General features: G+C 35.3%; 47 protein-coding genes and 1 tRNA gene (1 of these 48 running past the window's edge). 30 read left to right on the top strand and 18 right to left on the bottom strand.

Annotated features, from left to right (window positions below):
* Positions 1-3,935: the 5' portion of a glutamate synthase large subunit gene (gltB, locus tag AC000W_RS13505; RefSeq protein WP_474749035.1), read on the bottom strand. The gene continues 571 nt to the left of window position 1, outside the view; only the first 3,935 of its 4,506 coding nucleotides appear in the window; it begins with the start codon at positions 3,933-3,935; its stop codon lies beyond the left edge, outside the window.
* A gap of 308 nt (positions 3,936-4,243) precedes the next feature.
* Positions 4,244-5,386 carry an acyl-CoA dehydrogenase family protein gene (locus tag AC000W_RS13500; protein WP_474749034.1) on the bottom strand — a complete coding sequence of 381 codons (1,143 nt, stop codon included), beginning with the start codon at positions 5,384-5,386 and terminating at the stop codon, positions 4,244-4,246.
* 217 nt (positions 5,387-5,603) lie between these two features.
* On the opposite strand from AC000W_RS13500, the gene nhaD reads away from it, so the two are divergent.
* The 19 genes from nhaD to AC000W_RS13405 all read left to right on the top strand — a co-directional run bounded on the left by nhaD (position 5,604) and on the right by AC000W_RS13405 (position 19,871).
* Positions 5,604-6,944, top strand: a complete 1,341-nt coding sequence (gene nhaD / locus AC000W_RS13495) for a sodium:proton antiporter NhaD (protein ID WP_474749033.1) — start codon at positions 5,604-5,606, stop codon at positions 6,942-6,944.
* Positions 6,945-6,993: 49 nt separating this feature from the next.
* Positions 6,994-7,686 carry a MotA/TolQ/ExbB proton channel family protein gene (locus AC000W_RS13490; RefSeq protein WP_474749031.1) on the top strand — a complete coding sequence of 231 codons (693 nt, stop codon included), beginning with the start codon at positions 6,994-6,996 and terminating at the stop codon, positions 7,684-7,686.
* A 9-nt stretch (positions 7,687-7,695) separates the two neighbouring features.
* On the top strand, positions 7,696-8,082 hold the full coding sequence (locus AC000W_RS13485; protein ID WP_167966348.1) for an ExbD/TolR family protein: 387 nt from the start codon (positions 7,696-7,698) through the stop codon (positions 8,080-8,082).
* Complete coding sequence (locus tag AC000W_RS13480; RefSeq protein ID WP_474749030.1) at positions 8,083-8,982, top strand: energy transducer TonB; 900 nt, start codon at positions 8,083-8,085, stop codon at positions 8,980-8,982. It abuts the gene before it with no gap.
* Positions 8,983-8,984: 2 nt separating this feature from the next.
* The gene (locus AC000W_RS13475) at positions 8,985-10,196 is read left to right on the top strand and encodes a bifunctional folylpolyglutamate synthase/dihydrofolate synthase (RefSeq protein WP_474749028.1); all 1,212 of its coding nucleotides are present in this window, start codon (positions 8,985-8,987) and stop codon (positions 10,194-10,196) included.
* A 76-nt stretch (positions 10,197-10,272) separates the two neighbouring features.
* Positions 10,273-10,347: transfer RNA gene (locus tag AC000W_RS13470), tRNA-Val, on the top strand.
* A 123-nt stretch (positions 10,348-10,470) separates the two neighbouring features.
* Complete coding sequence (locus tag AC000W_RS13465; RefSeq protein WP_474749027.1) at positions 10,471-11,031, top strand: TetR/AcrR family transcriptional regulator; 561 nt, start codon at positions 10,471-10,473, stop codon at positions 11,029-11,031.
* Positions 11,032-11,148: 117 nt separating this feature from the next.
* The gene (locus AC000W_RS13460; RefSeq protein WP_474749026.1) at positions 11,149-11,556 is read left to right on the top strand and encodes a nuclear transport factor 2 family protein; all 408 of its coding nucleotides are present in this window, start codon (positions 11,149-11,151) and stop codon (positions 11,554-11,556) included.
* Positions 11,557-11,585: 29 nt separating this feature from the next.
* Positions 11,586-12,140, top strand: coding sequence for a carboxymuconolactone decarboxylase family protein (locus AC000W_RS13455; protein WP_474749024.1), 555 nt, complete (start codon positions 11,586-11,588; stop codon positions 12,138-12,140).
* 27 nt (positions 12,141-12,167) lie between these two features.
* A complete protein-coding gene (locus tag AC000W_RS13450) occupies positions 12,168-13,136 on the top strand; it encodes an alpha/beta fold hydrolase (protein ID WP_474749023.1) in 969 nt (322 codons plus the stop codon).
* A gap of 314 nt (positions 13,137-13,450) precedes the next feature.
* Positions 13,451-13,873 carry a hypothetical protein gene (locus AC000W_RS13445; protein ID WP_474749022.1) on the top strand — a complete coding sequence of 141 codons (423 nt, stop codon included), beginning with the start codon at positions 13,451-13,453 and terminating at the stop codon, positions 13,871-13,873.
* Positions 13,874-13,942: 69 nt separating this feature from the next.
* Entirely contained in the window at positions 13,943-14,566 is a 624-nt protein-coding gene (locus tag AC000W_RS13440; protein WP_474749020.1) for a pyridoxamine 5'-phosphate oxidase family protein, read from the top strand.
* 25 nt (positions 14,567-14,591) lie between these two features.
* The gene (locus tag AC000W_RS13435; RefSeq protein ID WP_474749019.1) at positions 14,592-15,692 is read left to right on the top strand and encodes a serine hydrolase domain-containing protein; all 1,101 of its coding nucleotides are present in this window, start codon (positions 14,592-14,594) and stop codon (positions 15,690-15,692) included.
* 70 nt (positions 15,693-15,762) lie between these two features.
* Positions 15,763-16,617, top strand: coding sequence for a helix-turn-helix transcriptional regulator (locus AC000W_RS13430; RefSeq protein WP_474749018.1), 855 nt, complete (start codon positions 15,763-15,765; stop codon positions 16,615-16,617).
* Between the two features lie 92 nt (positions 16,618-16,709).
* Complete coding sequence (locus tag AC000W_RS13425; RefSeq protein WP_474749016.1) at positions 16,710-17,111, top strand: DUF5367 family protein; 402 nt, start codon at positions 16,710-16,712, stop codon at positions 17,109-17,111.
* Between the two features lie 4 nt (positions 17,112-17,115).
* Positions 17,116-17,622, top strand: coding sequence for an anthrone oxygenase family protein (locus AC000W_RS13420; RefSeq protein ID WP_474749015.1), 507 nt, complete (start codon positions 17,116-17,118; stop codon positions 17,620-17,622).
* A gap of 49 nt (positions 17,623-17,671) precedes the next feature.
* Positions 17,672-18,520, top strand: a complete 849-nt coding sequence (locus tag AC000W_RS13415) for an NmrA family NAD(P)-binding protein (protein WP_474749013.1) — start codon at positions 17,672-17,674, stop codon at positions 18,518-18,520.
* Positions 18,521-18,648: 128 nt separating this feature from the next.
* Positions 18,649-19,047, top strand: coding sequence for a hypothetical protein (locus AC000W_RS13410; RefSeq protein ID WP_474749012.1), 399 nt, complete (start codon positions 18,649-18,651; stop codon positions 19,045-19,047).
* Positions 19,048-19,127: 80 nt separating this feature from the next.
* Complete coding sequence (locus AC000W_RS13405; RefSeq protein ID WP_474749010.1) at positions 19,128-19,871, top strand: DUF2268 domain-containing putative Zn-dependent protease; 744 nt, start codon at positions 19,128-19,130, stop codon at positions 19,869-19,871.
* Positions 19,872-19,907: 36 nt separating this feature from the next.
* On the opposite strand, the gene AC000W_RS13400 is transcribed toward AC000W_RS13405, so the two are convergent.
* The 11 genes from AC000W_RS13400 to AC000W_RS13350 all read right to left on the bottom strand — a co-directional run bounded on the left by AC000W_RS13400 (position 19,908) and on the right by AC000W_RS13350 (position 34,409).
* Positions 19,908-21,350: a rubredoxin gene (locus AC000W_RS13400; protein WP_474749009.1), complete on the bottom strand. Its 1,443-nt coding sequence runs from the start codon at positions 21,348-21,350 to the stop codon at positions 19,908-19,910.
* Positions 21,351-21,361: 11 nt separating this feature from the next.
* On the bottom strand, positions 21,362-24,895 hold the full coding sequence (locus AC000W_RS13395) for a molybdopterin-dependent oxidoreductase (RefSeq protein ID WP_474749008.1): 3,534 nt from the start codon (positions 24,893-24,895) through the stop codon (positions 21,362-21,364).
* Positions 24,896-25,056: 161 nt separating this feature from the next.
* Positions 25,057-25,725: a response regulator transcription factor gene (locus AC000W_RS13390; RefSeq protein ID WP_474749006.1), complete on the bottom strand. Its 669-nt coding sequence runs from the start codon at positions 25,723-25,725 to the stop codon at positions 25,057-25,059.
* A 106-nt stretch (positions 25,726-25,831) separates the two neighbouring features.
* A complete protein-coding gene (locus AC000W_RS13385; RefSeq protein ID WP_474749005.1) occupies positions 25,832-27,121 on the bottom strand; it encodes an alginate export family protein in 1,290 nt (429 codons plus the stop codon).
* A 37-nt stretch (positions 27,122-27,158) separates the two neighbouring features.
* On the bottom strand, positions 27,159-27,950 hold the full coding sequence (locus AC000W_RS13380) for an ABC transporter ATP-binding protein (protein WP_474749038.1): 792 nt from the start codon (positions 27,948-27,950) through the stop codon (positions 27,159-27,161).
* A gap of 58 nt (positions 27,951-28,008) precedes the next feature.
* On the bottom strand, positions 28,009-28,848 hold the full coding sequence (locus AC000W_RS13375) for an ABC transporter ATP-binding protein (RefSeq protein WP_474749004.1): 840 nt from the start codon (positions 28,846-28,848) through the stop codon (positions 28,009-28,011).
* Positions 28,849-28,867: 19 nt separating this feature from the next.
* Positions 28,868-29,974, bottom strand: coding sequence for an ABC transporter permease (locus tag AC000W_RS13370; protein ID WP_474749002.1), 1,107 nt, complete (start codon positions 29,972-29,974; stop codon positions 28,868-28,870).
* A gap of 24 nt (positions 29,975-29,998) precedes the next feature.
* The gene (locus AC000W_RS13365) at positions 29,999-31,372 is read right to left on the bottom strand and encodes a CmpA/NrtA family ABC transporter substrate-binding protein (RefSeq protein WP_474749001.1); all 1,374 of its coding nucleotides are present in this window, start codon (positions 31,370-31,372) and stop codon (positions 29,999-30,001) included.
* A gap of 246 nt (positions 31,373-31,618) precedes the next feature.
* Positions 31,619-32,380, bottom strand: a complete 762-nt coding sequence (locus AC000W_RS13360) for a Crp/Fnr family transcriptional regulator (protein WP_474749000.1) — start codon at positions 32,378-32,380, stop codon at positions 31,619-31,621.
* A 15-nt stretch (positions 32,381-32,395) separates the two neighbouring features.
* Entirely contained in the window at positions 32,396-33,811 is a 1,416-nt protein-coding gene (locus AC000W_RS13355; RefSeq protein ID WP_474748998.1) for an MFS transporter, read from the bottom strand.
* A 229-nt stretch (positions 33,812-34,040) separates the two neighbouring features.
* Positions 34,041-34,409, bottom strand: a complete 369-nt coding sequence (locus tag AC000W_RS13350; RefSeq protein ID WP_474748997.1) for a group I truncated hemoglobin — start codon at positions 34,407-34,409, stop codon at positions 34,041-34,043.
* A gap of 495 nt (positions 34,410-34,904) precedes the next feature.
* Between AC000W_RS13350 and nirB the strand changes: the two genes are divergently transcribed.
* The 7 genes from nirB (at position 34,905) to moaC (ending at position 41,661) form a co-directional block, all read left to right on the top strand.
* A complete protein-coding gene (nirB, locus tag AC000W_RS13345) occupies positions 34,905-37,421 on the top strand; it encodes a nitrite reductase large subunit NirB (protein ID WP_474748996.1) in 2,517 nt (838 codons plus the stop codon).
* A gap of 13 nt (positions 37,422-37,434) precedes the next feature.
* Complete coding sequence (gene nirD, locus AC000W_RS13340; RefSeq protein WP_474748994.1) at positions 37,435-37,812, top strand: nitrite reductase small subunit NirD; 378 nt, start codon at positions 37,435-37,437, stop codon at positions 37,810-37,812.
* 21 nt (positions 37,813-37,833) lie between these two features.
* Positions 37,834-38,424: a DUF4202 domain-containing protein gene (locus tag AC000W_RS13335; protein WP_474748993.1), complete on the top strand. Its 591-nt coding sequence runs from the start codon at positions 37,834-37,836 to the stop codon at positions 38,422-38,424.
* A gap of 81 nt (positions 38,425-38,505) precedes the next feature.
* The gene (locus AC000W_RS13330) at positions 38,506-40,290 is read left to right on the top strand and encodes a sensor histidine kinase (RefSeq protein ID WP_474748991.1); all 1,785 of its coding nucleotides are present in this window, start codon (positions 38,506-38,508) and stop codon (positions 40,288-40,290) included.
* Entirely contained in the window at positions 40,277-40,861 is a 585-nt protein-coding gene (locus AC000W_RS13325) for a precorrin-2 dehydrogenase/sirohydrochlorin ferrochelatase family protein (RefSeq protein WP_474748990.1), read from the top strand. The genes AC000W_RS13330 and AC000W_RS13325 overlap by 14 nt, the downstream gene beginning before the upstream one ends.
* A 1-nt stretch (position 40,862) precedes the next feature.
* The gene (locus AC000W_RS13320) at positions 40,863-41,231 is read left to right on the top strand and encodes a DUF7009 family protein (protein ID WP_474748989.1); all 369 of its coding nucleotides are present in this window, start codon (positions 40,863-40,865) and stop codon (positions 41,229-41,231) included.
* Positions 41,232-41,235: 4 nt separating this feature from the next.
* Positions 41,236-41,661: a cyclic pyranopterin monophosphate synthase MoaC gene (gene moaC, locus AC000W_RS13315; RefSeq protein ID WP_474748987.1), complete on the top strand. Its 426-nt coding sequence runs from the start codon at positions 41,236-41,238 to the stop codon at positions 41,659-41,661.
* A 51-nt stretch (positions 41,662-41,712) separates the two neighbouring features.
* Here the strand turns inward: moaC and AC000W_RS13310 are convergent, their stop codons facing one another.
* Genes AC000W_RS13310 through AC000W_RS13290 form a run of 5 tightly spaced genes read right to left on the bottom strand, consistent with a single transcriptional unit; the run spans position 41,713 to position 48,647 of the window.
* A complete protein-coding gene (locus AC000W_RS13310; protein ID WP_474748986.1) occupies positions 41,713-43,281 on the bottom strand; it encodes a glycosyl hydrolase in 1,569 nt (522 codons plus the stop codon).
* A gap of 1 nt (position 43,282) precedes the next feature.
* On the bottom strand, positions 43,283-44,467 hold the full coding sequence (locus AC000W_RS13305) for an AGE family epimerase/isomerase (RefSeq protein WP_474748985.1): 1,185 nt from the start codon (positions 44,465-44,467) through the stop codon (positions 43,283-43,285).
* Entirely contained in the window at positions 44,467-45,666 is a 1,200-nt protein-coding gene (locus AC000W_RS13300; protein ID WP_474748983.1) for a glycoside hydrolase family 130 protein, read from the bottom strand. Before AC000W_RS13300 ends, AC000W_RS13305 begins: the two co-directional genes overlap by 1 nt.
* Positions 45,657-47,489 (bottom strand): sodium:solute symporter family protein, encoded by a 1,833-nt coding sequence (locus AC000W_RS13295; protein ID WP_474748982.1) that lies wholly within the window; start codon positions 47,487-47,489, stop codon positions 45,657-45,659. The genes AC000W_RS13300 and AC000W_RS13295 overlap by 10 nt, the downstream gene beginning before the upstream one ends.
* A 6-nt stretch (positions 47,490-47,495) precedes the next feature.
* Complete coding sequence (locus tag AC000W_RS13290) at positions 47,496-48,647, bottom strand: glycoside hydrolase family 26 protein (protein WP_474748980.1); 1,152 nt, start codon at positions 48,645-48,647, stop codon at positions 47,496-47,498.
* 505 nt (positions 48,648-49,152) lie between these two features.
* Here AC000W_RS13290 and AC000W_RS13285 point away from each other — a divergent pair.
* Genes AC000W_RS13285 through AC000W_RS13270 form a run of 4 tightly spaced genes read left to right on the top strand, consistent with a single transcriptional unit; the run spans position 49,153 to position 57,485 of the window.
* Complete coding sequence (locus tag AC000W_RS13285; protein WP_474748979.1) at positions 49,153-52,248, top strand: SusC/RagA family TonB-linked outer membrane protein; 3,096 nt, start codon at positions 49,153-49,155, stop codon at positions 52,246-52,248.
* 12 nt (positions 52,249-52,260) lie between these two features.
* On the top strand, positions 52,261-53,826 hold the full coding sequence (locus AC000W_RS13280; protein ID WP_474748977.1) for a RagB/SusD family nutrient uptake outer membrane protein: 1,566 nt from the start codon (positions 52,261-52,263) through the stop codon (positions 53,824-53,826).
* A gap of 18 nt (positions 53,827-53,844) precedes the next feature.
* Entirely contained in the window at positions 53,845-54,933 is a 1,089-nt protein-coding gene (locus tag AC000W_RS13275; protein ID WP_474748975.1) for a hypothetical protein, read from the top strand.
* Positions 54,934-54,983: 50 nt separating this feature from the next.
* On the top strand, positions 54,984-57,485 hold the full coding sequence (locus AC000W_RS13270; RefSeq protein ID WP_474748974.1) for a glycan-binding surface protein: 2,502 nt from the start codon (positions 54,984-54,986) through the stop codon (positions 57,483-57,485).
* Positions 57,486-57,671 lie beyond the last annotated feature (186 nt).

Genomic DNA, 57,671 nt, shown 5'->3' with positions numbered 1-57,671 from the left:
ACTATCATAGTTAAACCTTTTGTAGCAAAAGCCCCAAAACTTTGTCCTGCCGAGCCTGTAAAGTTTAATTTCAAGGTATTTTCTGGTAACCCTTCGGCACCATAAATTTTTGAAATTTCATTACTAATGATAGCGCCAACTGCTCTGTCTGTATTTACAATTGGATAGTCTAGAGTTGTTTTTTCTTTTCTAAATAAGGCAAGGTGTGCTTTATCTATAATATCAAACTCAATTGAGTTGACAATATCATGTTTCTGTTTTTGTGTATTATACATTTTGGTTCCCGCAGGCACATCAATTTGATATAAAATAGGGGATAAATCAATCCCAGCTGCTTTATAGTGTTCTAATGCTTTTTTACGGTCCAATTTCTGCACTTGCCCAACCATTTCTGTTACAGTTCTAAAACCTAATTGAGCCATGATTTCCCGAAGTTCTTGGGCGACAAAATACATGTAATTGACCACATGCTCTGGCTTTCCTTTAAACTTCTTTCTTAGTTCTGGGTTCTGCGTTGCAATACCTACTGGGCATGTATTTAAATGGCAAACACGCATCATAATACAACCAGAGGCTACTAACGGTGCTGTTGCAAAACCAAACTCTTCTGCCCCCAATAAACAGGCAATGGCAACATCCCTTCCCGTTTTTAACTGTCCATCACATTCCAGAACCACTCTGTTTCTAAGGTCATTTAACACCAGAGTTTGTTGCGCTTCTGCAATTCCTAATTCCCAAGGTAAACCAGCATGTTTTAAAGATGTTAACGGAGATGCTCCAGTACCACCATCATATCCAGATATTAAAATCACATCAGCTTTTGCTTTGGCAACACCTGCTGCTACCGTACCAACACCAACTTCTGACACTAATTTAACATTGATTCTAGCTTTTCTATTGGCTGATTTCAAATCGAAAATCAATTGAGAAAGATCTTCAATGGAATAAATGTCATGATGTGGAGGGGGAGAAATTAAACCTACATATGGGGTTGAATTTCTTGTTTTTGCAATATTTGGATTTACTTTAGGCCCAGGCAATTGCCCGCCTTCCCCTGGTTTGGCTCCTTGAGCCATTTTAATCTGTATTTCTTGGGCATTTGTTAGATAATTAGAAGTTACACCAAATCTACCCGAAGCCACTTGCTTGATGGCGCTGTTTTTCCAATCACCAGTTTGGTTTTTATAAAACCTTTCTGCGTCCTCACCACCTTCTCCAGAATTACTTTTTCCACCAATACGGTTCATGGCAATTGCTAAATTCTCATGAGCTTCTTTACTAATTGACCCATAAGACATGGCACCAGTTTTAAACCTTTTTACAATTTCTGTCCATGGCTCTACTTCATCAATTGGAATGGGATCGTAGTTGGAAAATTCAAACAACCCTCTGATGGTCATTAGATTTTTGGACTGCTCATTCACCATTTCTGCGTACTCTTTAAAGGTTTCAGGCTCATTACTACGAACCGCCTTTTGAAGTTTCGCTATAGTCAATGGATTGAACAAGTGTTTTTCACCATCTCTTCGCCATCTATATGCACCACCAATTTCCAAGTCTAAATTGGCTGCAACTTCCTGCTCTTGAAATGCTTTTCTATGACGCTTTGCTATTTCTTTTTCAATTTCATACAATCCAATACCCTGGATTCTAGTTGGTGTGTTCGGGAAATATTTATCTACTGTCTTGGTGTTAATACCAATACATTCGAATAATTGAGACCCTCGATAAGAATTTAATGTGGAGATACCAATTTTGTTCATCACCTTTAAAATGCCCTTACCTATTGCTTTATTGTAATTGTATATAGCTTCATCAAAAGTTACATCAGTAATATCATGTTCCTTTATTTGTTCGCCAATAATTTCATTAACCATATATGGGTTAATAGCACTTGCGCCAAAACCGAACAATAAGGCAAAATGATGAACTTCCCTTGGTTCTGCAGATTCTATAATGATACTTAGTTTAGAGCGTTTGCCCAAAATTTGTAATCCACTATTTACATAAGCACATGCCAACAAGGCAGGAATTGGTGCTTTGTCTTTACTTATAGATCTATCTGATAATATAATAATATTGGCGTCTTCATCAATTGCGTTTGATGCTTGATTTAGCACATGGTCTAATGCTTCTTCCAGACCATTATGCCCTTTGTCTATATCATATAAAATGGGTATTGAAACTACTTTGTAATCCGGACTTGCATCATAGTTTTTTATTTTATCCAAATCCTCTTTTGAGATTACTGGGTTTTGAATTTTTAACTTCCTACAATGTTGTTCCGTAATATTGAAAATATTTCGGTCTGTACCTAAAGTAAGACTAATGTCAGTAATTAATTCTTCTCTAATACCATCCAATGGCGGGTTGGTTACCTGAGCGAACAATTGTTTAAAATAATTATAAATCAATTGAGGACGTTCAGATAATACAGCTATTGGAGTATCGGACCCCATAGAGCCGATAGGTTCTTTGGCACTTTTTGCCATGGGAAGAATAATGGTATTGATATCTTCCAAGGTGTAACCAAAAACGGATTTTCTTTTTTCTACGGACTCCTCTCCTAAGAAAAGTGGGCAATCATTGTATGGAATATCACGCAAATGAACAAGATTGTTGTCCAACCATTTTTTGTAAGGATGGCGCTGTGCTATTTCCTCTTTTATTTCTCCATCATTAATAATGCGCCCTTCTTCCATGTTCACTAAGAACATTTTGCCAGGCTCTAATCTTCCATGAAATTCTATATTTTCTGGTTCTAAATCTACAACACCAGTTTCAGAAGACATAATTACATAACCATCTTTTGTAACTGAATACCTTGATGGGCGAAGACCATTTCTATCCAAAACGGCACCAATATAATTACCATCTGTGAAAGGAATAGAAGCTGGACCGTCCCATGGCTCCATTAAGCAAGAATTGTATTCGTAGAATGCTTTTTTTGCTTCGGACATCTCTGTATTCTTTTCCCATGCCTCTGGCACCAACATCATCATGACTTCTGGTAAAGAACGACCAGTCATTAACAATAATTCCACCACCATGTCCATAGAGGCAGAATCGGATTTTCCAGGTAGTACAACTGGAAGTATATTTTTTATCTCATCACCAAACCAATCGCTAGCCAAAAGGCCTTCTCTTGATCGCATTCTAGATACATTGCCTCTCAACGTATTAATTTCACCATTGTGGCACATATATCTAAACGGCTGTGCCAAATCCCAAGTTGGAAAAGTATTTGTTGAAAAACGCTGGTGTACAAGGGCCAATCTGGTTACAACCCTTGAATCCATTAAATCTTTGTAGTATAATTTAATATCCAAAGGCATTAAGAGGCCTTTGAAGATGATAATTTTTGTAGATAAACTTGGAAGATAAAAGAATTTGCTTTCTGATAATTTTGAAGCATTTATGGCATGTTCTGTGACCTTACGCGCCACAAAAAGTTTTCTATTAAAATCAAAAGAATCAGTTTTTTCCTCAGTAGTAATAAAAACCTGTTTAACATATGGTTCTGTTTCTGCTGCAATTCTTCCTGGAACAGATTTATTTACGGGAACATTTCTCCATCCCAATAATTTAAGCCCCTGGGTTTTTATATTCTCTTCAAAAATAGAAATACAATAATCTCTTTGGTTTTGCTTTTGCGGGAGAAAAACATTGGCAACGGCATAGGAACCTGATTTTGGCAAATCAAAACTACATTCTTCCTTAAAGAAATCATGAGGGATATCTATAAGAATACCTGCACCATCTCCAGTTTTCCCATCCGAACTTACCGCTCCTCTATGCTCTAATTTTTCCAATATTTCTAGAGCCTTGTGGATGATGTCATTAGACTTCTCCCCTTTGAGGCTACAAATGAATCCTGCACCACAGTTATCATGCTCAAATTCTGGCAAATACAACCCTTGTTTTATCAACTTCATATATTATGGTATTTCTTCAAAAATATCATTTTCCGTGAATTATTTATGCTCTATTAATTAGAATGTAACAAAAAAAGAAGCGTTTGGAATAAATCATTAAAAAATATTCATTTTCACTTTTTTAGTAATGTTAAATTAAGATTATGGTAAAATGAAGGTTATCTAAAGTATATGCCCAACAAAATATAGGGTTTAAACGCTTTTTTTGGAGTTTTTTAAACAACAATCATCTATTTTCTTAGGGAGTAACTAATTAATTAAATGTAACTAAATGTATATACCCCATATTTTTTATGGGGGTGTATAATTTATGTTTTAGTAATGCTTCTGGAAATTACTATTTTTTGTATTTCAGAAGTACCTTCATAAATCTGGGTAATTTTAGCATCTCGCATTAATCGCTCTACATGATAGTCTTTTACAAAGCCATTACCGCCATGAATTTGAACAGCTTCAACGGTAGTATCCATGGCAACTTGTGATGCGTAAAGTTTTGCCATGGCACTGGAAAGGTCATAATTATTTTTTTGGTCTTTATCCCAGGCCGCCTTGTAGACCAGATATCTTGCAGCCTCTATTTGTGTATGCATATCGGCCAATTTAAAAGCAATTGCTTGGTGGTTATATATTTCTTTGCCAAAAGTTTTTCTTTCTTTTGAATATTTCAAGGCCAATTCATAGGCACCAGCTGCAATTCCCAATGCTTGTGCTGCAATTCCAATACGACCACCAGCTAATGTTTTCATAGCGAATTTAAAACCAAAACCATCATCACCAATTCTATTTTCTTTGGGAATTTTTACATCATTAAAAATTAATGAGTGTGTATCACTTCCTCTTATGCCTAGCTTGTTCTCTTTTGGTCCAACTACGAAACCATGCATGCCTTTTTCCACAATTAGTGCATTTATGCCCCTGTGCCCTTTCTCAATATCAGTTTGTGCAATAACTAAATAAACTGATGCAGAGTTTCCATTGGTTATCCAGTTTTTTGTGCCGTTTAATATATAATGGTCACCTTTATCAATAGCGGTGGTTTTTTGCGAAGTGGCATCACTGCCAGCTTCTGGCTCAGATAAACAAAAAGCACCAATTATTTCACCTGTTGATAATTTGGTCAAATACTTTTCTTTTTGCTCCTCGGACCCAAAAGCCTCTAAACCCCAGCATACCAATGAGTTGTTCACAGATACCACAACAGAAGCTGAAGCATCTATCTTAGAAAGCTCCTCCATTACAATGGCATAAGAGATTGTATCCAATCCACTTCCTCCATATTTTGGGTCGACCATCATGCCAAGAAATCCCAATTCCCCCATTTTCTTTACCTGCTCGGAGGGAAATTTTTGAGCGTCATCGCGTTCAATTACACCTGGCAGCAATTCATTTTGGGCAAAATCCCTAGCAGCTTGCTGAATCATTAATTGCTCTTCCGAAAGTGTAAAATCCATAATTTATCAAATAAATTTTGAACACAAATATAAGTCTATAATATGTAATTGTCTTGCAGACAGAGGCGTGCATAAAGCATTTTTACTCAAAAATTGATAAGAATTAAATATCTAATGATTTTTTAATAGTTAGATTGTATTTGGAAAGGCAATTTTAATATCTTAGCTAAATTCATTATTCTTTTGATATTGAACTTAATTTAACCAACAAGGACACATGGAGGAGACCATAATTATCATCGTATTTCTGGTAGGGTATTTAGCAATCACCTTAGAGCACAACTTAAAAATTGACAAATTAATTCCTGCGTTGGCAATGATGGCCATTTTATGGGCAATAATTGCCCTTACTCATATGGATGTTTTTGAGGTGAATGCAGAGTTGAGGGAGTTGGAACCTACTCATTTGGAAGAAATATTGTTGCATCATTTGGGGAAGACCGCGGAAATACTCTTCTTTTTATTGGGAGCCATGACCATTGTGGAAATCATAGATTATTTTGATGGATTTGCTACTATAAAGAGTTTTATTAAAACAAAGAGCAAAAGAAAGTTGTTATGGTTATTTTCTATTTTGGCTTTTATCCTATCTGCAATTATAGACAATTTAACTGCAACAATTGTTCTTATAACCATTTTGCAAAAGGTAATTAAGGAAAGAGAAACAAGGTTGTGGTTTGCTGGGATGATTATCATTGCGGCCAATGCTGGTGGTGCTTGGTCTCCTATTGGTGATGTTACAACTACCATGTTATGGATTGCGAATAAAGTTTCGGCGATGCAGCTTATACAACATGTTCTTGTGCCATCTATAATTTGTATGGTAGTACCTGTTCTTATTGCTGTTAATTTTAAGGCCTTTAAAGGCAATATTGAAAGTGAATTGACTGATGATGAAGCACCAAAATCAAAATTTGGGGCAACTATGCTATATTTAGGACTTTCAGCAATTGTTTTTGTCCCTATATTTAAAACCCTTACCCATTTACCTCCATATGTGGGTATGATGTTGTCTTTGGCAATAGTGGCCACTTTTGCAGAATTATATAGTAATAGAAAATTTAGCATAACTAGTGCAACTGGTGAAGGGAATGATGCCGTTGGTCATCACAGTCCCGTACACCACTCTCTTTCTAAAATAGAGTTACCAAGTATCCTTTTCTTTTTAGGAATATTGTTAGCAGTAGCAGCATTGGAGTCCTTGGGAATGTTGTTCCATTATGCTGAAAGCTTAAATGCCGCCATTCCAAACACTGATATTGTTGTAATGCTGTTTGGTGTTGGGTCAGCTGTTATAGACAATGTGCCTTTGGTCGCTGCAAGTATGGGAATGTTCTCCGAGGGTATGGACAATCCATTGTGGCATTTTATTGCTTACTCAGCTGGTACAGGAGGAAGTATGTTAATTATAGGGTCCGCTGCAGGAGTTGTTGCCATGGGAATGGAAAAAATAGATTTTTTCTGGTACCTTAAGAAAATTGCATGGTTGGCAATGGCGGGATTCTTAGCTGGGGCCATATGTTTTATATTAATTAGGGATTTTATTTTACACGCATAATTTTATCGGTAAAATACCGTTATTAAGGCAACTTTAATAAGATAAATTTATGTTGTTGTTTCAAGACCTTGCAGATGGGGCTCAAGTAGAGGATGCGCTTTCTGAAGAAAAAACCTTATCCGTAGTAGATTTAATAGTAAATGGTGGGGCTGGAAGTATTATAATTATTTCCATACTGTTTGTATTACTGTTTGTTGCACTTTACATTTATTTTGAGCGAATCTTTGCTATAAAAGCGGCATCAAAAATCGATAAAAATTTCATGAACCAGATTAGGGATCATGTAATGAACGGAAAGTTGGACGCAGCAAAATTGTTATGTGCTCAAACTGATTCACCAGTAGCAAGATTAACTGAGAAAGGTGTTTCCAGAATAGGAAAACCATTGGATGACATAAATACAGCTATAGAAAATGCTGGTACTTTAGAAGTATATAAGCTTGAGAAAAATGTAAGCATTTTGGCTACAGTAGCCGGGGCAGCACCTATGATTGGTTTCTTGGGAACGGTGATTGGTATGATTTTGGCATTCCATGAAATGGCAAGTAGTGGCGGACAAGCGGAAATGGGTTCATTGGCATCTGGTATTTATACAGCTATGACCACAACTGTGGCAGGTTTGGTTGTTGGAATTATTGCATATATAGGATATAATCACCTAGTGAATAGAACAGATAAAGTAGTGCACAAAATGGAAGCCAATGCGGTTGATTTCTTGGATTTATTGAACGAACCTATTTAATTCTGAACTATGAAATTAAAAGGCAGAAATAAAGTTAGTCCAGATTTTAGCATGTCTTCTATGACAGACATTGTGTTTCTATTGTTGGTTTTCTTTATGTTGACCTCCAATGCACCAAATGCGTTGGATTTATTATTGCCGAAGGCAAAAGGAAAATCTACGAATACTCAAAACGTATCGGTAAGTATCAATAAGAATTTGGAGTATTTTGTAAATAATGAAAAGATTAACGGAGAATATATTGAAATTGAATTAAAAAAAGCACTGGAAGGTCAAGAGAAGCCTACCATTATTCTTAGGGCAGAAGAAAGCGTGGCCATTAAAGAGGCTGTTAACGTTATGGATATTGCCAACAGAAACAATTACAAGGTTATTTTGGCGGTGCGACCCCAATAAATGTCATTTTTAAATACGAGACACGAAAAAAAATCCTTTACGCTCACAACAATTTTGTTGAGCATGCTACTGCTTTTACTTTTTTATATTGGGCTTACTTATATGGATCCTCCAATTGAAAATGGAATTTCCGTGAACTTTGGCATAACAGATTTTGGTAGTGGTAGAGTGCAGCCAAAAGAAAGAATACAATCCCAGCCTACTAATACGCCTCCTATTGAACCTACTGTACAAGAAGAAAAAGTAGAGGAAGTACAAGAAGATATGCCTGAAGAAGTGGTTGAAAAGGAGCAACCCACCGAAAAAGTGTTGACACAAGAAAGTGAGGAATCCATTAAAATAAAACAACAGCAAGAAGCAAAACGAAAAGCTGAAGCAGCTGCTGATAAGGCCAAGGCTGAAGCAGAAAGAAAAGCTAAGGAAAAGCGTGATGCTGAAGAAAAACTTAGACAAGAGCAAGAAGCTAAAAAGAATAAATTAGATGCCCTAATGGGTGGCTTAAACAAATCTGATGGTACTGCTTCTGGTAGTGAGGGTGATGACAATAAAGCTGGAGATAAAGGTCAACCAGATGGAGACCCGTATGCAACAAGTTATTATGGAAGCCCAGGTTCAGGAAGTGGAACAGGAGGCTATGGCTTAAATGGAAGGTCATTGGTCAGCAAAGGAAAGGTTCAACAAGAATGTAATGAGGAGGGGAGAGTTGTTGTAAAAATAGTTGTGGATAAGAATGGGAAAGTGGTAAGTGCCACTCCTGGAGTTCGTGGAACAACCAATAATAGTGCTTGCTTGTTGGAACCTGCAAGAAAGACAGCTTTTCTTCATAAATGGAACTTAGATTCCAATGCTCCCAATCAACAAGTAGGTTTTGTTGTTGTCAATTTTAAATTGGGCGAGTAATAATGACCTATAAAGAAACATTGGATTGGATGTTTGCCCAACTTCCGATGTACCAAAAAAAAGGTAGCTCTGCCTTTACTGGTAAGTTAGATAATATAAAGGCTTTTACATCACACCTTAAAAACCCTGAAAGTAAATTTAAGAGCATTCATGTAGCTGGCACCAATGGAAAGGGTTCTAGTAGCCATATGTTGGCATCAATACTACAGGAAGCTGGTTACAAGGTTGGTTTGTATACTTCACCTCATTTAAAGGATTATAGAGAACGTATAAAGATTGATGGGAAACCCATCAGTAAAAAGTATGTTTCTGGTTTTATAACTAGAAACAAACCTTTTTTTGACGAATATAAGTTGTCCTTTTTTGAAATGTCAGTTGGTTTGGCCTTCGATTTTTTTGCAAAAAAGAAAGTAGATATTGCAATTGTTGAAGTTGGTTTGGGGGGACGATTGGATTCAACAAATATTATTGTCCCAGAAGTGTCTTTGATTACCAATATTGGTTTAGACCATATGGATATGTTGGGTGATACCATAGAAAAAATAACGCAGGAAAAAGCAGGGATTATTAAAGATAGCGTTCCCGTGATTATTAGCGAGTTTCAAAAAGAAAACGCAGCAGTTTTTAGGACCATCGCCAATGAAAGGAATTCAAAAATTCTGTTTGCTGAAGAAGAAATCCAAACGGAATATAAAACATCACTTTTAGGAAGCTATCAATCTAAAAATGTAAAAGGGGTTATTGCTACTTTAAAGGAATTAAAAAACTTTAAAATAACAGAGGGCCAAATAAAAAAGGGTCTAAAAAATATAGTAGCCAATACTGGCCTAATGGGAAGATGGCAGATACTTAATATAAAACCTTTGGTTGTTTGCGATACTGCCCATAATAAGGAAGGTTTATCCATTGTCATAGAACAAGTACTAAAGCAAGAATTTAATACCCTGCATGTTGTTTTGGGTTTTGTAAAGGACAAAAACCTAGAATCTGTTTTACCTCTATTCCCAAAAGACGCCAAGTATTATTTTTGTAAACCCAATATACCTAGAGGGTTAAATGTTGAAGAATTACATAAGAGTGCAATGGAATACAATTTGAAAGGAGAGAAGTTTGGGTCGGTTCAAGATGCGTATAGCACTGCCTTGGACTGTGCTTCTGATACTGATTTTGTGTATGTTGGCGGCAGTACCTTTGTAGTCGCTGAAGTAGTGTGAATTTTTCTCTTTTTTCTTTTGGAGATGTAAAAACTATCCTATATTTGCACTCGCTAATTTAAACAGCTATAAAGTAGGGCGCTTAGCTCAGCTGGTTCAGAGCACCTCGTTTACACCGAGGGGGTCGGGGGTTCGAACCCCTCAGCGCCCACTTCATTAAGGGCTTCCAAATTTTTGGAAGCCCTTTTTTATAGTCCAATATTATATTGTTAAATAAATGTTAAAAAAGAACAGACCTGTCTGTTTAAATCATTTTAACCTGTATATTTGACCAATGAAAAAACTAGGGGTACAAGAAAGGATTATTGAAACTGCATCTAGATTATTCTATTTTAATGGTTATAACCAAACAGGGATAAACCAAATTATAGAAGAGGCTGGTGTAGCAAAAGCTAGTTTATATCAGCATTTTAGGTCAAAAGAAGATATAGCTGTTGCGTATTTGATAGGACGGCATACGATGTGGATGGGTAAATTAAATGAATGTGTAAATAGGAAAAATCATAAAGGCGGTAAAATTGTTGGTTGTTTTGATTATTTAGAAGAATGGTTGTCAGAAGTTGATTATAGAGGTTGTGGATGGCAAAATATTATTACAGATTTGCCCGAAAATCATAGCAAAATTAGAGATCAAGCAGTTTTACATAAAAGTGAATTTAGGGATTGGATTCATACAGTGCTTAAAGAAGAGAAGAAGTACTCTAAAGCTGATGCAGAAAATCTTGGAGATGAAATATTAATTCTAATTGAAGGTGCAATTATATTGTCACAAATACAAAAAGACAAATGGCCTATTAAAATAGCAAGGCGTGCATGTATAAGGTTATTGAATTAGGTTATATTTTTTTGCATCGGTAAAACAGACTTGTCTGTACAAATATAAAATATCACCCAAAGATGTATATAATAATACATAAAAAATAAACAGACTTGTCTGTATTAAATTAATGAAATGATAAAAATAGTACCTCCTTTTAATAAGGAAACAGCAAAAGCAAAAGTACAGGCAGCAGAGAATGCTTGGAATAGCAAAAACCCTGAAAGAGTATCATTGGCTTATACCATTGATTCAGAATGGAGAAACAGAGATAATTTCTTTAAAGGAAGAGAAGCAATAATTGAGTTCTTAACCTACAAATGGAATAATGAATTGCATTATAAGTTGAAAAAGGATTTATGGTCATTTACAGATAATAAAATTTCTGTGCGGTTTGAGTATGAATGGCAAGACGCAAATACCAATCAATGGCATAGAACCCATGGTAACGAGCATTGGGAATTTGATGTTGAGGGACTAATGCAAAAAAGAGATATGAGTGCCAATGACATTAAAATAGAAGAATCAGAAAGAAAATTATAAACAATTATTAATATTTAAATACACAAATTATGCAAATTTTAAAACCGTTGAGCTTAGAAGAAGCAAACACAAATTCACAGGTAATTTTCAATAACGTTAAAAGTAAAATTGGAATGCTACCAAACCTGTATGCAACTATGGGAGTGTCAGATAAACTATTAGGGGGTTTTCTAACTTTTACAGAAACACTAAAAAGTGGTGAATTCACTAAAAAAGAATACGAGGCAATTGCCTTGGCAACATCACAAGCTAATGGTTGTGCCTATTGTATATCTGCCCATACTGCTTTGGGAAAAATGAACGGATTTACTGAAGAAGAAACATTGGAATTAAGAAATAATTCTAGTACTGATTTAAAGTTGAATGCATTAGTAACTCTAGCAAATGAGTTTGTAGTACTAAAAGGTCACCCAACGAATGAAGTAGTGGATAATTTCTTTGAAGTAGGTTATAACAAAACTGCTTTTGCAGAGTTAATCGCGATAGTGGCATTAACCACAATTACCAATACGGTGTACCATAATGGAGGTTTTGAAATAGATTTTCCAAAAGCACAGAGCATCAATAAACTACAAGAGGCATAAAATTTAAACAATAAAACTATAGAAATTATGATAACAATAACAAAATCGCTAATAGCAGTATTATTATTTACAGTAATCTCATTTGGGATGGAATCAAAAAGTAGTTCACTAGATAATGTGGAAATAAAACATTACCCAACGCTACACAAAACTATCGAAGTAGATGGTGTAAGTATATTTTATAGAGAAGCTGGCGACATAAGTAAGCCAACTATTTTATTATTGCATGGATACCCAACATCCTCACATATGTTTCGAAATTTAATAACAGACTTGTCTGTTCATTATCATGTATTGGCACCAGATTATCCTGGTTTTGGTAGAAGTGAGCAACCTTTGATGAAGGATTTTGAATACACTTTTGATAATATGGCAGCAATAGTCGAGGCTTTTTTAAAGAAAAAGAACGTTAAGAAGTACAGCATCTATTTAATGGATTATGGAGCACCCATTGGGTTTAGAATTGCTTCAAAATATCCAGAGAGAATAGAGTCCCTAATTATCCAAAATGGAAACGCCTATAAAGAAGGATTGCGTGATTTTTGGATTCCAATTAAAAAATATTGGAACGACTACACTGTAGAAAACGGTAAACCTTTAGAAGGATTTCATTCTCCAGACGGATTGAAATGGCAATACACACACGGAGTGCAAGATTCATTAACAGTAAGCCCAGATAACTGGAATATTGATTTGCAGCACTTGACCCGTGAAGAGAATAATGAAATTCAATTGGCCATGTTTTATGATTATAGAACTAATGTTCCTTTATATCCAGAATGGCAGCAATATTTTAGGGAGTATCAACCTCCTACACTTCTTGTATGGGGAAAGAACGATTATATTTTCCCCGCAGAAGGTGCACATCCATATAAGAGAGATTTGAAAAATTTTGAAGCTCATTTACTTGATACAGGACATTTTGCCCTAGAAGAAAAGGGCGATGAAATAGCAAACTATATTCTGAAATTCTTGAAGAAAAATAACATTAAATAGAATAGTTGAGTGTTGATTTTTAGATGGGTAAATGGGGAGGCAAAAGTTTCCCGATGCCCATCTTAAAATCCAAAAGGAACAGGTAAAAACATTGTCATAAGACAACTTTTAAATGTTCAATGAATCTCAACTTTGTATTATAATATTAAACAAATTTAACAACTAAAGAAAAGTAAAATGACAACAACAGTAATTAATGACAATAACATATTTAGAGAAAGACAACTTGTAATTGCAAATGCAAGCAAAAGAGTTAGGTGGAACATAAAGAGACGTTACACATAGTTAACAAATAATTTTTAAAACATAAAATAATGAAAACAATAAATTGGAAAAAAGCAGTCATAGCAGGAATAATAGGAACATTATTATTTGACATAGTAGGATTTATAATAACCGGTATTTGGTGGGATATTCCCTCTGTATTAGGTGAGAAAACGAGGTTAGGTTTTGCCTATGGTATTGGAGGGCATTATGGTAATGGTGTTCTTTTAGCAATACTTTATGCAGGAATAGCGCCATCACTTTGGGGTCCGAAATGGTTAAGACCACTGATATTTATTACAGCTCAAATGGTCGCATTAGTTTGGTTATTTATGCTACCACTCATAGGGGCTGGTGTAGCAGGTTTAGATGCATCACCAATGATGCCAATAATCACTTTTTTACGTCACATAGCCTATGCGGTTCCATTGATATTTTTAATTGATTATGATATAAAAAAGACACATGCTTAATTAAATTTTTAGTCAGTCGGAGAGAGGATTATTTCTTTTTGACTGATTTATTTAAAAAAACTAATAACCATGGCTAAAAATTTTGCAGAAATAGCATTTACAGATGCTGTTAAAAAATTACAAGAAGAACATGGGAGTCGAATTGGTTATGAACGAATGGAAAAGCTCAATGTAATTGATGGATTGACAGCTAATGAATCTTTATTTATTAAAAATAGCAATAGCTTTTATTTAGCTACCATTGGCGTTAAAGAGTTTCCTTATATACAGCACCGAGGAGGTCCAAAAGGGTTTTTAAAAGTGCTGGATTCAAAACGACTGGGTTTTATAGATTTTGCGGGGAACAAGCAATACGTTTCTGTGGGTAATATGACAACAAATAACAATGTTTCAATTATCATGGTTGATTATCCTTCAAGAACTAGGCTTAAAATTTTTGCTAAAGCTAAGATCATTGAACTCAAAGATAATCCCGAACTGCATAGTGTAATTGATTTAAAAGATTACAAATTTAAATCAGAACGCATGATAATCTTTAACATTGAAGCATACGATTGGAATTGTCCACAACATATTACTCCAAGATATACTGTTGAAGAAATACAAGATGCTTTTTTACCTCAACATAGATATATTGAATCTTTAGAAAAAGAAATTAAGGAATTAAAAAAGAAAATATATAAGTCCAAATAACATTGGAATAAAATAAATCAACAAGATGAAGAAAAAAAACGTTTACATTATTAACCTAGTGGTGCTTTTTACTTTTCACCAACTGGTTGTCAATGGACAAATTTCTAAGTGCATGGATAGTATAGCCTCCGAATATGCTACCAAAGGATTTAACGGGAATATTCTATACTCAAGAAATGATTCAATTGTATATACTGGTAACTTTGGTTATGCCAAATATGAAAATAGGGTAAAGCTTAATAATTCTACAGTATTTGAATTGGCATCATGTTCAAAGCAATTTACAGCCTTGGCCATAGTCCAATTGATTGAGAGAAATCATTTTAGTTATAACACCTTTGTTAAAGAAATTATAGTAGATTTTGTATATGAAAATATTACAGTAGAACACCTACTAAGACATCAATCTGGACTTCCAGATTATCAAAAGATACTATATGAAAAGAATAATTGGAGGAATAGAAAAAAAATGGCAACAAATCAAGATTTAATAAAATTATTAGGCAAACTTAAGCCAGCTTTGGAATTTGAACCAGGAACTAAATATCAGTATAGCAATACTGGATATGCAATTTTAGCTTTAATAATTGAGAAAGTTAGTGGTCAATTGTATAAAAACTATATTGCAGAGAATATTTTTGTCCCTGCAGGAATGACAATGTCAAAAGTATATAGTACTCAAGAATCTTCTGAAATTTTTCATAATGTTGCCCTAGGTTATACTTTTAATACCCGAAAAGATAAATATCAAAGGGCAGAAGATGATAAAAATCATAAACATGTACTTTGGATGAATGGTATTGTTGGGGATAGAGGGGTTTATGCTTCAATTTTAGATCTTGAAAAATGGAAGCAGGCATTAAGATATAATATTTTAATAACTAAAGAGAGCATGGAAAAAATGACATCTGTAGATAAGGTTTCACAAAAATATGGATATGGTCTTGCCATATACAATACTAGCAGTAAAGGAAAATGGGTCTATCATAATGGAAGTTGGTCTGGTTATAAAGCTTCTGCTATTTACTTGCCGGATAGTAATGAATATTTAGTGATTTTAAGTAATAATCGATTTGAAGAAACTTATAAGAAATTTGAAGAAGATTTATATAAATTAATAGAATAACAATCATTAAAATAGTAGAGATGAAAAATTACAACTTTTCTAAGAATTTTAGTAATTTACTTTCTAATTTATGACAAGGGATATCATAGACATAAACGATTTTATAATTCTGGTGGAAGAAGCCAAAGTAAACGAGCCAACAATTGATTCTTGTTTTTTTGATGAACCTTTGATTGCTGTTGCTTTTTATGGTTCTGGCAATGTGGATTTATCAGTAAAATATGGTGAAAAGCAAAAAGAGTTCAACCACACAAAGGGATTGGCTCTCTCATTTTATGCAAATGAAAAGGTAGAATTTGTACATACTGTATCTGCTTCAAAACCTTTGGAATGTTTGGTTATTGCAACAACTGCAAATACCATTGATAAACTTCCAAATCATGAAGGCGAGTTATTTGGTGAAATGCTTAACGAATTGGTTAACCCCTCGGATTACTATGTTGAGGGACCAAGTTTTATTATGACCCCAGAAATGCAATCCGTAGTGGACTCTTTGTTTAATATTCAGTACGAGGGTAAAACCAAAATGATGTTCTTTCGCAGTCAAATAACAGCATTACTTTCACACTTTTTTGGTCAGTTAGCCAATTTAAAAACTGAAAAAATAAAAATACCAGAGCGTGAAAAGCTGAACCAAGTAAAAGATATTCTACTAAATAACATGGATAGTCCACCTTCGTTAAATGAAATCTCCAAACAAATAGGACTTAATACTTTTAAATTAAAGAAAGAGTTTAAAGCGTTTTTTGGTGTACCAGTTTTTAAATATCTACAAAATGAGCGTCTTACCTTGGCTCATAAAATGATTCGTGGTAAAGAAGCTACAGTGCAAGAAGCCGCATGGCATGTAGGCTATGACAGTCTTAGTTCCTTCTCAAATGCTTTTGAGAAAAAGTTTGGTTACAGACCAAGCCAAATTAAGTAAGCTCCTTTTCGAACAAATCTTTATTCTTTTAAAACAAACTAGTCCATTGTCTGCACAATAGTTTTGCCATGTAACATAAAATATATAAAGTCATGGATATTAAGCGTGCAATTTTACTAGGCATAGCCATTTGGGTCATAGCCGTACTCTTTTACTCACTTTCTTATTATGTTCCCTTTATAGAAGATGCAGATATACAAGCAAACGTTGTATTGTTTATTGTAGTTATGCCATTAGTTTGGTTTGCAAGTAATAACTATTATAAAAAGGGTAGTACAACCCATGGATACTTAGTGGGGCAAACCATGTTGTTAACTGGTGTTGCATTAGATGCACTTATTACGGTTCCGTTATTTGTAATTCCAAATGGAGGAAGTCATTATAGCTTTTTCACCTCTTTAGGCTTCTGGATTATAGTCTTTGAGTTTTTATCTGTAGCTGTATTGTACTGGTATGCTCGGGTATACCCTAACAACATTATATCAAAACAATAAGATTATGCATTTTACTTTTGAAAACGTAGCAATTATCTTACTAGTATTACTAACGGGACTTTCGGCAGGATTGTGTTTTACATGGTCTAATGCAGTAACAACAGGAATAGGACGCCTAGATACCCTGGGTTACTTAAGTGCATTTCAGCAGATGAACAGGGTTATATTAAATCCAATATTCTTTATTGTTTTTTTTGGCCCATTCTTCTTAAGTGTAATCAATTTATATGTTTTTAGGAATGCGTCCAGTTCAACAGTCTGGTTATTAATTGCGGCGGGGACAATTTACTTTATTGGGGTTGTATTGGTAACTATTTTTGGGAATGTACCCCTCAATGAAATATTAGATAAAACTGATATGGCTTCCGCTCGTTTAGAGGATTTAAAAACTCTAAGGGAGACCTTTGAAGTTAAGTGGAATCAATTCCATTTCATTAGGACTATAACTTCTATAATATCATTTCTGTTATTGCTGATTTGCCTTAGTCAAATCTCAAAAACCAATATTTAAATTATAAACATATCATCAATCAAAAATAGAACATAAACATAAAATAAAAATGGAAAACAAAAGCAACATTTTAGTAATTGGCGGAACTGGAAAAACAGGACGCAAAGTAGCAAGTAAATTAATTTCCTTGGGCCATCATGTAAGAATTGGCTCTAGGTCTGCATCTCTTTCCTTTGATTGGAACGATTCTGAAACCTGGTCTAACGCTATGCAAGGTATGGACAAAGTCTATATTACCTATCAGCCAGATTTGGCTGTTCCCGGAGCTTTGGACGCAATTGAAGAATTAACAAAAAAAGCCAAACAATGCAATGTTAAAAAACTGGTTTTATTATCAGGAAAAGGAGAAAGAGAAGCTGAATTGTGTGAACAGGTGGTTATGCATTCTGGGATAGATCATACCATTGTAAGAGCTAGCTGGTTTAATCAGAATTTTAGCGAGAGTTTCTTTTTAGAACCTATTCTTGAAGGTTTTGTAGCCTTACCGCAAGCTGATGTAAAGGTGCCTTATGTTGATACTGATGATATTGCTGATGTTGTGGTTGAAACCTTACTAGATAATAAGCATAATGGAAACATATATCAGCTTACTGGTCCTAGAAGTTTAACATTTAGTGAAGTTATTCAAGAGATAGCAGAGATAACAGGAAGGGATATTGCGTTTACACGCATAGCTTTACCAGCATATACAAAAGTGATGGAACAACAAGGTGTGCCAGCTGATGTTGTTTGGCTGATTGAGTACTTATTCTCCGAAGTTTTAGGTAACCCTAACAATTCTGAGATTACAAATGATATTGAAAACGTATTGGGGAGAAAACCAAAGGACTTTTTAGACTATGTTAAGGAAACAGCTGTTACAGGTATTTGGAACCCAGAGGTTCCAACTGCTAAATAAATATCCATAAGTCATGTATACGATTATAAAAATAATTCTTATTATGGTATTATTTGCCATTCAATCAATAATGAGTTAGAATTTTGGGAGTAATAATCAAAACTGAGATATCACAAAAAAATTAGTACATGAAAAAAGCCATTATTACATTCAGCATTATTCTTTATGCCTTAGCAGTACCTTTTTTGGAAATTAACAACACCCATGTTTTCAATCCAGATTGGACACCTCATGTTAGAATTCATGAGGTATGGCAATTAATTACAAATTCTAGTGTTGGCATATTTTGTCTTTGGCTTGTTTGGAAAAAAAATGAAATGAAAATAAGCGCAATTTTAAGTTTGCTCATTACTGGAGGATTTTTAGTCGCCTTTGTTTTAAAAGATTCTTACGGCGGTTCCATGAAATATCTGGATGGCAGTGAAAAGACACTTTTGGGTTTCAATATTGGTGTTTTGGGGTTTGGTATTGCTTTTTCATTGTTATCATTGACCCTGTTGTTGAGAAAATCAGAGTCAAATTATTAAAAATAAATTATTGTTTTTTTTATTCATTCAGAAACATAAAAGCTATTCATTCGTCCATATATTTCAACTAAAAGTATAAAATGAGTTTACTAAAAAGTTTATTGATAATTGTTTCTATCTTGTTAACTAGTTCATTTAGTTCTAAAACAAGCAAGGTTACAATATCAAAACTGGATATTGTCTTTGTAGAAAGTACAAACAAATTCACTCAACCGCAGAAACAGCTTATTCGTAGTGAGATAATCATGGCGGATAAGCAGATAAGAAACTTACTGCCTAATTTACCCAGTAGTATAAAAGTTATAGTTGAAATAGTAGATTGGGATTTGGATATTGTAGGTGGAGTTACCGGGAGGACAGAAACTAACTCTCCTCCTTTTGTTGCGATTCAGATATCAAACAAATTTCCTGAAGGAATAGTTGCTGCTGCTAATGCAGGTTTGCAAACTACTATTTTTCACGAATTTCATCACTTGTCTAGAGGGTGGGCAATTAAGGATAATAAATTTGAGCCAGGAATATCAATAGCTATGGTAAATGAAGGATTGGCTGAGGTTTTTTCCGAAGAATACACTGGTGTGGTTTTTAAGGAGAATCATGTGCCAAAAGGAGCTGATGCAGATGCGTGGGTTAAAGAAATATTAGTATTACCCAAGAACGCCAATTATCAAAAATGGATGTTTGAACATCCTGATGGAAGAACCTCAATTGGATATAGAGCAGGAAATTTTTTGGTTAAAAAAGCAATAAGCAACTCCGGAAAGTCTATTTTGGAGCTTAGTAATCTTACTCCAAGCAAAATAATAAAACTAGCAGGGTACTGATATTGTTAATGTAGAAAGAATGAAATTCTGATTAAGTTATTGTGATATTGTCAATGAAGTTTTTTCATAATAAGATTTTGGACCATCACAAACAGGACAGGTATAATCCGTTGGTAATTTCGAAAAAGGAGTCCCTATGTCAATATTGTTCTTTAAATCACCATATGCTATATCGTAAACAGTGAAGCAAGATTTACATTGATGGACTTCTTTGGAAGTTTCTTCAATTTCCGATTTTAGTTCTTTTTGAGTAGAATTATCTTGTTGCCCCATTTCATTAAAGTACTTCTTGCTCAATTCCATTAGAAGGCCAGGAAGTTCAATTTTATCTACATCTCTGGCATACGCTTTGTAAACTTGTGAATTGGGATCAAACTTTTCAAAATGAAGGACATTGTATGTAGGGCGTACTTCAAAATCCTTGACTAAGGAAGGAGGTGTGTTTTTTTCAATAATTACTGATGAAAAGTGGGAGCGTTTTCCAGGATCATTGCTTATGCCAAAGGTTAGCCCATAAGTGCTAATATCATTTTGGTCAAAACTACGGACCAAGAATTTCTTTAGTTCCAATGCCTCATTGTCATCTACGGGTAAGTGCCAGTTCATTTCCAATTGAGAATGTCTAATGTTGATTCCTTTTTGACCCAAAAAACGTTCTAAATCTGGCCTAGATTTACTTTTAATATTTTTCACTATAAAAGATTTCCATGGAGTGATACATATTTTCCCAATGCTATTTGCCAAGCAGAAACCACAAAATTCCTTTAAAAAGGCCAAATTATATTTATTGTTTCTCCAATAAAGACCTAACCAGTATTCGTCCAACCCCATTCTGTTCATACCTTCGTAATATGGAAAGGTGAGAAAGGGAATCTCTAATGGCTTTTCTACTGTTTTATTGTTAGTATTTAGATTTTTGTTCAGGATAAAAAATAGTTCTTCTACGTCAGATACATCATCATGAATGTCTTCTATGGCCTTTGAAATTGTTGTAATATCCCAACTATAAATTAATACCGGATAATATGCAGAATCTTGCCAGTGTGGCAGTTTTATATTTAAATACCAGTAATCTTCATTTTTGGAAGCAATAAAGTTTAAATCGCCACTAAAATTGGGAACCAATCGCTGTTTTGGGTCTGTTATATTAATTTTTAGTTTAGGTAAATAATCAAACCCTTCTAATATGTACAAGTAGGTAGATCCTTTTAACCAATGCGTCATGCCAAAAACGTCAGCAGAGACATAGGAACTCACAATGTTTTGATAGCTTCTATCTGGAATAATATCTGTATTATATTTGGAAATGTTTTCTAGTTGTTTTTCATCTGCGCTCAGTAAAGGAAAAAGTAAATCTTGCCTAGATCCAAAGTAAATTTCTTTAAGTCCAACGGTTTCTAATATGGTGATAACATCTTTTAATTCTCCTGGTGATGTTACACCACCTTTAAGTAAAATACGATGTAGATTATCATTCATAACATATTTTTTTAGGTAAGTACCGCTTGTAATTGTTTATCTAGTATTTGTTTCACCTCTGGTTTACAGCTTCCACATCCCAAGCCGGCTCCAGTTTCCGAACAAAGATTTGCAAAATTTGAACATCCATTATTTATAGAATCAATTAGATTTCCTTCTCCAATCTGGGCGCAAGAGCATACCAGTTTTCCTTTCATAGGAATAGAATTTCCACCACCCCTTAATAGCTCATTTCTTTTTTCTGAAAGTTCTATTTCTTCTTCTATAAGTCTTTTGAATTCTGCGAATTCGTTTTTATCACCCATCAAAATAGTACCTACAAGGGTATCATCTTTTACAATACACTTTTTATAGTACTTTTTACTTATATCCATTAAGATGATTTCATCATATGAAGTGTCTCCACGCGGTGCGTTTACCATGCCAATACTACAAAGGTCCAAATCTTCAAACTTTAAGATATTCATTAGCACAGAGCCTTTGTAAATACTACTAAAGTCTCCTAAAATATATTTTGCTGCAATATCTGCCTGTTGTTCTGCGGCAGAGGTAATACCAAAAAGAGAATTGTTGAACTCTGCTATTTCACCCAAAGCAAAAATGGATGGATCACTGGTCTGCATGTAAGCATTGACTATCACCCCACGTCTGGTTTCTATGTTTATTTGCTTGGCAAGTTCAATGTTGGGTCTTGTGCCAATTGCATATACGATGGCATTGCACTTAATAGTACGACCCGTTTTTAAATTGACGGATAGGGAGAATTTATTTTTCTTTTCCTCAAAAACAGTGCTTACTTCATTGTCAAAATAAAGACCAATTCCTCTTTCAGCAACATCTTCCGCTAATAATTTACTTGCCACGTTGTCTAACTGGCGCTCCATTAATCTTGGTGCTCTTTGTACAATACTTATATTGACATTTCTTTTTTTTAGAGCAGCTGCTAGTTCTAGTCCCAATAGACCACCGCCAACAATGATCACATGTTGTTCATGTGGAGGTAGGCCAGTATCCAATAAGTATTTCTTTAATTCATCCGCATCAGTCCGTTCTCGCATTGTGAACCTTCCAGGTAAATTTATTTGAACATCACTGGGAACAAAAGCTCTACTCCCTGTGGCCATAATTAGAATGTCATATGTATGCTTCACATTATTGGAATCTATAACACATTTTAGTTCTCTATCTATATTGATGATGCCAACCTTGGAATGCAATTGAAGCCTTAGCTTCTTCACCTCACCCTTTTTTAGCTTTTCAAGGGATTCCCATGAAAGTTCTTCGCTAACATATTCTGGTAGCAAGACCCTATTGTAAAAAGCATTTTTTTCTCTTGAAAAAACATGAAGCTCATCTGTTTCATTCTTTTCTCTATATGTTTGTACAAATCTATAAGCTGCAGCACCGGCTCCAATGACAATTATTTTTTGCTTTGGCTTTACATATTTTTTTACTTCAACAGCGCAATACTTAAAATCAGGCTCTTTGGAAATAGGATCTACTAGATTGTTTGTTAAGTTATTTGCCCTACCAAAGTCCTTTCCAAGAATTTTACCCCAATGCATAGGCATAAAGACAACACCTTCTCTTATATCAAAATTTATTTTGACTTTTACTTGAACACTTCCTCTAACGCTTTTAATTACAGCAATATCCCCTTCATTTAATTGCCGCAAATAAGCATCAACCTTGTTTATTTCTAAGTAGGGCTCGGGAATGTGGGTCAATAAACGTTGTACTTTGCCTGTTTTTGTACGTGTATGCCATTGATCCCTTACTCTACCAGTATTTAGAATCAAAGGAAATTCTGAAGATGTTTTTTCGGATTGATTTTCAATTTTTTGAGGCGCATTAAAATGTGCTTTTAAGTCATTTGTATAAAATTGTTTATCAACAAAGAGTCTTGGGGTTCCTTTGTGGGTTGAATGAGGAACAGGCCACTGAAAACTACCTTCATTTTTTAGACGGTCATAGGATAGGCCAGAGATATCAATATTTGTCCCTTTGGTTAATAGACAATGTTCATCATATACCTCACTTGTATTGTTGTAATTGAAGCCTTTAAAATTCATTCTTTTTGCAAACTTCCATAGGATTTCAGCATCTGGTAAAGCTTCACCAGGAGGGTCCATTACTTTGGGCAAATAACTAATTCGTCTTTCCGAATTGGTCATAGTTCCCTCTTTTTCTAACCATCCAGCGGCTGGTAATAATAAATCTGCATATTTTGTTGTTTCAGAATCATGAGATATATCTTGTACCACAACAAAACTTGCATTTTTAAGAGCTTTTTCTACTTTTTTAGCATTGGGTAGACTAACCACAGGATTGGTGCAAATAATCCAAACTGCTTTTAATTTCCCTTCTTCCAAGGCATCAAACATTTCTGTTGCGGTATAACCCGGTTTTGGATTAATTTCTTTACCTCCCCAAAAATCTGATACCTCTTTACGATGACTGGGATTACCTAAATCTTTATGGGCAGCAAGTAAATTAGCCATACCGCCTACTTCTCTTCCTCCCATAGCGTTGGGTTGTCCTGTTAGAGAAAAAGGACCAGAACCAGGCTTCCCTATTTGCCCAGTAAGAAGAGATAAATTGAGTAGTGCCGTATTTTTTGAAACACCTATTACACTTTGGTTTAGCCCCATGGTCCACATACTAATGAACCCTTTTGCGTTGCCAATATATTGGGCTGCTTTTTTAATATCCTCTATTGTTATACCACAGAGTTTTGCGGCTTCTCGCACAGAATATTGAAAAGCAGTTTCCCTACAGGCTTCAAAATTTACTGTATGTTTTTTTATGAAGTCCCTGTCTATTTTTTTCTTTTCAATAAGAATTCTTGCAATGGCGTTAAAAAGAATCACATCTGTTCCTGGTATAATTTGAAGATGTAAATCTGCTGATGCACAAGTTTGCGTTTTTCTGGGGTCTACTACAATTATTTTAACGTTTGGATTTTCTTCTTTATGCTTTTCCAATCGTCTAAAAAGAATGGGGTGGCACCAAGCGGGATTGGCTCCGGCAATAAAAAAACAATCGGCCAATTCTATATCTGCATAGGAAATGGGGACAGAATCTTCTCCCAAGGTCTTTTTGTATCCCACTACTGCGGAACTCATACATAATCTGGAGTTGGTATCTACATTATTTGTGCCTATAAACCCTTTGGTCAATTTATTTACCAAATAATATTCTTCTGTAAGACATTGGCCAGAGACATAAAAGCCAACACTATCTGGGCCATATTTGTTTATGATGCTCTTGAAAACCCCAGCAGCCCTATTAAATGCAGTATCCCAAGATACTCTTTGCATGGGGTGGTCTCTGCTCCATCGCATTTCTGGATACAGAATTCTGTCACTGGTGTCTTGGGCCACATAGTTAAGAGTTTTGCCCTTTGTGCATAACATACCCATGTTTACGGGATAATCTTTATCACCTTCTACAGAGAGATTTCCTTTGGCATCCTTTTCAACCAATATGCCACAGCCTACTCCGCAGTACGAGCAAATGGTTTTATGCACATTATTTTTTTTCATAAATTTTACGTTCAGAGAAAAGAATCCAAGATGAAGTAAAATTATAAAAATACGTATAAATACGTAGTGTTTATTTGATAATATTTAGGCTTATAATTATAGTTTTCTTACTAGAACTAAGCTAAAAATATATTTTAGGGAACAATTATGTTCAATGGTGTCTATACTAGATTAAATTTTTGAGCTTTCTTGGAAAGGTCAATTAAATTTTTAACATCCATTTTACGCATTAAGTTAAAGCGGTGCGTTTCAACCGTACGCTTGCTTTTTTGTAGTTTTTCCGAAATTTCTTTATTGGTAAGACCTGTTAAGACAAGTTCTAATATCTCTAGCTCTTTACTTGTTAAATCAAAAGGGTTATCTCCACTTATTGAAGTTTCAATGGCACTTAAGGGTTTTGAGGAAGAATTTAAAAGATTGTTAACCAGTACGTTGGATATGTCTCCACTAAAATACTTGCCACCTTGCTCAACTGTATGAATAGCTTTAAGAAATTCTACCTTGCCGGTATCCTTTAATAAATAACCACTGGCGCCAGCTCTAACGGATTTTAAAATATATTCTTCCGAATCATGCATAGAAAGAATAATACACTTAACATCATCACCTTGCTTTTTTAATTCTTCCACCGCTTCAATGCCTGTCATTTCAGGCATTCTAATGTCAATTATCAGAAGGTCTGGGTCCGTATTTTTAACCATTTCAATGGCTTCCTTTCCATTAGAGGCTTCACCAATTACAATAAGATTTTCTTCTTCTTCTAAAAGGGCTCTAATACCATCGCGTACTAAAAAATGGTCATCGGCCAATACAATACTTGTTTTGTTCAAAATGATATTATTACGTATAAATTCTTAGAAAGGTAAAAATAATAAAATTAAAAAGCCACCGCAACCATAAATATGGTCACAGTGGCTTTAACGAAGCAAAGTTATTTTACTCTTTTGTTGTGTTCAGGAATTTTGGTTTAATGGTCAACATAGCCCATGCCCAGTTTTGACCCCCTGCAGCAGCATCTTCTGTAATGCCTTTAAGTTCGTACATGCCATCACTTGCAAACATTTGTGAATACCCAAGTGTTAAGGAATAGCCTTTAAAGCCTTGAGAAAATACTAAATCTAATTCTGTTCCTAATGATTTTTCGCCACTAGGCAATTCTTGCTCTCCACTAAAGTTGAGTACTTTTACTAAAAGGCTAGATTTTTCTCCTGTTTTAAATTTTGCACTTGCATGGATATCAAACAAACCAACTGAGTTGGCATGATTTCCGACATAGAAATAGTCCATGAATCCATTAAACTTATGGTTGGTTCCATACAAAGGGAAGAAAGCTTCAGTTTTATCTGTTGTACCTGTGTCATTTCCACTAATGATTTCAATCCCAGCCCCAAGTCCAACACCAGGAGATGCTTTATAACTAAAATCTAAACCAAGTAAATATGCTCCACCAACGTCTACACTACCTTGTCTCTCGCCCATTTGTAAATAGGCATTCGCATCAAACCCAAAACTTCCCTTTTTGTAGCCTAAATGCGTGCCGATTGTCTGTAAACTGCTAAGACCATCGGGCATGGTTGTATCGGTTGCATCAAAGTTTTGAAAGCCATTGTTTAAAAACAATAAACTCCCTGAGAAGTTAGACCAAGCCTGCTTTAAGTATAAATACTGCATTGTTTTATAGGAGAAGAATCCAGTAGTGTTATATGCGGTTCCTACGGACTTGAACCCAGATGGGTTATCAAAATCTTGATTGAATGCCAGTCCAAAATCTAGTTTAAATTTGTCTTTAGCATACTTAAGTACGGCAGCGTCATGGTTACGTGCTTGTTGTGCCCAACCTACAGAACCTAAAATGCGTTGGTCATCATACACCAAAGTTTGCCTACCTAATTTTGTAGAAAAACCTTCGCCAAGTTTAATGCTAGCCCATGCTTCAAAAAGGGCAAAAGAATCGTTTGCGTCATCAGGCAATAACTGTCTGTTTTCACCCCAGACCATAACATCTTGTAAGCTTACGTAGAACTTGTATGTATCTGAAGTATATCCTGCGTTTAATCTTACTCTTGTAGATGTTGCAAAACCTGCATCTGCATCTTCTGCAATTAGGTTTCCAAATCCGTTTCTATATTCCGTGCGTGGACGAAATTCTCCATCCAATGTAAATTGAGCAAATGACAAATGAATAAAAAATAATGCCATACCAAATAATAAATACTGCTTTTTCATAATTGTAATTGTTTAAGTAATAACTGGTTTTGAGTTGTTAGTGTTCTAAAAAATCTATTAAGTGTTTTCTGTATTTGTAATAATCTGGGTGTTCTAAAACTGTTTTTCTACTTCGAGGACGCTCAAAATCTATTGATAAAGTATCCCCAATTTTTGCCCTTGGTCCACTAGTCATCATCACCACACGATCTGCCAAGAAAATGGCTTCATCCACATCATGGGTAATCATAACGGCAGTAATCTTTTCCTTGTTCCAAATTTCAATTAGGGTATCCTGAAGTTCTCCTCGAGTCAGTGAATCCAACATGCCAAAAGGTTCATCCAATAAAAGCACCTGTGGTTTAATGGCAAATGCCCTAGCAATACCTACACGTTGTTGCATTCCTTGGGAAAGCTCCGTTGCCTTTTTGTTAAAAGCTCCTTCCAAACCTACTTTTTGAAGGTAGTATTTGGCTATATCCTTACGTTGTGATTTTGTGGCATGTGGAAATACTTGGTTTACTCCGAGCATTACATTTTGTAAGGCTGTCATCCATGGCATTAAACTAGGAGATTGAAAAATAACTCCTCTATCTGGCCCTGGACCTTTTACAGGATTGCCTAAAACAGCTATATTGCCACCGGAAATAGGGTTTAAACCTGCAATCATGGAAAGCATGGTTGTTTTTCCACAACCAGAATGTCCAATGATGGTAACAAACTCTTCTTTCATTATTTGAAGATTCAGGTGCTCCAATACAACGTAATCTCCTTTTGGTGTGGGATACACTTTTTTTAAATCGTGCAAATCCAACATTACCTTTGAAGGATAAAGAATACCATTTTCCATATATTCTGATGTTGCTTGCGGTGCTATGGTTTGTTTGCTCATATCTTTCAGTTTAAGGTTAAGCTACAAAGCTTTTAGGGCTTAGGTTTGGTAAAATATATTCTGTTTGTGAAACTGACTTTCGTTCATTGCCAATATCCATTAGGTATTCAATAATGGCATTTCTTGTCTTTTTATAACTTGGGTTGTCATTTAAAGCCGTTTTATCCCTTGGGCGGTCAATTTCAATTTTAAATTCGGGTCCAAGTGTTGCATTTGGTCCAGGTCTCAAGGGAATGATTCTATCTGCCATATAAATACCTTCGTCCACATCATTTGTAATAAGAAGTGCAGTTCTTTTATCAACACTCCAAATCTTTAATATTTCATCCTGTAAATTGCCCCGTGTCAATGCATCTAAAGCACCCAATGGTTCATCCATGATAATCATCTCTGGTTTCATGGCTAATGCCCGGGCAACTGCTACCCGTTGACGCATTCCTCCTGAAAGTTCTTTGGGTCTTTTGTTAATAGCGGGTGTAAGACCAACCATTTCTACATAATCGTTTACCCTTTTATTAATTTCACCTTTTTTTTCTTTTGGAAAAGCTTCTCTCACAGCCATTTGTACATTTTGACCAACCGTTAGCCATGGTAAAAGCGAATAATTTTGAAAGATTACACCTCGTTCATGGCTGGTATCTATCACTGGGTTTCCTTTAAAGAGGACTTCACCACTAGTTGGCTGTAAAAGACCATTGATAAGGTTTACTAAAGTGGTTTTTCCACTTCCCGTGAATCCAACAATAGCCACAAATTCGCCTTCTTCTATGTTAAGGTTGATGTTAGACAATACTTCTGTACTGTTCTCACCTTGACCATAGGTTTTGTAAATATTACGAAGTTCTAAATATGACATCTCTTATCTACTTTTAGGGTTATAATCCTTCATTTTTGTTGAATGAAACCATTTTTTGAATAGTCAACATTACTCTATCCAATAGGAAACCAATTAGCCCAATAACAAACATGGCAACTATGATTTTGGAATTGGAATCATTAGCTCCATTCTGGAACTCTTCCCATACAAAAGATCCTAAACCTGGACTTTGTGCCAAAAGTTCAATGGCTATTAGTACCATCCATGCAACGGACAATGTTATTCTTAATCCCGTAAATATGAGGGGTAAGGAAGAAGGTAAAATCACTTTAAATACTTTTTGAAAAGCACCTAATTTTAGGACTTTGGCTACATTGATATAATCTTTATCCACTGATGAAACCCCCATGGCCGTATTGACTAAAGTTGCCCACATTGAGCATAGACCTACGCTAATAAATGAAATAATAAAAGCACTATCCTGATTGGAATCTTTAGTCATGGTCTTTACAATCATGAACACCAATAATAACCATACCACTGGCGATACAGGTTTGAAAATTTGTATTAACCAATTAAAGGAACTTCTAAGTGTTTCACTTAACCCTATAATAATACCAATGGGAACCGCAATTAAAAGTGCCAATAGAAAACCTGCAAAAACAGTTTTTAAACTGGTCATTATTTGATCTACAAAGGATGGTCTACCTGTATAAGTGATAGCATCTTGGCCAGCGGCAACACGCTTTTCATTCATAGCAGCTGTCTTTTCCTTAAAAGCCAATTTATCCGCACTAATAACTTTGTGGTCTTTTAGTAAGGTCTGGAAAGATGCCCAAACTTGTGACGGAGATGGTAAGGTATTAGGTTGGCAACTTATGTCACCAGAAGAAATACATGCTTTCATAGCATCTGCCGCTTCTTGACCTTGATCAGTTAAAGCCTTTTCTATTTTATAATTGGCTTCCATATTAAAGAGTGCCTTAGATCCAGCATGCCATAGTCCAATGAATAATAATATAGATGCAATCGGTACAACAAACTTTTTAAGAATGGTCAGAATGTCTTCTTTCTGTACTTTTCCTGAGAAAAGAGCGGCGAATGGTTTTAGGGCTCCAAAACCCATAAACCTAGTTACTTTATTCAATGTTAAACTTTGCTTCATTTTTTTTGGATTTAACAATGTTAGTTAGTCTTTGTTTCCAATAGAGAAACTGTTTATGTATGCTATTGGATCTTTTGCATCATAGGAGTTACCGTCAATAAAATCGGTAGTTGCAGGCTTAAACCCATCTGTTGTTGGAATATCTGTTGCTGGAATATGTCCCTCTGCTACAAGGATATCAGCTGCTTTTTTCCATATATCTGGTCTGTAGATATCTTTAATTGTAGACGAGTACCAATCTGCTGGTTTAGCTTCAGGAATTTGTCCCCATCTTCTCATTTGTGTCAAGAACCAAATACCATCAGAATAGAAAGGATAGGTAGCATTGTACTTGTAGAATACATTAAAGTCTGGCATAGAACGCTTGTCCCCTTTTTCGAATTCAAAAGTTCCTGTCATAGAGTTAGCTAATACCACTTCATCTGCACCAACATATTGGGGCATGGAAAGAATTTTTACAGCCTCTGGTCTATTTCCTGGCTCATCTAACCATTTTCCTGCACGAATCAAAGCTTTTGTTACTGCAATTGCAGTATTTGGGTTTTCATCTACAAATTTTTTGGTCATTACGAATACTTTCTCTGGATTGTTTTTCCAAATATCATAGTTCGTTGTTACGGGTACGCCAATTCCTTTAAAAACGGCTTGTTGGTTCCATGGTTCACCTACACAATACCCATAAATAGTACCTGCTTCCAAAGTTGCTGGCATTTGTGGTGGTGGGGTAACGGATAATAAAACTTCTGCATCAATTTGGCCTTGTACATTATCTGCCGTGTACATTCCAGGGTGAATACCTGCAGCAGCTAACCAGTAACGAATTTCATAATTATGGGTTGATACAGGAAATACCATACCCATTTTAAATGCCTTGCCACTATTTTTGTATTCCGTAATTACGGGTTTAAGCGCATCAGCTTTAATAGGGTGAATTGTCTTGCCCTCAGAATCTTTTGGAACATTGGGCTTCATTTTAGACCAAACATCATTAGATACAGTAATACCATTTCCATTTAAGTCCATTGAAAATGGAGTTACCAATTCTGCTTGTCTACCAAATCCTGCACCAGCAGCAATGGGTTGACCGGCCAGCATATGAGAGCCATCTAACTGCCCGTCTATTACTCTATCTAATATGTTTTTCCAGTTGGATTGGGCTTCTACCGATACAAAAAGGCCTTCATCTTCAAAAAAACCTTTTTCCTTGGCAATGGCTAAAGGCGCCATATCTGTAAGCTTAATAAACCCAAAAGTAAGTTGGGGTTTTTCAATTTCTAATACAGCTGAAGCTTCTGATTCTTCTGACACTGTGGTTGCTTTTTTTTCTTTACCTCCACATGCAGTAATTAAAATGGATAGTAATAAGAGAATTGAAATTTTAGAAAGTTGTGGTTTCATATTGTGTAGATTTAATGTTTTACGTATTAATACTTATTTTTGACAAATGTATACGTATGTTTTATTAAATTTTATGATGATACCCATAGATTAAACACTTTTTAATCATATAAAAACCTGCTAAAAAACATGTTTTTAGTATAAGATCTTAGTAGTTAAATAATTGTGGGTTTTTTTATTAGAGGATGATATACGTAGAAGTATACGTATGTGTCAGAAAAGTTATTTTATTTATTTTGAAATAATTTAGGAATCCAAGTAGAAGTTATGTTCTGAAATTTCTTTTTTTAATAGACTTATATTGCTTATTCCAATAAGTTTTCCTCTAGTTGTAATGAGTTTTTCTTTTTTAAGAGAAGAAAACACTCTAATTACTTGCTCTTCTGTAGTGCCAGCATGGTCCGCGTATTCTTTTCTGCTTAATGATAGATTGATAAAACCATTAAGGTTTCCAAACTTCCTATGAACATATAATAGGGTATCAATTACACGCTCACGAACTGTCATTTGAGAAAGTGATTTTACTTTGGCTTCACTTTTATTCAGCTCATTGGCATAGAAGAGCATTAACTCATAGGTAAATGAGGGCTCTAATCGTAAAGCTTGTTGTAAAGAGCTTTTGGAGAAGTAACATAAAGTAGAATCCTCCAAAGCAATGGCGGCAATGGAATAATATTCTTCACTTCCAAATCCGCGATGTCCAATAATTTCTCCATTTTTTGCAAAACGAACTATTTGCTCCCTACCATTTATACCAGTTCTAAATACTTTTACTTTTCCGTTTAATAGAAAAAATAGTCCATTTACAGGAGCTCCTTCAATAATAAATTGCTGACCCTTTTTACAACGTATTTTGGTTTTTTTGGATGCAAGTTTTAATACAATATCTGAGGCTAAGCTTTTTTTAATTAAGCATTTTGTATTTGCACATAAATCACAAGCCATTCTGGAAGATTCTGTTCTTCTATTTTCTATGGTTAATGAGTTATGTATTTTAAGAGCCTCCATTCTACGAGCTGTATTTTATTTATCAGCTAAGCTTAAGTTTATATTATTACTTGCAGGAATTTTCTTTTCTTCTTCCGCAGTGGTAAATTTTATAGTTAAAGACATTAGAGCGGCAATAATTACAAACCCACCAATAACAAAATACCCGCTGGATACAGCGCCAGATGCTGCTACTGTTTGAGCAGCCTGAACTACGTTTTCTCCCATATTCATTGTAGATTCAATTGCTTCACTTTCTGAAGTGGCAGATTTTGCCTTTAAAAGCAATGCTGCCAAAAATGCCCCAACATTACCACCAGCTCCAACGATACCAGAAATAGATCCAATAGCTTTCTTATTTATAAATGGTACTACTGAGAACGTTGCGCCTTCGGCCATTTGTACGGTAAGGCTAAAGGCTACTAGAAAGAAAATACCAATTCCCAAGCTTGTGGTCAATGAAAATGCGGAAAGCATAATGCCTTCTGCGGCTAGAATGAGTGCAAGGAAAAAAACTCTACCTCTTAGACCTTTTAGTTTCCCAAATTTGTCACCAAAAAAACCACCGAGCGTTCTAGCGAAAATATTCATCAAGGCAAATGATAAAACTAAATTCCCGGCGGTAGACCTTTCCAAACCAAATCTGTTTTGAAGATAATCGTCCATTGTTCCATATACAGTAAGCTCCATTCCAAAACAGGCAGCATATACCAAGAATAGTATCCAAACTCTATAATCTTTTAAAGTAGTTAAAAATGAAACCTCATCTTTTTTGAAAACAGGCATTTTTCCTTGCTCTTTTAATTCTTTAAAATTTCCTTCTGGAGTGTCCTTGGTAAAAAAATAGTAGACAATGCCCATAGTAAAACAAATGACACCAGCTATAACCATGGAATACCGCCAAGCAATATCATCTGCAATGCCAAAACTTACTACTGCAGCAGCTATTAAAGGCATTCCCAATCTATTAGCACCACCACCAAGGTTGCCCCAACCTGCTGAGGTTGCATTTGCGGTCCCTACAATATTTGGCGCAAACATAATGGAGGTGTGGAATTGTGTAATAACAAAGGATGCTCCAATAAAGCCTATAAATAACCTGCAAATAAGAAATTGTAATGGGGTTTGTACAAAACCAATAAGAATTACAGGTATGGCTCCAAGGATTAATAAATAGGTATAACAAAGTCTAGGACCGTATTTGTCACATAGTTTACCAATCAATAGCCGAGCGAAAACCGTACCAGTAACGGCTAGTATTATTGAGTTCCATTTTTGGGTAGGTGTAAGTCCTAAATCTTTTACTACATCTGGCATAAAAGGTACAATCCCAAACCATGCAAAAAAACATATAAAAAAGGCAATAGAAGTTATCCAAAATGTACGCATGGGTATACTTTTAAAATCTTTTAAATTTAGTTTTGTCGCTTTTGCCGATTTTAATATACTCATAGTGTTAGTCTTTGCTTCGTTAAGTATCTAAAAGCTAAACTAAGTATAAATACGTAATTTTAATACGTAATTTGAATTTAAATTATTTTATTGCAATAATCATGAAATTCTAATAAGAAAAATATGGTATTATAAAAGAAGGTCACATATTTTAATAATATGTGAAAGTTGATTTGCTTTAAAAGATATGTAATGGATCCCTTCTCCTGTGAATATAAATTTAAAGGAATTATGAATTTACAATATCTTCTTTGGTACTTAATGCTATTTCTATGACTTCATCAATTTGGTCTTGATCTACGTTAAGATCACGTAGCGTATCAATTAAATGCCCAGCTACTGCATTAAAGTGGTCTGCAGTAATGTTCATGTGCGCATGAGCGTTTTTCATGTTTTTACCAGAATAGTTTAATGGTGCACCAAATGCATAAGCAAGAAAGGCTTTTAGCTTCCCAGCTTGTTTTTCTAGATCAATATTCTTAAAAAAGTGATTTATGCTGTCATCCGCTACTACTTTTCCATAGAATATATCTACTGCAGCATCCACAGCACCCATGCCTCCAATTCTTTCAAATAAGCTCTCTTCTTCTTTTTTCATAAGTCTAGTATTTAATTGATGTTTTTAGTTCAGGTCTGTCAAATTAGAAATTACAATGATATTATTACGTATTTATTTGGTTTGAAGAGGCATTTTTGTGAGGGTAATTAAAATGAGATATAAAAACTACGGGATTGCAAAAAATCATCTACAACATTTGTTAATTTAAAAATGAGAATTGTTATAAAAGTGATATACCTAATTTTTGTAATGGTCTTAAATTTCAATGATATACCCTATAGTTATATTTAAATTTAATTGTCGTGATGTTGGTTTTGGGGTACTTCCAAGATTATCTTGGAGGCATTTTATTTTTCTTTATTTATAAAAACATAAATACACCTTACTTCTATTTGTTGAGTATAAAATTGAAATTTTTTATGGCAACTATTTATTAAATGCGCAATATAACTACGTATTTATTTCGATAAAATTAGATATAAATTACGTATTATTACGTAATTTTGATTTTTACACATTAACATAGTTATAAGTATGAAAACTATCATAGTCGTTGGGAATGGAATGGTTGGATACAAATTTTGCGAGAAGTTTGTTGCTAAGGCAGAAAGTAAAAATTACAAGCTTATTGTTTTTGGAGAGGAACCAAGACCTGCATATGATAGAGTTCATTTAAGTGAGTTTTTTGAAAATGAAGATGCCAAGGCTCTGGAACTTGCTCCAACCAGTTGGTATTCTGATAATGATATTGATTTAATAACTGGCGAACGTGTAGTGGATATTCATAAGGATAAGAAAACAATTACCACTGCAAAAGACAGAGAATTTTCTTATGATTATTTGGTATTGGCAACAGGCTCAGTTCCTTTTGTGCCCCCAATAAAGGGAGTAGAAAAAGAAGGAGTTTTTGTATATAGAACCATTGAGGATTTAGAAGGAATGCTTACATATGCCGCTAAAATAAAAAAAGGCAAACCAAATGCTAAAGCTGCTGTTCTTGGAGGTGGATTACTTGGATTGGAAGCAGGCAAAGCCGTAATGGATATGGGGTTGGAACCACATGTAGTTGAGTTTGCTTCAAAATTAATGCCGAGACAGTTAGATTCTAGAAGTAGTAAAGTGCTACAATTAAAATTGGAATCCATGGGCATTAATATTCACTTAAGTAAGGCGACCAACCAAATTTTGGGCAATGGAGTTATTACGGCAATGGAATTTGGAGAAGATGATGTTTTGGATGTGGATATGTTGGTGGTTTCTGCTGGGATACGCCCTAGGGACGAAATAGCCAAAACCTGTGATTTAGAAATGGGCGTTCGCGGGGGAATAGTAGTGAACAACAAAATGCAGACTTCAGATGAATTTATTTATGCTATTGGAGAAGTTGCATTATATAATCAGATGATTTATGGGTTAGTGGCTCCTGGATACGAAATGGCAGAAGTTGCAGCAGAGCAAATTATAGGAAAAGACACTTTAATGAGTGCAGATATAGATATGTCCACTAAATTAAAATTGATTGGAGTAGATGTGGCAAGTTTTGGCGAACCCTTTATGCCAGCTGAAAAAGGGCACTCCATATTATTTGAGGACAAGACAAAAAGCTTATATAAGCGAATCAATATTAGTCATGATGGTAAAAAACTGTTAGGTGGAATTTTGGTTGGTGATGCTTCGGATTATAATATGTTGCATCAGATTTATTTAAACGAAATGACAGTTCCTGAAAACCCAGAAGATTTAATAATTGGAGCACGTGGAGAAGGTGGAGCTTCTTTTGGCAGTGCAATGGATTTGCCTGATACTGCACAAATATGTTCATGTGAAAACGTTACTAAAGGAACCATTTGTGGGGTTATAGAAGATGGAAGTTGTGAAAATGTAGCTGACGTTGCCAAATGTACCAAAGCTAGTACTAGTTGTGGTGGCTGTAAGCCTATGGTGGTGGATTTGGTGAACGAAACTCTAAAATCACTAGGGAGAGAAGTAAAGAACAGTATATGTGAGCATTTTGATTACACAAGGCAAGAACTATATGGTATTATTAAAGTAAAAAGATTGGCCTCTTTTGATGAAACTTTGGATGCGTGTGGTAAGGGTGATGGTTGCGAGGTATGTAAACCAGTGGTCGCTGCAATTTTTGCAAGCTTGTACATGGATACGGCTAACAAAGAAGATGTAATTCAGGATTCCAATGATAAATTTTTAGCCAATATTCAACGAAACGGAACATATTCGGTAGTACCAAGGATTCCTGGTGGAGAAATTACACCCGAAAAATTAATTACTATAGGGGAAGTAGGTAAAAAATACAATTTATATACCAAGATTACTGGTGGTCAGCGAATCGATTTGTTTGGCGCGCAACTAAATGATTTGCCAGCCATATGGAAAGAACTGATTGATGGTGGCTTTGAAAGTGGTCACGCTTATGGAAAATCATTGCGTACTGTAAAAAGCTGTGTTGGTTCCACATGGTGTCGTTATGGCTTGGATGAAAGTGTAAGTTTTGCTATTGAATTGGAAGAAAGATATAAAGGATTAAGATCACCGCATAAGCTAAAAGGAGGAGTTTCTGGTTGTATTCGTGAATGTGCCGAGGCACGTGGAAAGGATTTTGGAGTAATTGCGGTAGAAGGTGGTTGGAATCTTTATGTGTGTGGAAATGGAGGCGCCACTCCAAAACATGCTTTATTGCTTGCAGAAAAAGTAGATAATGAGACTTGTATTAAATATTTGGACCGCTTTTTAATGTACTACATTAGAACAGCCGCTCCATTAATGCGTACTGCCGCTTGGCTAGATAAGTTAGAAGGTGGTATAGAGCAGTTGAAGAAAATAGTTGTTGAGGATGGTTTGAATATTGCTCAGGAGCTGGAAAAAGAAATGCAGTTTTTAGTTGAAGCATATGAATGTGAATGGAAACAAGCTATAGAGAATGAAGACATGAAGAAACGCTTTAAACATTTTGTAAATTCTGATGATAGGGATGATAACTTGGTATTTGTTCCTATGAGAGAGCAGATAATGCCTAAACATTGGGAAAATTAAAATAGTAAAAATTATGGAATCAATCTTGACAAAATACAGTGCGGTTGAGCTTAATGAGGTTAAAGTATGGTTTAAAGCGGCTTCTGTGCATGACTTTTCCGAAAACGGAGGAGCTTGTATAAAATATAATGACAAACAAATAGCTGTATTCAATTTTAAAAGAAAAAATCAGTGGTATGCTTGTCAAAATTTATGTCCGCACAAAATGGAAATGGTTCTGTCTCGTGGCATGTTGGGAGACGAAAAAGGAAACCCTAAAATTGCTTGCCCCATGCACAAGAAGACTTTCTCTTTGGAAACGGGGGAAAATCTAAATGGAGATTTGGATGCAATAGCTACATATCCCGTAAAAATTGAAAACGACTTTGTTTATATTGGCTTTTCTGAATAGCTTTGGTAAAAACCAAGAGTCATGAAAGCTTCAGAAAAAATGAAAAGTGCATTTAAGTATTTTGATGAGGCCAATAGTCAAGACCCCAATACAGATACTTACTTAGGGAAGCAATATCCTAAGGAATTATTGTATGCGGTTAGGATGACGGAAAAGCTTAATGGCTTTGCTCCCGATGCATCAGAAGCACTTCAACTAACAGCTCGTTGTCAACATATTTGTAGATGGGAAATTCCAAGGGATTCCTATCCAATGGATAGAGTGGGATATTTAAAATGGAGACAAGATTTAAAAAAGTTCCATGCCCAAAAGGCTTCTGCAATTTTAAAGAAGGTTGGGTACAATGAAGAGATGATAGACAAAGTTGCTTTTCTTTTGGAAAAGAAGCAATTGAAAAAAAATAAGGAAACGCAAACTTTAGAAGATGTTATCTGCTTGGTTTTTTTGGAATTTTATTTTGAAGATTTTGCGCAGAAATATTCTGAAGAGAAGATGATTGATATCGTTCAAAAAACTTGGAAAAAAATGTCAAAAGAAGGGCATGATGCAGCTTTGCAGTTGCCACTTTCTAAAGAATCCCTAAATCTTATTTCCAAAGCTATTATGGGTTGATGTCCTATCTTTACTTATTTAAGGTATTTTATGATGAATAGTAAAAGGCAACAACCTCTGGATACTTCTACCTTTCAAAGGATGCGGAAATGGTATCTTTTGGCCTTGGCTGCTATTGCTCTTACTATTATAATTGCCCAGATTCTTATTCAGCTTCACCTAAATTCCCAATTGGATGATTCTAGAGTTATAAATGTTGCTGGGAGACAGCGCGCTTACAGTCAAAAATTGGTCAAAGAAGCTTTATTGCTTAAGACGGCAAATTCCGAAGAAGAAAGGAAAATAATACTGTCAGAGATTGATAATACATTGCAGGTATGGAAAGAATCTCATAATGGTTTACAACATGGAAGCTCTGTCCATGGTTTGCCAATAGAGGATAATGAGGAAATAATTAAATTATTTAAACAAATTACACCTCATCATGACTCCATGGTACTGGCTGCAGAAAATATTATAGCCAATGGAGCATCAAACAATTATGATGAAAATATAAGTGTTCTTTTAAAAAACGAAAGAACATTTTTGGGATTGATGGATCATATTGTAAATGAATATGACCAGCGAAGTAAAGAGCAATTACAAAAACTAAAATATAAGGAATATTTACTTCTGGCTGTTTCTTTAGGAATACTCTTATTAGAGATGCTCTTCATTTTTAGACCTCTATCCATTCATATAAGAAATACCATAAAGAATTTAATTAGAAGTCAGCAAAAGTCCGATAAAAGTGCAGGGGAGATTAAAAGGCTTTATGCCGAGAAGGAGAAATCATTGGAGGAGCTTAAAGAGCTTAATTTTGTAATAGACAATGCGGCCCTTTTTGCTAGTGCTAAGAGTGATGGTAGTATTGTTTTTATCAGCAAAAAATTTATGCAATTACTTGGGCTTACGGATAATGATTTAAACTTGCCTTTAGCTGAGACTTTAACAGTGGAGGAGGGGCAACAGCAGTATTTAAGGGAGATTTTAAGGGCGCGGAGGAAGAATATTCGTAACGAAGAAATAGATATTAAAACCAAAACAGGTGAAAGTTTGTGGTTAGATATGTCAATTATCCCAATGCATATGACCAGCCAACAACAAAGTATTTTAATACTTTGTTCGGATATAACCCAAAGAAAGATTACTCAGCTTAAAGTGGAACAATTAAGTAAAGAAAAATATGAAGAAAGCTTGCGTCAAAAACAAGCTCAGGCAGGACAAATAGTGGAAGGCCAAGAGGAGGAGCGAAAACGTATTGCAAAAGATATACATGATGGGATAGGACAAATGTTAACAGCACTTAAGTTTAATATAGAGTCTATAAATTTAGACCAGAAGGATAAAACGGCTGAAAAAATAGCATACCTAAAGCAACTTACTTCTGATTTGATAAAGGGAGTGCGGACAGCAACATTTAATTTAACCCCGCCAGAGCTTAGTGATCACGGTATTTTTCCGGCCCTTCAAAAAATGACCTCGGAACTGGCAAAGCTAACAGGAAAGAATATTCTTTTCAAGAGTCATTCAAAAGAGAATATTAGATTTGATTCACTGGCAGAAACTAACATATATAGAGTGTCCCAAGAGGCGGTGAACAATGCAATAAAATATGCAAACTCCAATTATATATTGCTCACTATTAGTTATTCAGATAATATGCTAAGTATTGTTATAGATGATGATGGGAAGGGTTTTGATGATTCGGTTCTTAACCAATCACCAATAAATAATAGTGAAGGTGGTATGGGTCTGTTTTTTATGAAAGAGCGCATGGGGTATATTAATGGTAGGTTATTTATTAACTCTGAGCAAGGAAAAGGCACTAGGGTTACAATAAACTACAAAACTAAAAAGGAAGAAGTTTTATATGGAGCGCAATAATCTATACCCTATTTTTTTAAAGACTTCCCAATTGAACATTTTAATTGTTGGTGGGGGCAATGTAGGATTAGAAAAAATGACATTTTTGCTTAAGTCCAGCCCAGATGCAAAGGTGCAAATGGTTGCAAAAGAATTTATGGAAGACACTTTGGTATTGGCAAAAATGGGAAACGTGGAAATTGTTAAGAACCCATATAATATTGAATATTTGACAGGAAAGCATATGGTCATTGCCTGTACGGATGATGTGGCTTTGAACGAACAGGTGTATCATGATTGCAGGGAAAGAAATATTTTGGTAAATGTAGCTGATAATCCTCCTTATTGCGATTTTTATATGGGAGGAATTGTGACAAAGGGCAATGTAAAAGTGGCTATTTCTACCAATGGAAAATCCCCAACAACTGCAAAAAGATTGCGCCAGTTTTTTGAGGATGTTATACCTGAAAATATTGATGATTTGGTAAAAAATTTAAATGAATACAGAAAAACAATTAAGGGAAATTTTGAAGAAAAAGTGGAAACATTAAATAAAGTGACCCAAGGATTGATTAACAAAAAGAAAGATTAAAATGAAGATTAGGATAAAAGGGAATTTTGTTAGATTTAGACTATCCAAAACGGAAGTCGAGACCTTTTGCAAGTCTGGATACTATGAGGAAACCACTCAGTTCATAGAAAAAAAATTCACCTATGCCTTAAAAGCTAAAGAAGGAGTAAGTAGTTTGGATGCTGAGTTTAAGGATGATGCTATTATACTATATCTTTCATCTAAGGAACAGGCTCTATGGGCAGATAGTGAAAGGGTAGGCTACGATAATTCAATTGATTTGGGGAATGGGCAAAAGCTTCAGCTACTGTTGGAAAAAGATTTTGTTTGTTTGGATGAGGTTGTAGAGGACCAATCTGATAACTATCCTAATCCAAGATTAGAAAAATGAAAACATGGTAGATATTACACATAAAGAAGTAACGTTACGGACTGCTATTGCCCAAGCCATTGTAATAGTGAGCTCAAAAGATACTGTTGACGCCATAAAGAATGATACAGTACCTAAGGGAAATGTGTTTTCCATGAGCAAAGCTGCCGGACTTTTAGGGGTAAAAAAAACACCGGATTTACTACCTGATTGCCATCCACTACCTATCGAATTTACTGATATTTCATATGAAATAAAAGAGTTGGAAATTATAGTTTTGGTAACTGTTAAAACCAATTATAAAACTGGAGTAGAGGTAGAGGCTATGCATGGTGCAAGTGTAGTGGCCTTAAATATGTATGATATGCTTAAACCAATAGATAAGGGAATCGAAATTCACAGTATTAAACTGTTGAAGAAGACAGGTGGAAAATCTGATATAGGCAAATAAAAAACCGCACAATCTAGTTGTACGGTTTTTAATTGTACTTGGTTTGTTTGTTTAATCGTTTGGCAATGTATATAAATCTGGCAGTTCATCTTGTAACAAAATACCAGGCTTGTCTACAAAATCATTAAAATCTTGAGCTGGAGCAGACTCACTTGGAGGTGGAGTGCAATACGTATCTCCATTATTGTTCCAAAACATCATAAAAGCTAATTCTACATCATCATTGGTCATTGCATTATAAAAGTTCTCTGCGTATAAATCAGTAATTGGACTATTAGACCCAACAGTAACAAAGTAACCGGTTTCCGTTAGTGCTGCAATCTTTACTCGCTCTTTTGCAAGATTAGACACAATCTCTAGTTTGTTATTAGCATTATTTACTCCTGTTTGTCCCTGATTATTAAAATCACCATAGTTGTCCATACCTACAATGTCCACGTAATTATCTCCTGGATAGCGGTTTAAATATGCTGTTTCTGAAGTGTAACTATTGTCTGGGGAATATGCATAAAGAATATTGTTCACCCCTTTGGTATCCCTAAGATATTCAACCGTAAACTGCCATAGCGTTTTAAATTCTTCTGGTGTGCAATACGCAGCTCCCCACCAAAACCAACTCCCATCAAATTCATGGAAAGGCCTAAAAATAAAAGGAATCAATTTGCCGTCTGTGCCAACAAGATTACCAGCCACCTCTGCCACTTTATCTAATTTTTCTATATAATAATCATGGTTGGCACCTCCTGGGAGAATACTTTTAAACGCATTGTCCCTTTGGAATTGGGTCATGTCATCAGCATAAAAATGTTCTCCATCATAGGGCTCTCTAAAATGCCATGCAAATGCATTTATCATTCCTTTGTCATATGCTTCAATAGCATCCTCTATGACCATTTGTTCTTGCTGGTAAAACCAGTTAGAGGCTGTCCCATCATTTTGGTCATCTGTAATAAATATAAAATCAGACCCCAACAATCCAGGGTCACTACCTGTTGTTTTTTTAATATCTGAATCCCCAGTTTGGCCATCATAAAACATGCTAAATGCATCTTGTTGCCCCACTACTATACTGGTTTCTGATAATACTTTTAAATTATAAAATAAAGCAACCGTTTCCTCTGTTGAGTTCGGATTAACCATATAACTTGCAGCTTCTGAAGGAAGAAAAGATGATGGCTCTGGTTCATCTTCAATAGTTACTGTTGCAGTGTTTGAAGTGCTAATTTTTACGTTAGCATTACTAGTTGCGGTTAAAGTAATAATAACAGTTTCTGTATCTTCAACATCAGAATCTGCTTTTACTGTTACAGGTATTGTAACACTAGCGGTATTTGCAGGAATGTTGACAGAAGTACTAACAGTTTCGTAATCTGTCCCATTTGTTGCCGTTCCAGTAACCGTATAATCAATTGTCACCGCACTTGTCATTGCTTTGTTCAATGCCACTGTAAATTGGCCATTGGTTCCAGGTTCAGCAGCAGAATTAGAAGTGGCTGAAATACTAACAGCAAATGATTCTGGTTCTGGTTCTGGTGGTGGGGGTGTTGTGCCATCTTTTGAGCAGCCAACAATTAACAATATAAAAAATATAACTTTAAAACCTACAAATACTTTTTTCATATCAATTTTCATTTAACAAAATACATGCCCTAGTTGTATGATAAGGAGCTTTCCACATGCTGACCTTATCCTCATTTGGATATGCATTTCCATTTCTACTTACTCTAAAATGCCATTCACCATTTTCTCTATCAATTAGATTTTTTTTGGTGTAATCCCATATGGCAAGGGAATTATCTATGTATTTTTGGTTTGGTTTTAGTTGATAAGCGTAATTAAGTCCAATGAGCGCTTCTACCTGTGGCCACCAATGTCTATCATAGTCAATTTCATTGCTGGCAAGTTTTTTTTCATTGATTACAGACCCATCTGTATCTATTGCTTCTTCTAAAAATGTGTCGGCCACTTTTAGGGCCACATCTTGAGTTCTTTTTAATAAAGCTTCATCATTAAGAGCTTTTGCAGCCTCAATCACAAGCCAAGCTGTTTCAATATCGTGTCCAAAGGATATAGAATTACTCAATAAATTCCAATCCACATCAAAAAACAAATTATAATGATTTTCTGGGGTAAGGAATTTTTCTAGAAAAATAGTAACCAATGTCCGTAGGGATTCTTCTAACGCATCATTTTTATGAATTTTAAGTAAGGATGTATATGCCTCTAGAACATGCAAATGTGTGTTCATGGTTTTGGCAGCATTCATATCCTTTTCACTTAATCTCATATCATCAATAACATCCCAGTTTTCATTAAAAGCTTCCAAATACCCTAATTTGTCTTCATCTTTTGCATGCTTTTCTATCAGTTCAAAAAGCTCAATGGCCCAATTTTTAGCTTCCTCATTCTTAGAGAACATATAATATTCTGACAATGCATATATAACAAACGACTGGGCATATACTTGTTTTCTTTTGTTTATGGGTTGACCTAAATAATCCAGTTCCCAATACACTCCTTTGTAGGTGCTGTCTTTAAAGTAAGTATTTAAATAATTGAAAGCCCGATCACATTCCGTTTTATATGTATTGGTTTTTAAATGATTTGAGGCGGCAGAATATGACCAAAGAATCCTTGTATTTAAAATAATTCCTTTTGAGGCCTTGTCGACTATTTCATTAAAATGATTTCTTTTGCCCAAAAACCCCCCATACTCATAATCCAAAGTGTTTTTGGACCAATAGCTTAAAATATGTATCAATTCAGAGCCAAGTTCTGATTTTAGCCTCTGGTATTCCTTTGTCATTAATACAAGCCCTTATTTTTTTCAACAAGATTAATAATGTTTTGAACTGAACCCGCAGATGTAAATGTATCCTCAGGAGAATTTATGACATAATCCAATAACCTATCAACAGATGATACTGCAACGTGCATACGAGTATCTGAAGATGCGTAGTATATATAAACTGTTCCGTCTTTGTCCTCTATCCAACCATTGGTAAATAATACATTGGAAACATCACCAATGCGCTCTCCATTAAGAGGAGCCATAAAATGACCTGCAGGTTGGTGTATTACTTTGGAAATATCATTTAAATCAGTCATAAACATGTAGAGGGTGTAACGCAATCCTGCGGCTGTATTTCTAACGCCATGTGCTAAATGCAACCAACCTTTACTTGTTTTAATAGGGGCAGGTCCTAATCCATTTTTAAGTTCGTAAACCGTATGGTAGGCCTTGTTATTTATTATTTTTTCATCTTTAACAATAGGATTAGCCATATCATCTACATAACCCAAACCTACACCACCACCACTACCAACACTAATAAAGCCATCTTGTGGGCGGGTATAAAGGGCATATTTCCCATTAACAAATTCTGGATGTAACACAACATTTCTTTGTTGCCCAGTATTTGAAATTAAATCTGGCAGACGTTCAAAATTTACTAAATCTTTTGTTCTAACAATCCCAGCATTAGCAATAGCCGAGCTTGTGTCATTTGCAGGGGCATTAGGATCCTTGCGTTCTGTACAGAAAATTCCATAAATCCAACCATCTTCATGACGTACCAAGCGCATGTCGTAAACATTGGTATCTGGATTTCCCACGATTTGGGGAATTACACATGGTGTATCCCAAAATTCAAAATTATCTACTCCATTTGGGCTTTCAGCAATTGCAAAAAACGATTTTCTATCATTCCCTTCTACACGAACACAAAGCGCATAATTATCTCCCCATTTTATGGCACCTGCATTAAAGGCTGCATTAATGCCAATACGTTCCATTTCATTGGGGTTAGATGCCTTGTTTAAGTCATACCTCCAATGTACAGGTGCATGCTCTGCAGTAACTACAGGGTATGTATACCTTTGATATACGCCATTGGATTTGGATTCAGGACTGTTTTTTCTATGAATTAATTGATTGTATTCTTCTTTAACCTTTTCAAGATTATGAAGCGCCATATTTTTTTCGTTGGTTAGTGTTAATTCCATTTTTCGTTTAATTTGTTCCACCAGAATTTCTTTAATAAGAATACACATACTACCAATACTGCGATAGCTATGTAAACGGGTGTGCTTTGTCTAAATATTATATACATAGGAAGGATAACTAATGCTGTTTGGGCAACTATACCAATACCAACATTGAACATATCCAAGCCAAAACTTCTGTTTTTTTGGAAATTTGGATCTTCTGCAATCAATTTTTCATATACCGGTTTCCAGAAGCCCCACGGCCTTACATTTTTATAAAAGTCTTTTAAAACAGCCTCATCAGTTGGAGGTGCAGAGTATGTTCCTATAATACTTCCTATTAGGGAAATAACTAATAAAATTGGGAATAAGTACAACTCATTTACATCAGGAAAAATATACGATGGTACAATCCATGCAGTTAATAGACCAGCAACCATTCCCCAGAAAAAGCCTTCTCCATTAAATCTCCACCAGTGCCATTTTAAAAGGTTGGCCCCAACATAACTACCATAAAGAACCGATACAATGATATTGAGAACCGAGTTTACATCTTCCGCAAAAATTCCAAGGACAATACTTACTAAAACCACAATAATACCAGTTAGGTAGTTCATGTTTTTTATTTGTTTGGAGGAAGCATTTGGTTTTGTATATTTTAAATAAATATCATTTACCAAATAGGCTTGTGCAGCATTCAAAGTTCCTGCAAAGGTTGACATAAATGCCGCAATTAATCCTGCCAACAATAAACCCAATAAGCCTACAGGGACAAATTCTCTAATTGCCGCAGGGAGTATCAGCTCAAAATCTATGCTGCCGGTTGCAGTAAGTAAATCTAGTTTATCATAGTAGATTAATGCCAATGCAGCAAAACCGGCAATCATTAAATACCTTATTGGCATTAGAATTACGGATACAAAACCACTCATTTTAGAGGCTTCGGCAGGTGACTTTGTAGAAAGGATTTTCTGCATATCATATGTTGGAGCAGGTCCAGCAACACTTACAAGAATTCCTTTAAACAACATCATGGAAAGAAAAATGGTGAACAATCCATAACCATCACTTTTTATTTTTTCGGTGACTTCTGGAATAATTCTACTCCAATCCATATCCAAACCTCCTTTAAAGGGATTCATCCAGCCTTCAGGAACATTTACTCCAGAAATTCCAACCGCTTGCCATCCTAAGTATCCAATAACCAATGCAGCTACTGTCATAATGGCAAATTGCAAGACATCTGCCCAAACAATACCAGACATACCTCCCAATAAAGAGTAAAAAACAGCAAAGCATGTAAATACGGTTCCATAAAAATGAGGAACATATTCGGGTGAAATGTTAAAAGGAATATATGCACTTATAGATTCCCAAGGAATAAATATTTCAATGAATTTTCCTAATCCAATAAATCCGTAAGCTAAATACCCAAGACATACCACCAAGGCAAATACCACTACAATAATATGTGACATTTTAGCGCCTTTACCAAATCCAAAACGAGTGCCAATCCATTCTGCTCCTGTTGTTGCATTGGAGCGCCTTAGCCACTTAGATAGGTATACCATTAAAAATATTTGATTAAAGACTGGCCATAGCCATGGTATCCATGCACTTTTTATACCATATACAAACATGAGTGTCACTAACCAAATTGTTCCAGAAATATCAAACATTCCAGAGGCATTCGATAGACCTAACATGTACCAAGGAATGGATTTTCCACCCAGTAAATAATCATCTTTACTTCGCTGAGCTCTTTTTCTCATTACCAATCCTATTAAAATGGTAGAGAGTAAATAGACTATGATTATTGCAATATCTACTGTAGTTAACATAGTTGTTTAGTTTTTAAAGTTGTTAATGTCTTTCAAGAACAATGTTTTGGGTAGCTCCTTGAATTTTTTAAAATCCTCCTCACTTGGATGTCCTTTGTAAGACATATAATGATGGTCTGTACGAGCATTTCTCCAAAATAAAATCCAAGATATGCCAGAATTTTCAATGTTCGGATATAAAACTTCTGTAAACCAATTGGGTGTTTGTATTTTTTCTATGCCTGTTTCTGTAAAAGCATACAGTTTGTTTTTCTGAGTTGCTATATTTTTAACAAGGTTTAAATCATGTTTTAATGAATTTGTATAGTCTTCAGCGTTGTTAAAATCATAAATATCGATTCCAAAAATATCCACATAATCATCCCCAGGATAATATTTTAAATAATCATCATTTGGATTTAATTTGTTTGGGGAATAGGCGTACATAATATTATGTAATTTGTGCTTATCTCTTAATAAATGAACTGTTTCTTGCCATAATGTTTTATAATCAGCAGCTGTGCAATTAGACTCTCCCCACCAAAACCAAGCTCCATTCATTTCATGAAAGGGTCTAAATATGACAGGAATTTTTTTGCCTTTATGTTTTAATGATTTAATGAAATCTGCTACCCTAGAAACCCATAATTCATATTTTTCTTTTTCAGCTCCTCCTCTAATAATAGATGAAACAGCTGATGTTGGATCCCATGAATCTCCTCCCGTTACAGGATTGTCCAAATGCCAACTCAATGTTATGATACTACCATTTTTATAGGCCTCAATAATCAATTTCTTCATGGTATCAAAAGGAACACTATCTAGATTTGCTTTATGGGCAAGCTCTATATGCCCAATATCATACCCATATACAGCAGGAAAATCACCGACTAAATCGTTTACATCACTTCTAATTATGGAAGGATTATCCGAATGATTCCATCCAATTCCATAAGAAGTTGCATCTTGATGCCCTACTGAAAAGCCTGTTTTTGAAGAGTAAAAAAGCTGCTTGTGTAGTTTTTTAGCAGGCGTGGAAATATTGCCATCAACTAGTTTGGGTTTAATGTATTCTTCATTATACAGAGACTTACAAGAACCCAATAGAACAAGTGCTACTATTAATAAAAAGCCTTTAAAGGTTAAATTTAATCCTATAGATTTATCTCTTTCTTTCATTTGTATAATTAATCAATTGCATTATTGCACATAATGTAAAAAATGAATTCAAAAAATATGAAATGTGCAATCACCAAAATTAATGATACATGCCATTGTGGAATAATCTTATTTTGTCATTAAGCTATATTATTATAACATAATTTTAACATTAAGTGTTTTTTGTGAATGGCCTTGAGAAAACTCAATAAAAAGCAATGATTATTGTTAAATAAATCACTTTTATGATTTTATTAATATTGAATAAAATGAAGAATTATAATTTTTGAGCACTTATTTTACTTTTAATTAAGATAAACGGCTGTTTTTTAGGATAAAACAAAAAGTAACATAATAAGTATTAATATTTTGTTAGTAAATGACAAAATAAGATTAACGTTTGGTTAACTCTTCGTATAACTTTGAAACCTTGAAAAATGTGTACGCTTTTTTGCGTATATGTTAATTATACTAACTTATTAATGTTAAATATTTAAAACTAACTAGTACAAACTCACCAAAAAGTATGCAAAAAGTTAAATTAAAAAACAGTCGTCGTGGTGTAAAGCGCTATTATTTTCTGCTGTTCTTTTGTTTTGTAGGTCAAAGCATTTGGGCTCAAAGCCAAGTAATTGGCGTTGTAAGTGATTCTAATGGCACACCGCTTCCGGGGGTAAATATTGTGCAAAGGGGTACTAATAATGGTGTAGTTTCCGATTTTGATGGAAATTATAGTATTACTGCACCAAGCAATGCTACCTTGGTATTTAGTTATTTAGGTTTTCAAACATCCGAAATAGCTATAAATGGAAGATCTACCTTAAATGTATCTTTAAGAGAAGATACTCAACAATTGGATGAGGTAGTGGTCATTGGTTATGGTTCTCAGCTAAAAGAGGACATAAGTGGTGCGGTAGCATCAGTTAATACTGAAGCATTAGAAACCATTCCTCAAGTAAGTGTTGATCAAATGATACAGGGCCGAGCGGCCGGTGTAAGCGTAACAACCAACTCTGGTAGACCTGGTAGTTCTGTGTCTGTAAGGATTCGTGGGGTTAACTCAATTTCAGGATCAAGTGAACCATTATATATTATAGATGGTGTTCCTGTTTCTGGAGATGGGGGAGGAGGCGTAAGTCCTTTGGCTTCAATTAATCCAAATGATATTGAATCTGTAGATATCCTTAAAGATGCTTCTGCTACTGCAATTTATGGTTCTAGGGGGTCTAATGGTGTTGTATTAATTACAACTAAAAAAGGAAAAGGGGATAAGGGAACACTTTCTTATAATTCTTACATAGCCGTTCAGCAACCTACAAATATAATTGATGTAATGAATCTGCAGGAATATGCTGTTTTGCAGAATAATATCAATGAGATTTATGGATTAGAGCAAAATTTGGCCTTTTTACAGCCAGACCTTTTAGGAGAAGGCACCAACTGGCAAAAAGAAATTTTTGATACAGCTTTACTAGAAAGTCACCAAGTTTCCTTTGCGGGAAATAAAGATGGGACTAATTTTTACCTGTCGGCAGGTGTCTTAAACCAAGATGGGACAGTAATTGCTTCGGATTTTAAAAGGGCTACAATCCGAGCTAATGTAAATTCTAGATTAAACGATTGGCTTGATGTAGGACTTACCTTGACCGCAAGTAGAACAAAGCAAAATGTTACATTAAATGGTAATAGTGGTGGACTTATTGGATTGTCATTATTGAACAATCCTGCTACAGCTGTATATAATCCTGATGGGACTTTTGCAGGACCTACAGATGATGACTTTAGAAATCAGAACCCAATTGCAAACGCATTGAGTTTAAAAAATGAACAGATTAACAACCGTTTGTTGGGTAACATTTTTGCCAATTTTAAATTAGGTAATAACCTTAGCTTTAGAACAGAGTTTGGTGGTGATTTTGGTTTCGGACTTACGGATCAATTTACCCCTACATATCAATATGGAGATGATGGGATAGATGTTAATACCGCTAGAGTTACTAGGACTAATAATGATTTCTGGATAATTAAAAATTTATTGACTTATCAAAATACTTTTAATGATAAGCATAATATAACCTTGCTTTTAGGACAAGAATCTCAAGAGGCACAATATGGTGGAATAACAGCTTCTGATGGTGCTTTTGTTGGTAATGAAGTCCCAATTTTGGGAACTGGTAATGCTGCCGATAATGTTAGTCAATTTAAAGGAAGCAACGCCTTGAATTCATATTTTGGAAGGTTAATATATTCATTAAATGATAAATATAACCTTACTGCCTCATTAAGGGCTGATGGTTCTTCGCGATTTGCTGACGGAAATAAATGGGGTTATTTCCCATCTGCTTCTGTTTCATGGAAGCTTTTTAAAGAAGATTTTATGGATAACTCTCCAATAGAGAACCTCAGGATTTATGGAGGTTACGGAGAAGTGGGTAATCAAAACATACCTAATTTTGCTTATGGAGCTAGATTAACACCAGCTCAAACAGGTCTAGGTACTGGCTTTTTGGTTGCAAACTTTGCTAACCCAGATTTGACTTGGGAGTCTTCGACACAAACAAACTTAGGTTTAGATTTTACCTTGTTTGAATCTAGATTTAAAACAACTGTTGAGGTTTATGAAAAAGTCTCTAAGGATTTCTTGTTTCAGTTTGCTGCAACCGATTTTATTACAGGTGGTAGCTCTGTAGGAGCTATTCAAGCACCATGGGTCAACCTTGGGGAAATGGTAAATAAGGGTATTGATGTAAATATAGGTTATACCACAATTGGTAATACTGATTTTTCATGGGAGTCTAATTTAACTGTCTCTCATTATAAGAATAAGGTTACTCAATTGAATGAAGTTCCGCAAATTTTTGGAACTATGAATGTGAATTATGATGGTGAGCAGAATATTTCTATAACTAGAGAAGGACAGCCTATAGGTCTGTTTTATGGATACGAGGCCGAAGGATTATTTAGAAGTCTAGATGATATTCAAGGAGCACCGGTGCAATTTGACCTTCCTTTTGAAGATAATTTATTTGCAGCTACTTGGCTGGGAGATGTTAAATATAAAGATCAGAATAATGATGGTGTGATTGATGAAAATGACTTAACTGTTATTGGAAATCCTCATCCTGATTTCACTTTTGGGTGGCAGAATACATTTGGGTATAAAAACTGGGACTTAGCAGTATTTGTACAAGGTTCTTATGGCAATGATGCTTTTAATGCCATTGGTAGGTTATTAACTGCTGGAAATAGAACATATACCAACCAACTTCCTGAAATATTGGATTTTTGGTCAGTTGATAATCCAGATGCTACCTATCCAAGATTTTCTAGAAATGATACTAGAAACCTTGAAATTTCAGATAGGTATGTGGAAGATGCATCTTATCTAAGGATTCAGAATGTCACTCTAGGATATTCATTGCCTAGTGAGTTAATGGATAAAATAGGAATCAGTAAAGTAAAGCTTTATGGAAGTATTCAGAATCTGTATACTTTCACAAAATATAGTGGTTATGACCCAGAGATTGGGGTATTTCAACAGACACCTACTTTGATGGGTATTGATGCGGGTAGGTATCCCTCCCCAAGAACATTTACATTAGGTGTTAATATAGATTTATAAAAAAAATTAACTATGAGTATTAATTTATTAAAAACACGATTTATTTTAAGTGCAGTAGTAATACTGGCATTGTTCTCATGTAGTGATGAATTTTTAGATCGTCCTACTGAAGATTCATACAACGTTGACGATTTTTTTAAGACAACGGATCAGGTAGTTGCAAGTACAAATTCTTTGTACTCTAATCCATGGTTTAATTTTAATGCCAATACTATTTGGACTATTGGAGAGCTAAGTTCTGGTAATGGACGTACTTGGGATCCTAGGAATGCGGATTTTACAAATTTTGCTATTAATGGAAACCACTCTACCCTAACACAGGCTTGGGAATCTTTGTACTCTGTAGTAGGTCAATCTAATACGGTTATTAATACCTTACCAGAGGCAGTAGGGGAAGAAGTACCTACATCTGTAGTGAACAATGCAATTGGCGAGGCTCGATTTATTAGAGCTACTGCGTATTTTTATTTGGTACGTATTTTTGGTTCTGTTCCTATTATTGATGACAATAATAAGTATGTGCTAGAACCTATTGTTCCACGTAATACGGTATCAGATATTTACAGATTTATTTCTGAAGATTTGGAATATGCTGTTGATAATCTTACTAGTACCAAAGCTTCTGATCCAGGTAGGGTTTCATCAAATGGGGCATTGGCAATGTTAGCTAAAGTCAATTTGTATTTAGGTAATAATAATGAAGCTTTTCAAATGGCAAGTGAAGTAATCAATAGTGGCGAATTTCAACTATATGGTGGAGATTCTCAGTTTGCGGATAGTGATGATTCTGGGAGCTATTATGATTTGTTTAAAGGGGAAAATGATAACAATTCAGAGTCCATTTTTGCATTGCAATGGACTGCCTCACCAAGTTATGGGGAGGGGAATGGATTGCAATCACTTTTTGGCCCATCAAGTTTTACCGGTGGAGGAGATGGTTGGTCTGCAATTGGTCCATCACCAGATATTTTAGCTGCTTACGAGGATCAAGATGAAGATTTACGTTATTATGCAACCTTTATGAGAAGAGGTGCAGAATATCCTGATGTTAATGGAGGATACATTGTTCCAGACAATGCAGACGCCCAAGGGACGGACCATTATGTTAAAAAATATGTTGTTGGTTCAGCTGAGGCCACTTTACGTGATGATGGAAGTGGACAGACAACAACTTTAGGTAACACTTATATTTTAAGATATGCGGATTTGTTGTTAATACATGCAGAAGCTGCCCTTAAAGGTGGAGGTTCTGTAGCTGATGGTGTAGAATCATACAACAAAGTTAGATTAAGAGCTGGTCTAGAGGAAGATCCTAGTCCGACTTTAGATGATGTTTTTAGAGAAAGAAGACTAGAATTGGCTTTTGAGTTTGAATTTTGGTATGATGTAGTAAGGCTTGGACCAGCTGCTGCAATTGAGTTCTTGAGTAATAGTGATAGAGGAACTATTAATAATGACACAGGAGAGGTGGAGCCAGAGTTATATACGGCAACTGAGGCTGATTTGTTGTTTCCTTATCCTACAACAGAGACACAAAACAATCCTGCATTGTTAGAAGCACCAGTCCCATTTTATTAATTCAAAAACTTATTGATTATGAAAAATAATAGTAAAATAAAAATTAACTTGAATAAGGCTTTTATGTCCTTATTGGGATTGGCTTTGTTAATTTCTTCCTGTGGAAGTGAGTTTAATGATGTGGATCCAATATTAAGAGGTGCGGCTGGTCCTCCAAAGATTAATAGTGTAAGTGAGGCTAGAGAAGATCTTGCCGTTACGCAGGGGACTTTAGAAGGGACTTATATTATAAGAGGAGAAAACCTGGAAACAATTAAGTCCATTACTTTCAATGGTTTTCCAGGATTCTTTCAGCCAGCTTTATCAACAAATACAGTTGCTTTTGTATCCATTTCTAGGGAAACACCATTTCTAGGTCAAAACAACATTATGAGGTTGGAGACAGAAGGAGGGGTAATCAACTATCCATTTTCTATTTTGACAATAGAAGACTTTGAGGAATTGACCTATGAAGGGCAAAAAGCTGTAAAGCTGATTGGGGGAGATTTCTCCAATGCAACTGATGTAAGCTTTAATACTGGTAATGAAGAAGATGGTAACTTGGTAGAAAGGCCAGCGGATATATTAAATGTAACAGCTGGCGAGGTAATTGTTGCTGTACCTGCAGGAGTAGAACAAGCTTTTATATTTCTTACTACTTCTGGTGGAGCAACGGCTCAATCTGAATCTTATGGATTTAACTACTCAGTTTATATTGATGGATTAAATGCAGACTGGAGTACAGGCGAATGGGGAGGAACTCATGATTTGGCTTCGACAGAGCAGTTTACAGGATCCACATCTATTAAAAGTATAAGAGAAGCTTGGTCTGGATTAACTTTTTATCCTCCAGCTGGCTTTGCTTTTGATGAATATGATTCTATTACTGTTTCTATTTATGGAACGGGAGCACCTGGTGATTCAGTGAACTTGGCATTAAATGATTTTGATGCAACGGTCAACCTTGTACTTGTACCTGGACAGTGGACAAAATTTGTAATTCCATTATCGGACTTTTACCCTAGTGGTGGCGCTCCTGATAATATTACAAGAATGGATTTTCAAGAATCGTCTAATACTGGGTTGCCACAATATATTTTCTATGTAGATGATTTTGGATTCCTGTAAAATTGATAACATAGAAAATAAAAATATAACTAACTATTAAAAAAAATATGATGAAAATATCCAAAATTATATACGGGTTTTTATTCGTGGCAGTAATGGCGGTTTTTGTTACGGCATGTAACGAAGATGACGAAGCATTTTTTGCTCCACCACCAGAATCAAACCCTTTGTCCATAGCAGAACTTACTGCTGACAATGCGGAGTTGTCTGCCTTGTCTGCGGCCTTAGGTCAATCAGCTGTTGATTCTATATTAAGGTCTACAACAACGTATACCTTTTTTGCACCTCAAAATGACGCCTTCAATGGTGTAGATGTTGCTACAATGAGTGATGATGAGCTCAACAATTTTTTAATGAACCACGTTATACCTACAGTTACTGCTGACTTTGTAGCTTCTATGCCTACAGGATATGTAACTACGATGGCGGTAGGTCCAGATGCGACTAATTTGAATATGTTTGTTAATACGGAGACAGGTCTTCTAGTCAATGGTGTTGCTTCTGGTGTTGATGGGATGACAGATATAGGAGCTACTAATGGTATTTTGCATGTAGTGAACGGCCTTTTGGCCCCTCCAACAGTTGTTGATCATGCAATGGCTAATCCTGAGTATTCTAGCTTTGCTGAAGCATTGGAATTGTCTGGTTTAGATGAAACATTAAATGGAGCAGGTCCTTTTACCTTATTTGCACCAAATAATGCTGCCTTTGAAGTATTTATGACTACGGTTAATGGCGCTTTTGGGTGGGCTAGTTTAAGCGATGTTCCTGTAGATGTATTGGAGCAAGTTGTTATGCACCATGTGCTTACGGGAGAAAATATGCTTGCTGAATTGGTGGATGGTGACATTACAACCATGCAGGGAGAAACTTTTAATGTTACAGATGGGGCTATAGATGATGCTTCCTATGATAATGGTGGTATTAACCTAACAGATATCCAAGGGGTAAATGGTGTTGTTCATGGAATAGATAAAGTATTATTGCCAGAGGCAGTATTTCAATCTGTTTTAAGTGCAAATCTAGATTTAATAGAGAGAGCAGAAGATAGAGGTTTCTCAACATTTATGGAAGCTGTTGAAATAGCTGGATTGACGGACGCCTTGAAAGCTGTTGATGCCGATATGACCGTTTTTGCACCAAACAATGATGGGTTTGTAGCTTTGTTTGCTTTAGTTCAAAATTTTGAAAGTCTTGCAGATTTTGATACTCCAGAAGAAATAGCCACATTAAAAAGCTTATTAGAATATCATTTTGTGGTAGGAGAGCTTATGTCCAGTGGTTTTGTAGAAGGAGGGTCAGTTTCAACGGTTTATCCAGATTCTTTTACTGTGGATTTAAGTGGGGATGCTCCTAGATTAAAGCCTTCATTTGCTGACGCAATTCCTTCTGGTGTTGTAAATACCAATATTGGAGCTTCTAATGGACTAATTCATGAAATTAATAGGGTCATGATACCCAATGATTTAGTTGATGCATTAGGAATAGAGACGGATAGTTGTAGTGGGCCACACCCAGTTGGTGATCCTGACCTTGTATTTTTTGATTGGGATGCAAATGGAGCATGGTGGGGGGCTGTCGCAGCCGAAAGTGATGCTTCGATTAGCATAGATGGTTCCAGTTATGGTAGAGCTAATTTAACTACTTCTGGAGGTGGATGGAACGATATGTTCTGGAGAAATGATGCTGGTACATTTAATGGGGCCAGTACTGTAGGTTCTAATTTGGATGACTATGTATTGAAATTCGATATCAATACAATGACTCCAATATCCGCAGGAACATTTAAGTTAAGATTCCATAGTGATGCTGTAGATGCTTTTTATGATTGGGCTCCTTGGAGTGATACTGGTGAGGCTTTAGATACAGAGGGTAATTGGATTACTGTTGAGATTCCTTTATCAGTTCTTGGACAGCCAGACTTCAGTATGGTCAATCAAGAGTTTGGAATGGCTTTCGATGACGGAGGAGTTGCAATAGGTTTAGACTTTGCTATTGATAATGTACGATTTGATGCACCTGGCTATAGCTGTGGCGGTCCTGATCCTGTTGCTGACACCGACTTGGTATTCTTTGATTGGGATGCAAATGGAGCATGGTGGGGAGCAGTTGCTTCAGAAAATGATGCTTCAATTAGTTTAGATGGATCAGCTTATGGAAGAGCTAACCTTACTTCTTCTGGAGGTGGATGGAACGATATGTTCTGGAGAAATGATGCAGGTACATTTAATGGAGCTAGCACTGTTGGTACAAACATTGATGACTATTCATTGAAGTTTGATATATATACGCTAGAACCAATTGCAGCAGGCACATTCAAAATAAGATTCCATAGTGATGCTGTAGATGCCTTTTACGATTGGGCTCCTTGGAATGATACCGGCGAAGAGTATGATACTGGAGGTTGGACTACTGTGACAATTCCGTTATCTGTACTTGGTCAACCAGACTTTAGTGCTGTAAATCAAGAGTTTGGTATGGCTTTCGATGATGGTGGTGTAGCAATGCTATTAGACTTTGCGATTGATAATGTACGATTTGAAGCTAACTAGCTTGTAGACTTTATTAACTAACCAATATTATAAACCCTGTGGATTGCCACAGGGTTTTTTATTGGATGAAATTGGTAAATCTTTGACTTAGTTTTTATTTTATCTTATATTGTCTTTTAGAGTTTTGGGATATTAGCTCAGTTGGTTTAGAGCGCTGCCTTGACAGGGCAGAGGTCACTGGTTCGA

The organism is Saonia sp. (assembly GCF_056326165.1).
The sequence above is the reverse complement of the archived record's forward strand: the minus strand, read 5'-3'. Positions and strand labels throughout refer to the sequence as shown.

Bases quoted from the DNA above. Each gene is read 5' to 3' on its own strand.
- AC000W_RS13500 (WP_474749034.1), bottom strand. From the start codon at position 5,386: ATGGATTTTACACTTTCGGAAGAGCAATTAATGATTCAGCAAGCTGCT.
- nhaD (WP_474749033.1), top strand. From the start codon at position 5,604: ATGGAGGAGACCATAATTATCATCGTATTTCTGGTAGGGTATTTAGCA.
- AC000W_RS13490 (WP_474749031.1), top strand. From the start codon at position 6,994: ATGTTGTTGTTTCAAGACCTTGCAGATGGGGCTCAAGTAGAGGATGCG.
- AC000W_RS13485 (WP_167966348.1), top strand. From the start codon at position 7,696: ATGAAATTAAAAGGCAGAAATAAAGTTAGTCCAGATTTTAGCATGTCT.
- AC000W_RS13480 (WP_474749030.1), top strand. From the start codon at position 8,083: ATGTCATTTTTAAATACGAGACACGAAAAAAAATCCTTTACGCTCACA.
- AC000W_RS13475 (WP_474749028.1), top strand. From the start codon at position 8,985: ATGACCTATAAAGAAACATTGGATTGGATGTTTGCCCAACTTCCGATG.
- AC000W_RS13465 (WP_474749027.1), top strand. From the start codon at position 10,471: ATGAAAAAACTAGGGGTACAAGAAAGGATTATTGAAACTGCATCTAGA.
- AC000W_RS13460 (WP_474749026.1), top strand. From the start codon at position 11,149: ATGATAAAAATAGTACCTCCTTTTAATAAGGAAACAGCAAAAGCAAAA.
- AC000W_RS13455 (WP_474749024.1), top strand. From the start codon at position 11,586: ATGCAAATTTTAAAACCGTTGAGCTTAGAAGAAGCAAACACAAATTCA.
- AC000W_RS13450 (WP_474749023.1), top strand. From the start codon at position 12,168: ATGATAACAATAACAAAATCGCTAATAGCAGTATTATTATTTACAGTA.
- AC000W_RS13445 (WP_474749022.1), top strand. From the start codon at position 13,451: ATGAAAACAATAAATTGGAAAAAAGCAGTCATAGCAGGAATAATAGGA.
- AC000W_RS13440 (WP_474749020.1), top strand. From the start codon at position 13,943: ATGGCTAAAAATTTTGCAGAAATAGCATTTACAGATGCTGTTAAAAAA.
- AC000W_RS13435 (WP_474749019.1), top strand. From the start codon at position 14,592: ATGAAGAAAAAAAACGTTTACATTATTAACCTAGTGGTGCTTTTTACT.
- AC000W_RS13430 (WP_474749018.1), top strand. From the start codon at position 15,763: ATGACAAGGGATATCATAGACATAAACGATTTTATAATTCTGGTGGAA.
- AC000W_RS13425 (WP_474749016.1), top strand. From the start codon at position 16,710: ATGGATATTAAGCGTGCAATTTTACTAGGCATAGCCATTTGGGTCATA.
- AC000W_RS13420 (WP_474749015.1), top strand. From the start codon at position 17,116: ATGCATTTTACTTTTGAAAACGTAGCAATTATCTTACTAGTATTACTA.
- AC000W_RS13415 (WP_474749013.1), top strand. From the start codon at position 17,672: ATGGAAAACAAAAGCAACATTTTAGTAATTGGCGGAACTGGAAAAACA.
- AC000W_RS13410 (WP_474749012.1), top strand. From the start codon at position 18,649: ATGAAAAAAGCCATTATTACATTCAGCATTATTCTTTATGCCTTAGCA.
- AC000W_RS13405 (WP_474749010.1), top strand. From the start codon at position 19,128: ATGAGTTTACTAAAAAGTTTATTGATAATTGTTTCTATCTTGTTAACT.
- AC000W_RS13400 (WP_474749009.1), bottom strand. From the start codon at position 21,350: ATGAATGATAATCTACATCGTATTTTACTTAAAGGTGGTGTAACATCA.
- AC000W_RS13395 (WP_474749008.1), bottom strand. From the start codon at position 24,895: ATGAAAAAAAATAATGTGCATAAAACCATTTGCTCGTACTGCGGAGTA.
- AC000W_RS13385 (WP_474749005.1), bottom strand. From the start codon at position 27,121: ATGAAAAAGCAGTATTTATTATTTGGTATGGCATTATTTTTTATTCAT.
- AC000W_RS13380 (WP_474749038.1), bottom strand. From the start codon at position 27,950: ATGGAAAATGGTATTCTTTATCCTTCAAAGGTAATGTTGGATTTGCAC.
- AC000W_RS13375 (WP_474749004.1), bottom strand. From the start codon at position 28,848: ATGTCATATTTAGAACTTCGTAATATTTACAAAACCTATGGTCAAGGT.
- AC000W_RS13370 (WP_474749002.1), bottom strand. From the start codon at position 29,974: ATGAAGCAAAGTTTAACATTGAATAAAGTAACTAGGTTTATGGGTTTT.
- AC000W_RS13365 (WP_474749001.1), bottom strand. From the start codon at position 31,372: ATGAAACCACAACTTTCTAAAATTTCAATTCTCTTATTACTATCCATT.
- AC000W_RS13360 (WP_474749000.1), bottom strand. From the start codon at position 32,380: ATGGAGGCTCTTAAAATACATAACTCATTAACCATAGAAAATAGAAGA.
- AC000W_RS13355 (WP_474748998.1), bottom strand. From the start codon at position 33,811: ATGAGTATATTAAAATCGGCAAAAGCGACAAAACTAAATTTAAAAGAT.
- AC000W_RS13350 (WP_474748997.1), bottom strand. From the start codon at position 34,409: ATGAAAAAAGAAGAAGAGAGCTTATTTGAAAGAATTGGAGGCATGGGT.
- nirB (WP_474748996.1), top strand. From the start codon at position 34,905: ATGAAAACTATCATAGTCGTTGGGAATGGAATGGTTGGATACAAATTT.
- nirD (WP_474748994.1), top strand. From the start codon at position 37,435: ATGGAATCAATCTTGACAAAATACAGTGCGGTTGAGCTTAATGAGGTT.
- AC000W_RS13335 (WP_474748993.1), top strand. From the start codon at position 37,834: ATGAAAGCTTCAGAAAAAATGAAAAGTGCATTTAAGTATTTTGATGAG.
- AC000W_RS13330 (WP_474748991.1), top strand. From the start codon at position 38,506: ATGCGGAAATGGTATCTTTTGGCCTTGGCTGCTATTGCTCTTACTATT.
- AC000W_RS13325 (WP_474748990.1), top strand. From the start codon at position 40,277: ATGGAGCGCAATAATCTATACCCTATTTTTTTAAAGACTTCCCAATTG.
- AC000W_RS13320 (WP_474748989.1), top strand. From the start codon at position 40,863: ATGAAGATTAGGATAAAAGGGAATTTTGTTAGATTTAGACTATCCAAA.
- moaC (WP_474748987.1), top strand. From the start codon at position 41,236: ATGGTAGATATTACACATAAAGAAGTAACGTTACGGACTGCTATTGCC.
- AC000W_RS13310 (WP_474748986.1), bottom strand. From the start codon at position 43,281: ATGAAAAAAGTATTTGTAGGTTTTAAAGTTATATTTTTTATATTGTTA.
- AC000W_RS13305 (WP_474748985.1), bottom strand. From the start codon at position 44,467: ATGACAAAGGAATACCAGAGGCTAAAATCAGAACTTGGCTCTGAATTG.
- AC000W_RS13300 (WP_474748983.1), bottom strand. From the start codon at position 45,666: ATGGAATTAACACTAACCAACGAAAAAAATATGGCGCTTCATAATCTT.
- AC000W_RS13295 (WP_474748982.1), bottom strand. From the start codon at position 47,489: ATGTTAACTACAGTAGATATTGCAATAATCATAGTCTATTTACTCTCT.
- AC000W_RS13290 (WP_474748980.1), bottom strand. From the start codon at position 48,647: ATGAAAGAAAGAGATAAATCTATAGGATTAAATTTAACCTTTAAAGGC.
- AC000W_RS13285 (WP_474748979.1), top strand. From the start codon at position 49,153: ATGCAAAAAGTTAAATTAAAAAACAGTCGTCGTGGTGTAAAGCGCTAT.
- AC000W_RS13280 (WP_474748977.1), top strand. From the start codon at position 52,261: ATGAGTATTAATTTATTAAAAACACGATTTATTTTAAGTGCAGTAGTA.
- AC000W_RS13275 (WP_474748975.1), top strand. From the start codon at position 53,845: ATGAAAAATAATAGTAAAATAAAAATTAACTTGAATAAGGCTTTTATG.
- AC000W_RS13270 (WP_474748974.1), top strand. From the start codon at position 54,984: ATGAAAATATCCAAAATTATATACGGGTTTTTATTCGTGGCAGTAATG.